Source organism: Pseudomonas acericola (SeqCode), assembly GCF_053456465.1.
Genome location: NZ_JBRFJB010000007.1, coordinates 6,796 through 64,466, shown reverse-complemented (window position 1 = coordinate 64,466; position 57,671 = coordinate 6,796). Strand labels below are relative to the sequence as shown.

At 60.7% G+C, this 57,671-nt stretch carries 46 protein-coding genes and 1 tRNA gene (1 of these 47 running past the window's edge); 25 read left to right on the top strand and 22 right to left on the bottom strand.

Annotation, left to right across the window (positions count from 1 at the left end):
- Positions 1 to 2,378 carry the 5' portion of a glycogen/starch/alpha-glucan phosphorylase gene (locus ACU688_RS22900; RefSeq protein ID WP_448186476.1) on the bottom strand. 73 nt of this gene lie to the left of the window's left edge, so 2,378 of the gene's 2,451 nt are visible here — the first part of the coding sequence; its start codon is at positions 2,376 to 2,378; its stop codon lies off the left edge, out of view.
- 239 nt (positions 2,379 to 2,617) lie between these two features.
- On the opposite strand from ACU688_RS22900, the gene ACU688_RS22895 reads away from it, so the two are divergent.
- Positions 2,618 to 3,052 carry a YkgJ family cysteine cluster protein gene (locus tag ACU688_RS22895; protein ID WP_017734855.1) on the top strand — a complete coding sequence of 145 codons (435 nt, stop codon included), beginning with the start codon at positions 2,618 to 2,620 and terminating at the stop codon, positions 3,050 to 3,052.
- A gap of 97 nt (positions 3,053 to 3,149) precedes the next feature.
- Here the strand turns inward: ACU688_RS22895 and typA are convergent, their stop codons facing one another.
- Both typA and thiI read right to left on the bottom strand, forming a co-directional pair.
- Positions 3,150 to 4,970, bottom strand: coding sequence for a translational GTPase TypA (gene typA / locus ACU688_RS22890; RefSeq protein WP_017734854.1), 1,821 nt, complete (start codon positions 4,968 to 4,970; stop codon positions 3,150 to 3,152).
- Positions 4,971 to 5,109: 139 nt separating this feature from the next.
- Positions 5,110 to 6,564: a tRNA uracil 4-sulfurtransferase ThiI gene (gene thiI / locus ACU688_RS22885; protein WP_448186475.1), complete on the bottom strand. Its 1,455-nt coding sequence runs from the start codon at positions 6,562 to 6,564 to the stop codon at positions 5,110 to 5,112.
- 334 nt (positions 6,565 to 6,898) lie between these two features.
- On the opposite strand from thiI, the gene glnA reads away from it, so the two are divergent.
- From glnA to ntrC, 3 genes are all read left to right on the top strand, one after another.
- The gene (gene glnA / locus ACU688_RS22880) at positions 6,899 to 8,305 is read left to right on the top strand and encodes a glutamate--ammonia ligase (protein ID WP_124525404.1); all 1,407 of its coding nucleotides are present in this window, start codon (positions 6,899 to 6,901) and stop codon (positions 8,303 to 8,305) included.
- Positions 8,306 to 8,701: 396 nt separating this feature from the next.
- On the top strand, positions 8,702 to 9,787 hold the full coding sequence (glnL, locus tag ACU688_RS22875; RefSeq protein WP_017734850.1) for a nitrogen regulation protein NR(II): 1,086 nt from the start codon (positions 8,702 to 8,704) through the stop codon (positions 9,785 to 9,787).
- Entirely contained in the window at positions 9,784 to 11,220 is a 1,437-nt protein-coding gene (gene ntrC, locus ACU688_RS22870) for a nitrogen regulation protein NR(I) (protein WP_017734849.1), read from the top strand. Before glnL ends, ntrC begins: the two co-directional genes overlap by 4 nt.
- 536 nt (positions 11,221 to 11,756) lie before the next feature.
- On the opposite strand, the gene ACU688_RS22865 is transcribed toward ntrC, so the two are convergent.
- Complete coding sequence (locus ACU688_RS22865) at positions 11,757 to 12,197, bottom strand: hypothetical protein (protein ID WP_448186474.1); 441 nt, start codon at positions 12,195 to 12,197, stop codon at positions 11,757 to 11,759.
- Between ACU688_RS22865 and ACU688_RS22860 the strand changes: the two genes are divergently transcribed.
- Positions 12,196 to 12,651: a tRNA (cytidine(34)-2'-O)-methyltransferase gene (locus ACU688_RS22860; RefSeq protein WP_003171120.1), complete on the top strand. Its 456-nt coding sequence runs from the start codon at positions 12,196 to 12,198 to the stop codon at positions 12,649 to 12,651. The genes ACU688_RS22865 and ACU688_RS22860 overlap by 2 nt on opposite strands.
- 149 nt (positions 12,652 to 12,800) lie before the next feature.
- On the opposite strand, the gene secB is transcribed toward ACU688_RS22860, so the two are convergent.
- The 3 genes from secB to ACU688_RS22845 are packed head-to-tail and all read right to left on the bottom strand — an operon-like array spanning position 12,801 to position 13,981.
- Positions 12,801 to 13,280 (bottom strand): protein-export chaperone SecB, encoded by a 480-nt coding sequence (gene secB / locus ACU688_RS22855; RefSeq protein WP_003171119.1) that lies wholly within the window; start codon positions 13,278 to 13,280, stop codon positions 12,801 to 12,803.
- A 34-nt stretch (positions 13,281 to 13,314) separates the two neighbouring features.
- Positions 13,315 to 13,566 carry a glutaredoxin 3 gene (gene grxC / locus ACU688_RS22850; protein WP_448186473.1) on the bottom strand — a complete coding sequence of 84 codons (252 nt, stop codon included), beginning with the start codon at positions 13,564 to 13,566 and terminating at the stop codon, positions 13,315 to 13,317.
- Position 13,567: 1 nt separating this feature from the next.
- A complete protein-coding gene (locus ACU688_RS22845) occupies positions 13,568 to 13,981 on the bottom strand; it encodes a rhodanese-like domain-containing protein (RefSeq protein WP_017734846.1) in 414 nt (137 codons plus the stop codon).
- A gap of 151 nt (positions 13,982 to 14,132) precedes the next feature.
- On the opposite strand from ACU688_RS22845, the gene gpmI reads away from it, so the two are divergent.
- From gpmI to ACU688_RS22810, 7 genes are all read left to right on the top strand, one after another.
- On the top strand, positions 14,133 to 15,659 hold the full coding sequence (gene gpmI, locus ACU688_RS22840) for a 2,3-bisphosphoglycerate-independent phosphoglycerate mutase (protein ID WP_448186472.1): 1,527 nt from the start codon (positions 14,133 to 14,135) through the stop codon (positions 15,657 to 15,659).
- A gap of 300 nt (positions 15,660 to 15,959) precedes the next feature.
- Entirely contained in the window at positions 15,960 to 17,255 is a 1,296-nt protein-coding gene (locus tag ACU688_RS22835) for a murein hydrolase activator EnvC family protein (protein WP_448186471.1), read from the top strand.
- A gap of 30 nt (positions 17,256 to 17,285) precedes the next feature.
- Entirely contained in the window at positions 17,286 to 18,593 is a 1,308-nt protein-coding gene (locus ACU688_RS22830) for a S41 family peptidase (protein ID WP_448186470.1), read from the top strand.
- A 1-nt stretch (position 18,594) separates the two neighbouring features.
- Positions 18,595 to 19,380 (top strand): divergent polysaccharide deacetylase family protein, encoded by a 786-nt coding sequence (locus tag ACU688_RS22825; protein ID WP_448186469.1) that lies wholly within the window; start codon positions 18,595 to 18,597, stop codon positions 19,378 to 19,380.
- A gap of 72 nt (positions 19,381 to 19,452) precedes the next feature.
- Entirely contained in the window at positions 19,453 to 20,703 is a 1,251-nt protein-coding gene (locus ACU688_RS22820; RefSeq protein ID WP_448186468.1) for a Vps62-related protein, read from the top strand.
- 128 nt (positions 20,704 to 20,831) lie between these two features.
- Positions 20,832 to 22,418: a serine protease gene (locus tag ACU688_RS22815; protein ID WP_448186467.1), complete on the top strand. Its 1,587-nt coding sequence runs from the start codon at positions 20,832 to 20,834 to the stop codon at positions 22,416 to 22,418.
- Between the two features lie 79 nt (positions 22,419 to 22,497).
- Positions 22,498 to 23,772 (top strand): Vps62-related protein, encoded by a 1,275-nt coding sequence (locus ACU688_RS22810; RefSeq protein ID WP_448186466.1) that lies wholly within the window; start codon positions 22,498 to 22,500, stop codon positions 23,770 to 23,772.
- Here ACU688_RS22810 and ACU688_RS22805 read toward each other — a convergent pair.
- From ACU688_RS22805 to ACU688_RS22775, 7 genes are all read right to left on the bottom strand, one after another.
- Complete coding sequence (locus ACU688_RS22805) at positions 23,725 to 24,480, bottom strand: substrate-binding periplasmic protein (RefSeq protein WP_448186465.1); 756 nt, start codon at positions 24,478 to 24,480, stop codon at positions 23,725 to 23,727. The two genes, ACU688_RS22810 and ACU688_RS22805, sit on opposite strands and share 48 nt — an antisense overlap.
- Positions 24,481 to 24,547: 67 nt before the next feature.
- Positions 24,548 to 25,318 (bottom strand): imidazole glycerol phosphate synthase subunit HisF, encoded by a 771-nt coding sequence (hisF, locus tag ACU688_RS22800; RefSeq protein ID WP_448186464.1) that lies wholly within the window; start codon positions 25,316 to 25,318, stop codon positions 24,548 to 24,550.
- A gap of 79 nt (positions 25,319 to 25,397) precedes the next feature.
- Positions 25,398 to 26,147: a 1-(5-phosphoribosyl)-5-[(5-phosphoribosylamino)methylideneamino]imidazole-4-carboxamide isomerase gene (hisA, locus tag ACU688_RS22795; protein WP_448186463.1), complete on the bottom strand. Its 750-nt coding sequence runs from the start codon at positions 26,145 to 26,147 to the stop codon at positions 25,398 to 25,400.
- A 39-nt stretch (positions 26,148 to 26,186) separates the two neighbouring features.
- The gene (locus ACU688_RS22790) at positions 26,187 to 26,444 is read right to left on the bottom strand and encodes a DUF2164 domain-containing protein (RefSeq protein ID WP_133076491.1); all 258 of its coding nucleotides are present in this window, start codon (positions 26,442 to 26,444) and stop codon (positions 26,187 to 26,189) included.
- Entirely contained in the window at positions 26,445 to 27,083 is a 639-nt protein-coding gene (hisH, locus tag ACU688_RS22785; protein ID WP_305432235.1) for an imidazole glycerol phosphate synthase subunit HisH, read from the bottom strand.
- Complete coding sequence (gene hisB / locus ACU688_RS22780) at positions 27,083 to 27,676, bottom strand: imidazoleglycerol-phosphate dehydratase HisB (RefSeq protein WP_003218037.1); 594 nt, start codon at positions 27,674 to 27,676, stop codon at positions 27,083 to 27,085. Before hisB ends, hisH begins: the two co-directional genes overlap by 1 nt.
- A 157-nt stretch (positions 27,677 to 27,833) precedes the next feature.
- A complete protein-coding gene (locus ACU688_RS22775) occupies positions 27,834 to 29,495 on the bottom strand; it encodes an OFA family MFS transporter (protein WP_257781098.1) in 1,662 nt (553 codons plus the stop codon).
- 326 nt (positions 29,496 to 29,821) lie between these two features.
- On the opposite strand from ACU688_RS22775, the gene ACU688_RS22770 reads away from it, so the two are divergent.
- From ACU688_RS22770 to ACU688_RS22755, 4 genes are all read left to right on the top strand, one after another.
- Complete coding sequence (locus ACU688_RS22770) at positions 29,822 to 32,044, top strand: AsmA family protein (RefSeq protein WP_448186462.1); 2,223 nt, start codon at positions 29,822 to 29,824, stop codon at positions 32,042 to 32,044.
- The gene (gene mutY / locus ACU688_RS22765; protein WP_448186461.1) at positions 32,041 to 33,108 is read left to right on the top strand and encodes an A/G-specific adenine glycosylase; all 1,068 of its coding nucleotides are present in this window, start codon (positions 32,041 to 32,043) and stop codon (positions 33,106 to 33,108) included. The genes ACU688_RS22770 and mutY overlap by 4 nt, the downstream gene beginning before the upstream one ends.
- Positions 33,105 to 33,377, top strand: coding sequence for an oxidative damage protection protein (locus ACU688_RS22760; RefSeq protein ID WP_017738350.1), 273 nt, complete (start codon positions 33,105 to 33,107; stop codon positions 33,375 to 33,377). Before mutY ends, ACU688_RS22760 begins: the two co-directional genes overlap by 4 nt.
- 103 nt (positions 33,378 to 33,480) lie before the next feature.
- A tRNA-Phe gene (locus ACU688_RS22755) sits at positions 33,481 to 33,556 on the top strand.
- A 131-nt stretch (positions 33,557 to 33,687) separates the two neighbouring features.
- On the opposite strand, the gene ACU688_RS22750 is transcribed toward ACU688_RS22755, so the two are convergent.
- From ACU688_RS22750 to relB, 4 genes are all read right to left on the bottom strand, one after another.
- Positions 33,688 to 35,286, bottom strand: coding sequence for a glycosyltransferase family protein (locus ACU688_RS22750; RefSeq protein WP_448186460.1), 1,599 nt, complete (start codon positions 35,284 to 35,286; stop codon positions 33,688 to 33,690).
- A 77-nt stretch (positions 35,287 to 35,363) separates the two neighbouring features.
- A complete protein-coding gene (locus ACU688_RS22745) occupies positions 35,364 to 36,329 on the bottom strand; it encodes an arsenic resistance protein (protein WP_448186459.1) in 966 nt (321 codons plus the stop codon).
- 42 nt (positions 36,330 to 36,371) lie between these two features.
- Complete coding sequence (locus tag ACU688_RS22740) at positions 36,372 to 36,701, bottom strand: type II toxin-antitoxin system RelE/ParE family toxin (protein ID WP_448186563.1); 330 nt, start codon at positions 36,699 to 36,701, stop codon at positions 36,372 to 36,374.
- Complete coding sequence (gene relB, locus ACU688_RS22735) at positions 36,628 to 36,828, bottom strand: type II toxin-antitoxin system RelB family antitoxin (protein ID WP_448186458.1); 201 nt, start codon at positions 36,826 to 36,828, stop codon at positions 36,628 to 36,630. Before relB ends, ACU688_RS22740 begins: the two co-directional genes overlap by 74 nt.
- Positions 36,829 to 37,035: 207 nt before the next feature.
- Between relB and ACU688_RS22730 the strand changes: the two genes are divergently transcribed.
- Both ACU688_RS22730 and ACU688_RS22725 read left to right on the top strand, forming a co-directional pair.
- A complete protein-coding gene (locus tag ACU688_RS22730) occupies positions 37,036 to 37,974 on the top strand; it encodes an alpha/beta hydrolase family protein (RefSeq protein WP_448186562.1) in 939 nt (312 codons plus the stop codon).
- A 19-nt stretch (positions 37,975 to 37,993) separates the two neighbouring features.
- Positions 37,994 to 38,407 carry a hypothetical protein gene (locus ACU688_RS22725; protein WP_448186457.1) on the top strand — a complete coding sequence of 138 codons (414 nt, stop codon included), beginning with the start codon at positions 37,994 to 37,996 and terminating at the stop codon, positions 38,405 to 38,407.
- Positions 38,408 to 38,556: 149 nt separating this feature from the next.
- Here ACU688_RS22725 and gabP read toward each other — a convergent pair whose 3' ends face one another.
- A complete protein-coding gene (gene gabP, locus ACU688_RS22720; RefSeq protein ID WP_448186456.1) occupies positions 38,557 to 39,948 on the bottom strand; it encodes a GABA permease in 1,392 nt (463 codons plus the stop codon).
- 553 nt (positions 39,949 to 40,501) lie between these two features.
- Here gabP and ACU688_RS22715 point away from each other — a divergent pair.
- The 5 genes from ACU688_RS22715 to ACU688_RS22695 all read left to right on the top strand — a co-directional run bounded on the left by ACU688_RS22715 (position 40,502) and on the right by ACU688_RS22695 (position 44,705).
- Complete coding sequence (locus ACU688_RS22715; protein ID WP_017738342.1) at positions 40,502 to 41,275, top strand: ABC transporter ATP-binding protein; 774 nt, start codon at positions 40,502 to 40,504, stop codon at positions 41,273 to 41,275.
- A 13-nt stretch (positions 41,276 to 41,288) separates the two neighbouring features.
- Positions 41,289 to 42,041 (top strand): transporter substrate-binding domain-containing protein, encoded by a 753-nt coding sequence (locus ACU688_RS22710; protein ID WP_448186455.1) that lies wholly within the window; start codon positions 41,289 to 41,291, stop codon positions 42,039 to 42,041.
- 72 nt (positions 42,042 to 42,113) lie between these two features.
- Entirely contained in the window at positions 42,114 to 42,809 is a 696-nt protein-coding gene (locus ACU688_RS22705) for an ABC transporter permease (RefSeq protein WP_017738340.1), read from the top strand.
- A gap of 38 nt (positions 42,810 to 42,847) precedes the next feature.
- Positions 42,848 to 43,537 (top strand): ABC transporter permease, encoded by a 690-nt coding sequence (locus ACU688_RS22700; RefSeq protein ID WP_025999969.1) that lies wholly within the window; start codon positions 42,848 to 42,850, stop codon positions 43,535 to 43,537.
- A complete protein-coding gene (locus ACU688_RS22695) occupies positions 43,518 to 44,705 on the top strand; it encodes a methyltransferase (protein ID WP_448186454.1) in 1,188 nt (395 codons plus the stop codon). Before ACU688_RS22700 ends, ACU688_RS22695 begins: the two co-directional genes overlap by 20 nt.
- Before the next feature lie 242 nt (positions 44,706 to 44,947).
- Here ACU688_RS22695 and bcsQ read toward each other — a convergent pair whose 3' ends face one another.
- The gene (gene bcsQ / locus ACU688_RS22690; protein ID WP_448186453.1) at positions 44,948 to 45,907 is read right to left on the bottom strand and encodes a cellulose biosynthesis protein BcsQ; all 960 of its coding nucleotides are present in this window, start codon (positions 45,905 to 45,907) and stop codon (positions 44,948 to 44,950) included.
- A 290-nt stretch (positions 45,908 to 46,197) separates the two neighbouring features.
- On the opposite strand from bcsQ, the gene lapG reads away from it, so the two are divergent.
- Together lapG and lapD are read left to right on the top strand one after the other, a co-directional pair.
- Positions 46,198 to 46,890 (top strand): cysteine protease LapG, encoded by a 693-nt coding sequence (gene lapG / locus ACU688_RS22685; protein WP_207041063.1) that lies wholly within the window; start codon positions 46,198 to 46,200, stop codon positions 46,888 to 46,890.
- 11 nt (positions 46,891 to 46,901) lie between these two features.
- A complete protein-coding gene (gene lapD, locus ACU688_RS22680; protein WP_448186452.1) occupies positions 46,902 to 48,848 on the top strand; it encodes a cyclic di-GMP receptor LapD in 1,947 nt (648 codons plus the stop codon).
- Between the two features lie 56 nt (positions 48,849 to 48,904).
- Here the strand turns inward: lapD and ACU688_RS22675 are convergent, their stop codons facing one another.
- Together ACU688_RS22675 and ACU688_RS22670 are read right to left on the bottom strand one after the other, a co-directional pair.
- Positions 48,905 to 49,243, bottom strand: coding sequence for a hypothetical protein (locus tag ACU688_RS22675; RefSeq protein ID WP_017738335.1), 339 nt, complete (start codon positions 49,241 to 49,243; stop codon positions 48,905 to 48,907).
- A 124-nt stretch (positions 49,244 to 49,367) separates the two neighbouring features.
- A complete protein-coding gene (locus ACU688_RS22670; RefSeq protein WP_448186451.1) occupies positions 49,368 to 57,530 on the bottom strand; it encodes a beta strand repeat-containing protein in 8,163 nt (2,720 codons plus the stop codon).
- Between the last annotated feature and the right edge of the window lie 141 nt (positions 57,531 to 57,671).

Sequence of the window (57,671 nt, the reverse complement as noted above, 5' to 3'; positions counted from 1 at the left end):
GCCGTATTGAGCACCGCCGAGCGCCACCACGCCTTGGAATCGTGCCAATGCGCTTCGACCCGCGCCTGGGCGTCCCAGTAGGAGTCGAAGTCGGCACACACCAGGAAACGGTCGTAGTCGACCAGCCCGTCGATCAAACCCACATAACGGCCCGGATCATCCGGCGAGAACACCCCGCCACGGATCGCTTGCAGCACATCGTTGAGGCGATGGGACGCGGCAATATCGGGCCCGGCGTTGAATTCACCGGCATGTTTACGCGCTTCCACCTGCTGGGCGCTGAGGCCGAAGATAAACATGTGTTCGGCACCGACGCGCTCGTGCATCTCCACGTTGGCGCCGTCCATGGTGCCGATGGTCAGCGCGCCGTTGAGGCCGAACTTCATGTTGCTGGTGCCCGAGGCTTCAAAGCCGGCGGTGGAGATCTGCTCCGACAAGTCCGCCGCCGGGATGATGCTTTCCGCCAGGCTGACGTTGTAGTTGGGCAGGAACACCACCTTGAGCAGGCCGCGCACGGTGGGGTCGTTGTTGACGGTGCGGGCGATGTCGTTGGTCAGCTTGATGATCAACTTGGCCTGGTGATAACTGGCCGCCGCCTTGCCCGAGAAGATCTTCACCCGTGGCACCCAGTCGGTGCCCGGCTCGGCACGGATCGCCTGGTACAGCGCCACGGTGTGCAGCAGGTTGAGCAGTTGGCGCTTGTATTCGTGGATGCGCTTGACCTGCACGTCGAACATCGCCGCCGGGTTGACCGAGATGCCCAGGCGTTCGTGGATGATTTCCGCCAGTGCCCTTTTACTGTGCAGGCGTTGCTCGGCGAACTCTTTGCGGAACGCCTGTTTGTCGGCAAACGGTTCCAGCTCGATCAGGCGCTGTTCGGGTTGGTCGAGGATGTCCGGGCCAAGGGCTTGCACGAGCATCTCGGTGAGTTTGGGGTTGGCCTGGTACAGCCAGCGGCGGAAGGTGATGCCGTTGGTTTTGTTGTTGATGCGTTCGGGGTAGAGCTTGTGCAGTTCGGAGAACACCGTGCTGCGCATCAACTGGGTGTGCAAACCCGACACGCCATTGACGCTGTGGGAGCCGAGGAACGCCAGGTTGCCCATGCGCACGCGGCGGCCGTTGTCTTCTTCGATCAGCGACACGGCGCGCAGCACGTCGAAGTCGTGGATGCCCTTGGCGCGCAGCGAGTCGATGTGCTGGGCGTTGATCAGGTAGATGATCTGCATGTGCCGGGGCAGCATGCGTTCCATCAAACCTACAGGCCAGGTTTCCAAGGCTTCGGGCAGCAGGGTGTGGTTGGTGTAGGAAAGGGTTTCGACGGTGACCTGCCAGGCCGCATCCCAGGCGATGTCGTGCAGGTCCACCAACTGGCGCATCAACTCGGCCACGGCGATGGACGGGTGGGTGTCGTTGAGCTGGATCGCCGCGTGCTCGCCCAGGCTGAGGACCGAGCCGTGCATGTTCTTGTGGCGGCGCAGCAGGTCTTGCAGGGAGGCGGCGACAAAGAAGTATTCCTGGCGCAGGCGCAGTTCCTGCCCCGCTTCGGTGCTGTCGGCCGGGTAAAGCACGCGGGAGATGCTTTCGGCGCGGGCTACTTCGGCGACGGCGCCAAGGTGGTCACCGGCGTTGAAGCGCTCCAGGTGCAGGTCTTCCACAGCGCGGGCACGCCACAGGCGCAGGGTGTTGACGCTGGCACCGCGCCAGCCGACCACCGGGGTGTCGTAGGCAATGGCGCGCACGGTTTCGTTGGGCGTCCAGATCTGGATCAGCTTACCCGCAGCATCTGGCCGGGTTTCGACGCTGCCGCCAAAGCCAATGGAATACACCACTTCGGGCCGTTCGAACTCCCACGGGTTGCCGAAATCCAGCCAGTGCTCGGTCTGTTCCTGTTGCCAGCCATCGACAATCGCCTGGCGGAACAGGCCATGTTCATACCGGATGCCATAGCCGTGGCCGGCAATGCCCAAGGTCGACATGCTTTCCATGAAGCACGCCGCCAAACGGCCCAGGCCACCATTGCCGAGCGCTGCGTCAGGCTCCAGCAGGCGGATGCGCTCAAGGTCCACGCCCAGCTCGGCCAGGGCTTCGCGGGCAATCTCCAGCACGCCGAGGTTACTCAGGCTGTCGTAGAGCAGACGGCCGATGAGGAATTCCAGGGAGAGGTAATAAACGCGCTTCTGGCCTTTGCGGTAGATGCGCCGCGTGTGGTCCATCCAGTGATCGACCATCTGGTCGCGCGCGGCCAGGGCAATGGCTTCGAACCAGTCGTGGTCGAAGGCGTGATCCGGGTCCTTGCCCACCGCGTAGGTGAGTTTGGTCAAGACGGCATCGCGGAATGCGGCTACCTCTGCTTCTCGTGCAAGTGGTTCCTGAGACATCAGATGCGACCTCGGGCGAGATAGAAGGAGTTGCTAGAGCCTAGACGGTCTGACAGACGGTGACCGCTCTGGTTCGGCACTTTTTTAACGCATTTACCTTTGCCGGTTTTTGATGCATTGGCCGTGCCTGCTTTGCCTGCGGTGCGCCTTCTGGCTGAAACCGAGAAAATATTGTTCAAAAAATCACCAATCCCGGTATGATCGCGCGCCCGGATACAGCCCCACCTTTTGGAACCCTGATGAAGCCTCAACTGATCGCCGCCGCGGAACTCGACCGTCTTGAAACGTGGCAGAAATACTCCGCGCACATGTGCGGTGGCTGCGTGTCCAGCTGCTGTACGCTGCCGGTGGAAGTGAAGGTCAAGGACCTGATCCGCATTGGCCTGGTCGATGAGTTCGAACTCGGCGACCCGGCGAAGAACATCGCCAAGCGCTTGCAGAAAGAAGGCATCGTTGAGCGCTTCAATTCCAAGTCCGAGATTTTTACCCTGCAGCGCATGAGCAACAACGACTGCCTGTTCCTGGATCGTAAGACGCGCTTCTGCACTATTTATGACAAGCGCCCGGATACCTGCCGCAACCACCCGAAGATCGGGCCGCGCCCGGGCTATTGCGCGTATAAGCCGAAGGAAGTGGTGCGCGAGACCAAGTTCAAGACCCTCGACAAGTTCTGATCCATATTTTGTAGTGCCCTTTAGGCCCTCATCGCAGGCACAAAAAAACGCCCCCGGCCTTTCGACCGGGGGCGTTTTTCATTCAGCCTGAGTTAACTCAGTTCTTGGCTTTCTTGGCAGCGCGGGTACGCTCGCCTTCGTCCAGGATCTTCTTACGCAGGCGGATCGACTTAGGCGTCACTTCGCACAGCTCGTCGTCCTGGATGAATTCCAGGGCCTGTTCCAGGGTGAAGCGAACAGGTGGAACCAGAGCGATGGTTTCGTCTTTGCCCGAAGCACGCATGTTGTCGAGCTTCTTGCCTTTGGTTGGGTTGACGCCCATGTCGGTGTCACGGCTGTTCAGACCAACGATCTGACCGTTGTAGATCTCTTGACCGTGTTCAACGAACAGCTTGCCACGCGCCTGGAGGGTTTCCAGGGAGTAGGTCAGCGCCTTGCCGGTTTCTACCGATACCAGAACGCCGTTCTGACGGCCGGACATTTGGCCGGACTTCATCACGTCGTAACGGTCGAAGATCGAGGTCAGGATGCCAGCACCGTTGGTCAGGGTCAGGAACTGGTTACGGAAACCGATCAGACCGCGAGCAGGGATGTTGTATTCCAGACGTACACGGCCTTTGCCATCCGGCACCATGTTGGTCAGGTCGCCTTTACGCAGGCCCATCTCTTCCATCACCTTGCCCTGGGATTCTTCCGGGGTGTCGATGGTGACGTTTTCGAACGGCTCGTTCTTCACGCCGTCTACAACGCGGATGATCACTTCTGGACGACCAACGCCCATTTCGAAGCCTTCACGACGCATGGTTTCGATCAGTACGGACAAGTGCAGCTCGCCACGGCCCGATACTTTGAACTTGTCAGCCGAGTCGCCTTCTTCAACGCGCAGTGCAACGTTGTACAGCAGCTCTTTGTCCAGACGTTCCTTGATGTTACGGGAAGTCACGAACTTGCCTTCTTTACCGCAGAATGGCGAGTCGTTTACCTGGAAGGTCATGGAAACGGTTGGCTCGTCAACGGTCAACGGCTTCATCGCTTCAACGTTCAGCGGGTCGCACAGGGTGTCGGAGATGAACAGCGAGTCCATGCCGCTGATGCAGACGATGTCGCCGGCAGCCGCTTCTTCAACGTCTACACGGTGCAGACCGTGGTGACCCATCAGCTTCAGGATACGACCGTTACGCTTCTTGCCGTCGGCGTCGATAGCCACAACCGGAGTGTTCGGCTTGACGCGACCACGAGCGATACGGCCAACACCGATAATGCCCAGGAAGCTGTTGTAGTCCAGTGCCGAGATTTGCATCTGGAACGGGCCGTCACGGTCAACTTTCGGCGCTGGTACGTTGTCGACGATCGACTGGTACAGCGGGGTCATGTCTTCAGCCATGTCGGTGTGGTCCAGACCGGCAATGCCGTTCAGGGCCGAGGCGTAGACGACTTTGAAGTCCAGCTGTTCTTCGGTAGCACCCAGGTTGTCGAACAGGTCGAAGATCTGGTCCAGAACCCAGTCCGGACGCGCGCCTGGACGGTCAACCTTGTTGATCACCACGATTGGACGCAGGCCGGCTTCGAAAGCCTTCTTGGTCACGAAACGGGTTTGCGGCATAGGGCCGTCTTGGGCATCAACCAGCAGCAGAACGGAGTCAACCATCGACATTACGCGTTCTACTTCGCCGCCGAAGTCGGCGTGGCCCGGGGTATCCACGATGTTGATGTGGTAGCCGTTCCAGTTGATAGCGGTGTTTTTAGCCAGGATGGTAATACCGCGCTCTTTTTCCTGGTCGTTGGAGTCCATCACGCGCTCGTCGTTGAGCTCGTTGCGCTCCAGGGTGCCGGATTGACGCAGGAGTTTGTCTACCAGGGTGGTTTTACCATGGTCAACGTGAGCAATGATGGCGATGTTACGTAGATTTTCGATCACTTGTGTATCTCGATCAGAGGATTCGGTGTGCTGACAGGTCGTGGCAGCGATTAACAGTAGAGTCAGGCCTTGCCGTTACAGCTTGACGGCAGAGTCGGGGGGCCGGTGACGCAGGCCACAGGCAAACAGCCCCGGGCTCTTAGCTCGGTCGATAAACGCGCACATTGGCATGCCCCTCACTGAGCAAATGGTGGGCATGCAGGCGACTCATCACGCCTTTGTCGCAATACAGCAGGTACTGACGGCTGTTATCCAGTTCCTTGAAACGCGCGTTCAATGCATAAAACGGCAGCGTTTGCACGTCGATGCCAGCGATTTCCAGCGGCTCATCTTCAGCGGCATCCGGGTGACGGATGTCGATGACGATCTGGCCGGCCAGGGCTTCGCTGACTTCTTCGATCTTGATGTCCTGGCCCAATTCGTCGATCACGCGATCGATCGGCACCAGCTTGGCGTTCTCGAGCGCACGCTCCAGAACGGCCATGTCGAACTGTTGTTCTTCGTACTCCACGCGGTTGCGCTTGGCGTGGGTCTTGGGGTTCACCGAGATGACCCCGCAATATTCAGGCATGTGCTTGGCAAAGTCGGCCGTGCCAATTTCTTCGGCCAGGTCGATGATGTCCTGCTTGTGGCTGGCGATCAGCGGGCGCAAGACCAGCTTCTCGGTGACGCAATCGATCAGCGACAGGTTCGGCAGCGTTTGGCTGGAAACCTGGGAGATGGCTTCACCGGTCACCAGGGCGTCGATCTGCAGTTGCTCGGCGATCCGCGACGCAGCGCGCAACATCATACGCTTCAATACCACGCCCATATGACTGTTATCGACTTTACCGAGAATTTCTCCCAGCACTTCCTCAAACGGCACGCTTACAAATAGCACGCGTTGGGAGCTGCCGTACTTCTTCCAGATAAAGTGCGCGACTTCCATCACGCCCAATTCGTGTGCACGCCCGCCCAGGTTAAAGAAGCAGAAGTGGCTCATCAGGCCGCGCCGCATGATCTGGTAGGCCGCCACCGTGGAATCGAAACCGCCAGACATCAACACCAGGGTCTGTTCCAGGGCGCCCAGCGGGTAGCCGCCGATGCTGTTGTGCTGGCTGTGGATGACAAACAACCGTTGGTCGCGAATTTCCATGCGCACTTCAATTTGCGGCGCTTTCAGGGAAATTCCGGCGGCGCCGCACTCGCGACGCAGCTTGCTGCCGACGTATTTCTCGACGTCCATGGAGCTGAAGGTGTGCTTGCCGGCGCGCTTGCAACGCACCGAAAAGATCTTGCCTTCGATCTCGCTGCCGAAGTGCTGTTTGCACTTCTCGGTGATGTCGTCGAAGTCGCCCAGCGGGTACTCATCCACCTGCAGGAAATGCGCGATGCCCGGCATGCAGCTCAGGCGCTCGGTCATGTCCTTCAAGGCTTTGGCGTCGGTGATGCGGGTTTCCAGTTCGAGGTTGTCCCACACGCCGTTCACCACCACAGCCGGGTCCAGGTCACGGAGCACGGCACGGATGTTCTTGGCCAACTGACGGATGAAACGCGTCCGTACCGGTCGGCTCTTGATGGTGATCTCGGGGAAGACTTTAACGATTAATTTCATGGAAACAGCGCGCGCCGGGCCTGCTGAAAAAGGGGGGCGCGGATTATAGCGGAAATCGCTCAAGGTTTAACCAGTTAATATGCATCGGACTACGCACGCACTAAAGCAGTGCATTTTCAGGCGCTTGCGCCACATTGCGGTGCGCCATTTTCGGGCTTTTGTCGCATTGCACCTTTATAGGGGCGTTTTTGGACCAAAAAACCCATGTTGGCGCACTGGCATGCAATTTGCTCTCTTGTGAGGCAGGTTGCCATGGCGGACTATCCGCGCCGGCATCACCCACATTCTAAGGGCTAACTCCACTACCCCAGCCCGAAGCCACCCGGAGGACACTATGTCGAAGTCGGTTCAACTCATCAAAGATCATGACGTTAAATGGATTGATCTGCGCTTCACGGACACCAAAGGCACGCAGCACCACGTGACCATGCCGGCTCGTGACGCGCTGGAAGACGACTTCTTCGAAGTCGGCAAGATGTTCGACGGTTCCTCCATCGCTGGCTGGAAAGGCATCGAAGCCTCCGACATGATCCTGCTGCCGGACGACGACTCCGCCGTTCTGGACCCGTTCACCGAAGAGCCGACCCTGATCCTGGTCTGCGACATCATCGAACCTTCGACCATGCAAGGCTACGACCGCGACCCGCGCGCCATCGCCCACCGTGCCGAGGAATACCTGAAGACCACCGGTATCGGTGACACCGTCTTCTGCGGTCCAGAGCCTGAGTTCTTCATCTTCGACGAAGTGAAGTTCAAGTCCGACATCTCCGGTTCGATGTTCAAGATCTTCTCCGAGCAAGGCTCGTGGATGTCCGACCAAGACATCGAAGGCGGCAACAAAGGCCACCGTCCAGGCGTCAAAGGCGGCTACTTCCCAGTGCCTCCGTTCGACCACGACCACGAAATCCGTACCTCCATGTGCAACGCACTGGAAGAAATGGGCCAAGTCGTTGAAGTTCACCACCACGAAGTGGCAACTGCCGGCCAGAACGAAATCGGCGTCAAGTTCAACACCCTGGTGAAGAAAGCTGACGAAGTTCAGACCCTGAAATACGTTGTCCACAACGTTGCTGACGCCTACGGCCGCACCGCGACCTTCATGCCGAAGCCGCTGTACGGCGATAACGGTTCGGGTATGCACGTTCACATGTCCATCGCCAAAGATGGCAAGAACACCTTCGCAGGCGAAGGCTATGCCGGCCTGTCGGAAACTGCCCTGTACTTCATCGGCGGTATCATCAAGCACGGTAAGGCCCTGAACGGCTTCACCAACCCGGCGACCAACTCCTACAAGCGTCTGGTACCAGGTTTCGAAGCACCGGTCATGCTGGCCTACTCGGCCCGTAACCGTTCCGCCTCGATCCGTATTCCTTACGTGAACAGCCCGCGTGGCCGCCGTATCGAAGCACGTTTCCCGGACCCGGCTGCCAACCCGTACCTGGCTTTCGCCGCCCTGCTGATGGCTGGCCTGGACGGCATCCAGAACAAGATCCACCCAGGCGACGCCGCCGACAAAAACTTGTACGACCTGCCGCCTGAAGAGGCCAAAGAGATCCCACAAGTGTGCGGCAGCCTGAAAGAAGCCCTGGAAGAGCTGGACAAGGGCCGTGCGTTCCTGACCAAAGGCGGCGTGTTCAGCGACGACTTTATCGATGCCTACATCGCCCTGAAAAGCGAAGAAGAAATCAAGGTCCGCACCTTCGTACACCCACTGGAATACGAGCTGTACTACAGCTGCTGATCCGGTAGCGCTGCTTAACGTGGCGTGACAAAAAAGGCCTCCTTCGGGAGGTCTTTTTTTTTGCCCAACATTTGTAGTCATACGCCAACCACAATGTGGGAGCTGGCTTGCCTGCTCCCACATTTGAACAGAGTGCATTCAGACACTCATTTGCAGGCTTCCTGAACAAGCTTCACAAAACCGCACTATATTGGTGCGACAGGCTGCACCCTTCCCACCTGCCAGCCCATTTTGGTTCGAAACTTCCCGAGCAAGCTGGCAGAACGCCACAGATTCGCGCCCTAAACCCCCATTCCAGGGCATTTACGCTTCTTTTCGGAGCCTTGGTTTGGTTTTTGCATTTTCCTTGTATCAGCGTGTGCCTCAAGCCCGCGCCTTGCTCCAAAAGAGGTCCTGATGACCATCAGCGATGCACTGCACCGTTTGCTACTCGACAACCTGACCACCGCGACCATCCTGCTCAATGACGACCTGCGTCTTGAGTACATGAACCCGGCGGCGGAGATGCTCCTGGCCATCAGCGGCCAGCGCAGCCATGGGCAGTTCATCAGCGAATTGTTCACCGAGTCGGCCGAAGCCTTGAGCTCGTTGCGCCAGGCCGTGGAGCAGGCACACCCGTTTACCAAGCGTGAAGCGATGCTCACCGCCCTCACCGGCCAGACGCTGACCGTCGACTACGCCGTGACCCCGATCCTCAGCAACGGCACGACCCTGCTGTTGCTCGAAGTGCACCCGCGCGACCGCCTGCTGCGCATCACCAAGGAAGAAGCACAGCTGTCCAAGCAGGAGACCAGCAAGATGCTGGTGCGCGGCCTGGCCCATGAGATCAAGAACCCGCTCGGCGGCATCCGTGGCGCCGCGCAACTGCTGGCCCGCGAGCTGCCCGACGAGAACCTCAAGGACTACACCAACGTCATCATCGAGGAAGCCGACCGCCTGCGTAACCTGGTGGACCGCATGCTCGGCTCCAACAAGCTGCCGTCCCTGGCGATGACCAACGTGCACGAAGTGCTGGAGCGTGTGTGCCAGTTGGTCGAGGCCGAAAGCCAGGGCTGCATCACCTTGGTGCGCGACTATGACCCAAGCATTCCCGACGTGTTGATCGACCGCGAGCAGATGATCCAGGCGGTGCTCAATATCGTGCGCAACGCCATGCAGGCCATCAGCAGCCAGAACGAGCTGCGCCTGGGCCGCATCAGCCTGCGCACCCGCGCCCTGCGCCAGTTCACCATTGGCCATGTGCGCCATCGCCTGGTGACCAAGGTCGAGATCATCGACAACGGCCCGGGCATTCCTGCGGAACTTCAGGAAACCATCTTCTTTCCCATGGTCAGCGGCCGCCCGGACGGTACCGGGCTGGGCCTGGCCATTACCCAGAACATCATCAGCCAGCACCAGGGTCTGATCGAATGTGAGAGCCATCCTGGCCACACCACGTTCTCGATCTTTCTGCCACTGGAACAAGGAGCCCCATCGACATGAGCCGTAGTGAAACTGTCTGGATCGTCGATGACGACCGTTCTATCCGCTGGGTCCTCGAGAAAGCCTTGCAACAGGAAGGCATGACCACCCAGAGCTTCGACAGCGCCGACGGCGTGATGAGCCGCCTCGCGCGCCAGCAGCCCGACGTGATCATCTCCGACATCCGCATGCCCGGCGCCAGTGGCCTGGACCTGCTGGCACGCATCCGCGAGCAGCATCCGCGCCTGCCGGTGATCATCATGACCGCGCACTCGGACCTGGACAGCGCTGTCGCGTCCTACCAGGGCGGCGCCTTTGAATACCTGCCCAAGCCGTTCGACGTGGACGAGGCGGTGGCGCTGGTCAAGCGCGCCAACCAGCACGCCCAGGAACAACAAAGCCAGGAAGCCCCACCGGCCCTGACCCGCACCCCGGAAATCATCGGTGAAGCGCCGGCGATGCAGGAAGTGTTTCGCGCCATCGGGCGCTTGAGCCACTCCAACATCACCGTGCTGATCAACGGCGAGTCGGGTACCGGTAAAGAACTGGTCGCCCACGCCCTGCACCGCCACAGCCCCCGGGCAGCGTCGCCGTTCATTGCGTTGAACATGGCGGCGATTCCCAAGGACTTGATGGAGTCCGAACTGTTCGGCCACGAGAAAGGCGCGTTCACCGGCGCGGCCAACCTGCGACGCGGGCGCTTTGAACAGGCCGACGGCGGCACGTTGTTCCTCGATGAAATCGGCGACATGCCGGCCGACACCCAGACTCGCCTGTTGCGCGTGCTGGCGGACGGTGAGTTCTATCGCGTCGGCGGACACACGCCGGTCAAGGTCGACGTGCGCATCATCGCGGCGACCCACCAGAACCTGGAAACCCTGGTACACGCAGGCAAGTTCCGTGAGGACTTGTTCCACCGCCTCAACGTGATCCGCATCCACATCCCGCGCATGTCGGACCGTCGCGAAGACATCCCGACCCTGGCCCGCCACTTCCTCAGCCGCGCCGCCCAGGAGCTGGCCGTCGAGCCGAAGCTGCTGAAAAGCGAGACCGAGGAATACCTGAAGAACCTGCCATGGCCGGGCAACGTGCGCCAACTGGAGAACACCTGCCGCTGGATCACGGTGATGGCGTCCGGCCGCGAAGTGCACATCAGCGACCTGCCGCCCGAGCTGCTGAGCCTGCCGCAGGACTCGGCGCCGGTGACCAACTGGGAGCAGGCGCTGCGCCAATGGGCCGACCAGGCCCTGGCACGCGGCCAGTCGAACCTGCTGGACAGCGCCGTGCCGGCGTTTGAGCGGATCATGATCGAGACTGCATTGAAACACACCGCCGGTCGCCGTCGCGATGCTGCCGTGCTGCTGGGTTGGGGCCGCAATACCTTGACCCGCAAGATCAAGGAGTTGGGGATGAAGGTTGATGGCGGGGATGATGACGAGGGCGATGACGCCTGACATCTCTCTAACCTCCACCGAAAATCCAATGTGGGAGCGGGCTTGCCCGCGATAGCGCCGTGTCAGTCACAGGATATATGACTGATACACCGCTATCGCAGGCAAGCCAGCTCCCACAGTTGTTTTGTGCCGGACCCAATACCGTGCACCGCTTCAAGGCACCATGAACCGGCATTGGGCATAGAACCAACACACGAAACTTCAGCGTCATTGATAAAAACCTGAAAACCAAAAACACCAAAGCCCCGTATCCCGGGGCTTTGCGCTTTCTAAAGAATTTTTTTAGCCCAACCCGACAAGTCTGGCACGCACCCTGCAATAACCCTTATACAACCCAGTTTCGGGGACCTTGGTACAGGCAGGCCGAGAATCCCCTCTTTACACCCGGGGTGCTTGATGCGAACCGCGTCGCGCTCCACACCGCTTTGGGGAACCCTGGTACAGGCAGGCCGGGGATTCCCTCTTTAACACCGAAGCCCGTGCGGCTTCACCCCGTTTTGGGAGCCCTGGTACAGGCAGGCCGGGAACTCCCTCTTTTATTGCTCCTGGAGATGGATCTCCAACCGCCAGCGGCCTTCGGCCTTCTCGCCCTCCCACTCCCCGCGCAACGGCCGAGCCGCCACCAGGTTCAGCAGCAGGCCGCCATCGGTCTTGCGGATGCGCCAGTTCACATCCTTGTCATTGACCTTGAGTTGCCCACTGGCGGCTTTGCCCTGGGCGTCGAACAGCAGCGCCACGGTGCCGTCGATATGCTCGCCGTGCAGCTTGGGTTCGCTGTTGAACCACACCACCACGCCATCCGCCGCCGTATCAAGCTGTTGCAGCTCCACCGGGTCCGCCGTGGTCAGACGACCGATCATCAGGCCCACCATCATGCCGACAATCGCCAAAGAGCCCATGACCCTCGGCATTAGCTTCGGTCTTGGGTCCTCTTCGGGGGTAGAATGCAGCGCATCTTTACCTTCGGAGCCGTGCATGTTTCACGTCATCCTTTTTCAACCAGAAATTCCGCCGAATACCGGCAACGTTATCAGGCTGTGCGCCAACAGTGGCTGCCACCTGCATTTGATCGAGCCTTTGGGTTTCGACATGGACGACAAGCGCCTGCGTCGTGCCGGGCTGGACTATCACGAGTACGCCACGCTCAAGCGCCACGCCGACCTGGCCAGCTGCCTGGAAAGCCTGGGGCACCCACGGTTGTTCGCGTTCACCACCAAGGGCTCGCGGCCGTTTCATGATGCCAGCTTTGCCGAAGGCGACGCCTTCCTGTTTGGCCCCGAGAGTCGCGGTCTGCCGGCCGAGGTGCTGGATGCCCTGCCTGATGGCCATCGCTTGCGATTGCCGATGCGTGAAGGGTGCCGCAGCTTGAACCTATCGAACACCGTCGCCGTTGCCGTCTACGAAGGCTGGCGTCAACTCGGTTTCAAATAACACAAACAAAATGTGGGAGCTGGCTTGTGTGGGAGCCGGGCTTGCCCGCGATGCAGACACCTCGGTGTATCAGTGATACCGAGGTGATGCTATCGCAGGCAAGCCAGCTCCCACACAAGCCAGCTCCCACATTTTTTTACCGCGTCGACTTATTGAACAGTCGACGAACCTTCCTGTTGCATGCGCTGCAGCTCTTGCGCGTACAGGGCATCGAAGTTCACCGGTGCCAGCATCAGCGCTGGGAACGAGCCACGGGTGACCAGGCTGTCCAGGGTCTCACGGGCATACGGGAACAGGATGTTCGGGCAGAACGCGCCAAGGGTGTGGCTCATGGACGCTTCGTCCAGGCCCTGGATCAGGAAGATACCGGCCTGTTGCACTTCAGCGATGAAGGCCACTTCTTCGCCGTTCTTCACGGTCACCGACAGGGTCAGCACGACTTCGTGGAAGTCGCCTTCCAGTGCCTTTTGACGGGTGTTCAGGTCCAGCGCAACGCTTGGGGTCCATTCCTGGCGGAAGATCGCCGGGCTTTTCGGCGCTTCGAACGACAGGTCACGCACGTAGATGCGCTGCAGCGAGAACTGTGGGCCTTGGTCTTGCGCAGCTTCGGTGTTCTGTTGGTCAGTCATCGCAGATCCTTGTGATCTTGGGGTCTTTTAGGGGTTAGGCGAGCAATGCGTCGAGTTTACCGGCGTCTTCCAAGCGATACAGGTCGTCGCAACCACCGATATGTTGGGAACCAATCCAGATCTGCGGCACCGAAGAGCGCCCTGCCTTCTGGGCCATTTCGGTACGCACCTGGGGTTTGCCATCGACCTTGATTTCTTCGAAGGCAACGCCCTTTTTCTCCAGCAAGGCCTTGGCACGCATGCAGTAAGGGCACCAATCGCTGGAATACACGACAACCTGGCTCATATCACTTCACCAGCGGGAGGTTATCGGCTTTCCAGCTGCCGATACCGCCGGACAGTTTGGCGGCGGTGAAACCGGCCTTGAGCATTTCGCGGGCGTGGGTGCCGGCGTGCTGGCCCTGGGCATCGACCAGAATGATGGTCTTGGCCTTGTGTTTTTCCAGCTCGGCCAGGCGCGCGATCAGCTTGTCCTGTGGAATGTTCAGGGCACCGACGATATGCCCGGCGGCAAAATCCTTGGCCGGGCGGATGTCCACGACAACGGCCTCATCCTTGTTGACCAGCGCGGTCAGCTCCGCTGTGCTCAGGCTGCGGCCACCACGGCTCATCTCGTGAGCGATCAGCAGCGCCAGCAGGATGACGAAGGCACCCACGAGCAGATAGTGGGCAGTGGCAAATGCAATCAGGTGATCAACCATCAAGGAGGTTCCAGGGCGTTAAAATGGCGGTAAGTATACACAGCCGTCAGGGGCGGCCAACCCCCGTAAAGCGGTGACGCGGTCGGAACTTCGCTTTAAACTGCCACTCCCTTTTCAATCGCCTTCCTTTATTACCGCCACGAGAGGATCTATGACTACTACGCCTAAACCTTTGGTCCTGATAATTCTCGATGGCTTCGGACACAGTGAAAGCCACCACGACAACGCGGTATACGCGGCCAAGAAGCCCGTACTCGACCGCCTGACCGCGACGATGCCCAACGGTTTGATCTCCGGCTCCGGCATGGACGTGGGCCTGCCGGACGGCCAGATGGGCAACTCGGAAGTCGGCCACATGAATCTCGGCGCCGGACGAGTGGTCTATCAAGACTTCACCCGCGTGACCAAAGCGATCCGCGATGGCGAGTTCTTTGAGAACCCGACCATCTGCGCCGCCGTCGATAAAGCCGTGGCTGCCGGCAAGGCCGTGCACTTCATGGGCCTGTTGTCCGATGGCGGCGTACACAGCCACCAGGACCATCTGGTCGCCATGGCCGAACTGGCCTTCAAGCGCGGTGCCGACAAGATCTACCTGCACGCCTTCCTCGACGGCCGCGACACCCCGCCGAAAAGCGCGCAATCGTCCATCGAACTGCTGGACGCCACCTTCGCCGCGCTGGGCAAAGGCCGCATCGCCAGCCTGGTGGGCCGTTATTTCGCCATGGACCGCGACAACCGCTGGGACCGCGTGTCCCAGGCCTACAACCTGATCGTCGACGGCCAGGCCGAATTCAACGCCGCCACCGCCCAGGAAGGCCTGGAAGCCGCCTATGCCCGTGGCGAGAGCGATGAATTCGTCAAGGCCACCACCATCGGCGAGCCGGTGAAAGTGGAAGACGGCGACGCCGTGATCTTCATGAACTTCCGCGCCGACCGCGCCCGCGAGTTGAGCCGGGTGTTTGTCGAAGACGGTTTCAGCGAGTTCGAACGCGCGCGCCAGCCGAAAGTCCATTACGTCGGCCTGACTCAATACGCCGCCAGCATTCCGGCCCCTGCCGCATTCGCGCCGGGCAGCCTGGAAAACGTGCTCGGCGACTACCTGGCGAAAAACGGCAAGACCCAGCTGCGCATCGCCGAAACCGAAAAATACGCCCACGTGACCTTCTTCTTCTCCGGAGGTCGGGAAGAACCGTTCCCGGGCGAAGAGCGCATCCTGATCCCGTCGCCAAAAGTCGCCACCTACGACCTGCAACCGGAAATGAGCGCGCCGGAAGTCACCGACAAGATCGTCGATGCCATCGAACACCAGCGTTATGACGTGATCGTGGTCAACTACGCCAACGGCGACATGGTCGGCCACAGCGGCAACCTCGCCGCCGCGACCAAGGCCGTGGAGTGCCTGGACGAGTGCGTCGGCCGCATCGCCGAGGCGCTGGAAAAGGTCGGCGGCGAAGCGCTGATCACCGCTGACCACGGCAACTGCGAGCAGATGTCGGATGAATCCACCGGCCAGGCCCACACCGCCCACACCACCGAGCCAGTGCCGTTCATCTACGTCGGCAAGCGTGATCTGAAAGTACGTGAAGGTGGCGTGCTGGCCGATGTGGCACCGACCATGCTGAAGCTGATGGGGCTGGAGAAGCCGGTGGAGATGACCGGTACTTCGATCCTGGTCTAAATCTCGGATACACCACAAAACAGTGTGGGAGCGGGCTTGCTGTGGCGAGCAAGCTTGCTTGCGCTGGGGTGCGAAGCGCCCCCTAAAAAGCCGGCTCCAGCTTCGCTGTCGAACGGGAGCAAGCTCCCTCGCCACAGCAAGCCCGCTCCCACATTTGTTTTGCACAGCTTTCGGAGATGTCTTTTAGCCATACCCCCGCCACTCAGCACCTATCTTGCCCCCCAGCCCGAATTGGGCGTTTTTTTTGCAGCAGTTGGCGGGCATACTAGGCCGTCCCTTTCCCTGGTGTCGCCCGCCTCTATGCTTCGCGCCTTGATTTCCCTTGCCCTTGTCTGCCTGCTCCAACCGGCGTTTGCCGATGAGCGCGCACAAACCCAACAACAGTTGGACGCTACGCGTCAGGACATTACCGAGCTGAAAAAGCTGCTCGGCAAGCTCCAGGAAGAAAAATCCGGGGTGCAGAAAGACCTGCGCGGTACGGAAACCGAGATGGGTAAGCTGGAGAAGCAGGTCCAGGAGCTGCAAAAAGAATTAAAGAAGAGCGAGTCGGAACTGGAGCGACTCGACGCTGAGAAAAAAAAACTCCAGAGCGCACGCGTTGAACAGCAACGCCTGATCGCGATCCAGGCCCGCGCCGCTTATCAGAGTGGTCGCCAGGAATACCTCAAGCTGCTGTTGAACCAGCAGAACCCGGAAAAATTCGCGCGCACCCTCACTTATTACGATTACCTGAGCCAGGCGCGTCTTGCGCAACTGAAGGGTTTCAACGAAACCCTGCGCCAGCTGGCCAATGTCGAGCAGGAAATTGCCGACCAGCAATCACAGCTGCTCGACCAGAAAACCGCCCTCGACACCCAGCGCGATCAGCTGGAACAGGTGCGCAAGGAACGCCAGCAGGCCCTGGCCAAGCTCAATGACGACGTGAAGGCCCGCGACGCCAAGCTCCAGGCCCGCGAGCAGGACCAGGCCGACCTGGGCAAAGTCCTCAAGACCATCGAAGAAACCCTGGCCCGCCAGGCACGTGAGGCCGAAGAAGCGCGCCAGAAAGCGCTGATCGCCCAGCAGGAGGCCGAAAAAAAGCGCCAGCGTGAGGCCGAGCTGGCCGCCACCACGGACGCCCCGGCGCCCCGTAAACCGGCGCATGCAGCCCCTGGCCCGCTGGTTTCCAGCGCCGGCGAGAACTTCGGCGGCCCTTTTGCTTCGGCCCGCGGCAAACTTCCATGGCCAGTTGATGGTCGATTACTGGCACGCTTTGGTGAAACCCGTGGCGATGACACCCGCGCCAAGTGGGACGGGGTGATGATCAGCGCCTCTTCCGGCAGCCAGGTCCACGCCGTCCACGGTGGCCGTGTGGTGTTTGCCGATTGGCTGCGGGGCGCCGGTTTGTTGGTGATTTTGGACCACGGTAATGGCTATTTGAGCCTTTATGGCCACAATCAGACTTTACTCAAGTCGGCAGGTGATGTTGTAAAAGCCGGTGAATCCATCTCCACTGTCGGTAACAGTGGTGGCCAGGACACCCCGGCGCTGTACTTCGCTATTCGTCAGCAGGGTCGCCCGAGCGATCCTGCACAATGGTGCCGTTCCCAAGGATAGGGCCGCATCTACATTAGGAGTTCGTTCGACATGCTGCATTTGTCCCGCCTCACTTCGCTGGCCCTGACCATCGCCCTGGTGATCGGCGCGCCGCTGGCTTTCGCCGCACCGGCTGCACCGGCTGCACCCGTAGCGACCACCAAGGCGCCGTTGCCGCTGGATGAGCTGCGCACCTTTGCCGAGGTCATGGACCGGATCAAAGCGGCTTATGTCGACCCCGTAGATGACAAGACCCTGCTGGAGAATGCCATCAAAGGCATGCTCAGCAACCTTGACCCGCATTCCGCCTACCTCGGCCCGGAAGATTTCGCCGAGCTGCAGGAAAGCACCAGCGGTGAGTTCGGCGGCCTGGGCATTGAAGTCGGCTCCGAAGACGGCAACGTCAAGGTGGTCTCGCCCATCGACGACACCCCGGCGTCCAAGGCCGGCATCCAGGCCGGCGACTTTATCGTCAAGATCAACGGCCAGCCGACCCGTGGCCAGACCATGACCGAAGCCGTGGACAAGATGCGCGGCAAGATCGGCCAGAAAATCACCCTGACCCTGGTGCGCGATGGCGGTACGCCGTTCGACGTGACGCTGACCCGCGCGACCATCACGGTCAAGAGCGTGAAGAGCCAGCTGCTGGAATCGGGCTACGGCTACATCCGCATCACCCAGTTCCAGGTCAAGACCGGCGACGAAGTGGCCAAGGCCCTGGCCAAGCTGCGCAAGGACAACGGCAAGAAGCTCAACGGCATCGTGCTCGACCTGCGCAACAACCCGGGCGGCGTGTTGCAGGCGGCGGTGGAAGTGGTCGATCACTTCATCACCAAGGGCCTGATCGTGTACACCAAGGGCCGTATCGCCAACTCCGAGCTGCGCTTCTCGGCCACCGGCAACGACCTCAGCGAAAACGTGCCATTGGCCGTGCTGATCAACGGCGGCAGCGCCTCGGCTTCGGAAATCGTCGCCGGTGCCCTGCAAGACCAGAAGCGCGGCGTGCTGATGGGCACCACCAGCTTCGGCAAAGGCTCGGTGCAAACCGTGTTGCCGCTGAACAACGACCGCGCCTTGAAGATCACCACCGCGCTGTACTACACGCCGAACGGCCGCTCGATCCAGGCCCAGGGCATCGTGCCGGACATTGAAGTGCGCAAGGCCAAGATCACCAACGAGGCCGACAGCGAGTACTACAAAGAGGCGGACCTGCAAGGTCACCTGGGCAATGGCAACGGCGGTGCCGACCAGCCAACCGGCAGCGCCGCCAAAGCCAAGCCGATGCCGCAGGACGATGACTACCAACTGGCCCAGGCGCTCAGCCTGCTCAAGGGCTTGAGCATCACCCGCAGCCGTTGATATGCGTTTTGCCCTGATCATCGCTGTGCTGTGCAGCCTGGCCGGAGTCGCTCACGCGGCCCCGGCCAGCGAATCGCACAAAGCCTACCTGACCCTCATCATCGACGACCTCGGGCAAAACCTGCCTCGGGATCGTCGTGTGCTGGCCCTGCCTGGGCCGGTGACCACGGCGATCATGCCCGACACGCCCCACGCCGCCGAATTCGCCCGCGAGGCGCACAAGGCCGGCAAGATCGTGATCCTGCACATGCCCATGGACCCGGCTACCGGCCCGTTCGCCTGGCACCCCGAGCTGCCCATCGAAGAACTCGGCAAGCGCCTGGACGCCGCGTTCAAGGCCGTGCCCTACACCGCCGGGATCAACAACCACATGGGCAGCCGCATGACTGCACAGCCGCAAGCGATGGCGTGGTTGATGGCCGAACTGCAACGGCGCAACAAGTTCTTTGTCGACAGCCGCACCAGCGCGCAAACCGTCGCTGCCGCCGAAGCACAGAAGATCGGCCTGGCCAGCGTCTCGCGGGACGTGTTCCTGGACGACGAACGTACCGAAGCCGCGATCACCACACAGCTGCAAACGGCGATCAAACTAGCCCACAAGCAGGGCTCGGCGGTGATGATCGGCCACCCGTATCCACAGACCCTCGCCGTTCTGGAGCGCGAGCTACCCAAGCTCAAGGCCCAGGGCGTCGATTGGATCGATATCAAGCTGATGATCAGCGTGCGCAGCAACCAGGCGATGGCCGGGCACGGCAAGGACGGCACCTACCGGCCCGCTGCTAGATAAGTACCGCCCCCCTCCTCTTTACGTCCTGAATAGTGGGTCCTTCGGCTATTGATGCAAAAGGAACTCAACCCTATGGACTCTCTGACCTTCAAGGATTTGCTGATCAACTTCACCAGCGACTTCACTCCGCTGTGGAATGATCGAGGCTCCGGCGCCCAATTGTCTGTCAGCTACTGGCGACCGATCCCTACCGAACACTTTCATGGTTTTCACATTCTGGGGGACTTCGCCAGCAGCGATTACAACAGCATCGTGAGAAACCGGATTGTGGCGATAGTGAGTGACGCCAATGGGCCTGACGGCACCGCCCTGCGAACTCCCGTGGACTATCAGCGCCTCTGGAACGATTCGGGCACCGGCGCCGATACACACGGCGCCATCTGGAAACCAATCGCACCAGAGGGCTACGTGGCGCTCGGCATGTTATGCACCCTCGGTTATGACAAACCGTTATTGAGCACCATGCGATGCATCAGGGCAGACTTGGTGATCGCTTCCTACATCGGCGACATGATCTGGAACGATCGGGGCAGCGGAGGCGACAACGACTTTAGTGCCTGGTCCGTTCAACCGCCCAAAGCGGCCTCCGGGGAGTTGTACTTCTCCTCCGGCACCTTCATCGGTGTGCCCAGCTACGAAAAACCAGACATCCACCTCAACGCACACGCGCTGCGCATTCAGATGCCACTGGAAGCCTTCACGCCTTCCCCGGTGCCGGCACTTGCCAACTTCAACAAACCACCCAGTGTCGAACCCAGCAGCGTGACCTATATCACGCGCCTGCCATGGTTCATTGTGAAAGACCCGAACCTGCAAAACCACGAGCAGCTAAGGCTTTCACCCGAATACCGCCTGGAGCGGTCTGACCGCTTTATCCTCGTCGGGTTTGGCCACAACACCAGTTCGGTGACACAGGCCTTCGACTGGACGGCCACTCACGGCGAAAGTGGCGGACACTCCCATACGCTCTCTGCCACTACCGCCGTCGAAGTGGGTTTCGAGTGGCAATTCAGCGTATTCAAGAACTCAATAAAGTTCTCCGCCAAGTTCAGCAACAGCGTCACCCATACCAAGACATCATCCATTGGCTGGAGCACGACCACGTCCCTGAAAGTGACCGCCGTAGTGCCCAGCCAAAAAGCCGTGGCGGTGTATTTGATCCAGAGCGATTACCGCCTGCTGCGCCGAGATAACGGGCAAATATCCACGAGTATCAGCTATACCGACGGCAATAGCGTGTATTGGAGCGAGTACCCGCCAACGCCAGAACCGGAAGTGACCGTCAGTTGCACACCCGTTGCACAATCGCCGAGTACTGTTTGACTCCCTGGAATGACGACCTTCTCTAACGGCGAGCCATACCTGACCGCCCCGCCGTTAGATAAGTACCGCTCTCCCCCTCCCCCCGTCCTGAATAGTGGGCCTTTCGTTTCACTCTTACAGGACGTCCCATGAACATCACCCACTTCGCACTTTCCGGGGTGCTCCTCGGCAGCCTGTCGGGCGCGCTCATTGCCGCCCCCCGGGACTTCGGTGAAGGCCAGCTCAACACCAGCCCTTCACGCATGCTCTCCAACGCTCGCCATGAGCACGAGCACTGGAACGGCGTCGGCCGCATCCGCAACGAAGCCCAGACCCTGTGCACCGCCACCCTGCTCGATACCCGCGACGAAAACGGAAAATCCGCCGCGGCCTATGTGCTCACCAGCAGCCATTGCCTGCATCGCCTCAATGGCCCCGTACAGAAGGATCTGCCGATCAAGGGCAGCGTCAGTTTCAACTACTTCGACGACACCCTTGAATCGATCAAGACCTACTCGCTGAAAACCTTGAAATGGGGCAGCAGCCAAGGCATGGACTTGGCCATCGTCGAGTTGCAGACCTCATTGGCGAGTTTGATTAAAGATGGCATTACCCCACTCAAGCTCGCCGAGGAAGTGCCCGCCGACGGGAATGACATCCTCGCCCTGATCGTCCCGGAATGGGACACCTTGCACCTCTCCGCCTGCGCCCAACAAAGCTCCCGGGAGCTGGTGGAGCAACCTTTTGTCTGGCGAGTCACCATGAAAAACCAATGCCAGGGCATCACACGGGGCAGTTTTGGCGGGCCCTTGCTTGACCGCGCCAGCAACGCCGTTTTCGGCATTCTGAGCACCAGCACCCACGGCCAGCCTGAGGAACGAAAATGCCAGCGCGACGCGCCGTGCGAAATCAGCGACGGGCAACCTTCCTGGCACGCCGAGACCAACTACGGCAGCCCGGTCACCTTCCTGAGCCGATGCTTTGCCGCCGGCGTATTACGGCCCGACAGTGAACACTGCGATCTCTTCCCGACCACCACTATCACGTTTGACAGCCCCGAGCCGATCCAGCAGTACTTCATCAAAAAGTCCGGCAGCAAAGGCAAAGACATCGTGCCGCGCTGGAATCTGAAGTTCGCCATCAACACGCCGTTCTATCGCTACAAGGCGACCCGGCGTGCCATCGAATGTGAAAACCCAACGCACTACAGCGCGCCCATCAAAGCTGAAAACGCTCATATCAACGATACCATCGGCCCCCAGACCGGCATGCAGATGCTGTGTATCGTCGGTGTGAATTCCGCCGAGCAACAAGTGACCAACGGCATGATGCGCAATGCCCAAACCCTTGCCGTTGAACTCGCCGAGCCCGGCCCGGCGCGCACTCCGAACCTGACGATCAACCTCGACAAGCATGGGTTGCGGGCCTACACCGTGATCTGGAACCTGGCCCCGCCGTTCATGCAGCGCTACACGTACAAGTATGGTCCTGCTGCCACGACCGACTGCCTGCGGCCTGCCGACTACCTGCCAATTCCCGCCCCGCCCGTGGCGCACGAAGACGACGACGAACCGGTAGCGCTGGTGTATCCACTCAATGATTTTCCCGGCATGCCGGTCCAGGCCTTTGCTCAACTGATCACCGTCAGGGCCACGCCGATCAAGATTTGCACCTACGCGTTCGACCAGGCCGACCAGCCATCGACCTTACGGGTCGATCTACTGAAACCCCGTTGAACGCCGCCTAAATAGCTACCGCTCGGCCGAACTTGAATTGATCGATAGTGAGTTTTCCAACCCACTGGAGAGTTCACCGATGAAACCATTGCAATACAAAGACCTGCTCATCAGCTTTACCTGCGAGTTCCTGCCGCTGTGGAACGACAAGGGCTCGGGCGCCCACCGAACCATTGGCCTGTGGCGGCCCAGCGCCGCGTCCGATGCACTGGGCCAGTTCTTCCCGCTGGGCGACATCGCTACCGGCAGCTATCGCAACATCAACCAACGCAAGGTCGTCGCGGTGGTCAGCGACGCCAATAAGGTTGGCGGCACTGCACTGCGCTCCCCGGATGACTATGAGTTGGTCTGGAAAGATGCCGGCTCGGGCGCACGCGCCGACTTTTCCATCTGGCGGCCGCTGGCACCTGAAGGCTATGTAGCGATGGGCATGGTGTGCGGCGTGGGCTATGAAAAACCTTCACGCAATGCCATCCGTTGCGTGCGCCTCGACCTGACGGCAAGCGCCCAGCCCGGCGACCTGATCTGGAGCGACAAAGGCAGCGGCGCACCGGGAGACTTCAGCGCCTGGTCGATCACCCCACCAGATGCCGCACCGGGAGAAATCCACCTGGCGCCCGGCACCTTCATCGGCAACGGCCGTTACACCAAACCGACCCAACCCAGCTACACACTGCGTCTGGCGCTGACCGCACAGCTGCACGACCTCCTGGCACCGCCCACTCTCACTGGCTACGAACACCCAATCGAAGAAACAACCACCCCCACACCGCAAGTGTGCGAACTGCCGTGGTTCAGCGTGAAAGACCCGGAACTGAGTACCATCGAGCAACTGCAAACCTCACCGGCCTACCGCCTCGAACGCAGCGACCGCCATCTGTTCGTCGGCTTCGGCCACAACACCGGCACCACCAGCCAACCGTTCATGTGGACAGCAACCAAGGGTGAAACGGGGGAACATTCCAGGGCCTTGGCCTCCACCGCCTGCGTCGACCTGTGCAACGAATGGCCGCCCAGGTATCGCCAGTTTGAATTGAGTTTCTCGGCAAACCTGGAAAAGGAGTTCACCCACACCCAACGCTCGGCCAAGGGCTGGAGCAATGCCTCGCCGCTGGAGATCATCACCTACATTCCGGCGCAGAAGGCCGTCACGGCGTACCTGATCCAAAGTGAATATCGCTTGCTGCGCCAAGACGGCAGCCAGGTCTCGGCCACCGTCAGCTATACGAACGGTGATCACGTCTATATGAGTGAATATCCCAACGCCGAGGCCGCAAGCCGCGAGGAACCGCCGACGGAAACCGTGTCAGAGGTAACCGGCCATGATCCGGTCGACGACACCCTCACCCCGTAACTGATCAAGCGCCGCCTGCAGCTTGGCGACCGTTTCATCCGGCACCTGCTTGTTGAGCGCCAGGTAAAGCTGGGCACTGTTGAAGCGCAGTACGGTCTTCAACCCCGTCACCCCCACCTGGCGCGCCAGGTATCGTCCGGCCGGGTCACCCGTGGCCCACAGGTCGATCTGGCCATCGAGCAGCTTCTGCGCGTTGTCCTGGTCACGCAGCACCACCACCGGGTTGAGGCCCTGCTTTTCCAGGGTCTCGGCAATGGCATCGCCCTTGTAGGCGCCGATCTTGTAGCGTCGTGCGTGCTCAAGGTCGGTCAACTGGATCTTGCTGTCAGCCTTGGCCAGTAGCACCCAATCGTCCGGGCCGATGGGGCCGACCCATTTGAACAGGGCTTCGCGGTCCGGCAGGCGCGCCATCACGAATACGCCATAGCCGGGTTTTTCCAGGGCGAGTTTGTAGATTCGCTCCCAAGGAAACCGCAGGGTGAGGTTGTAGGAAATGCCGGCACGCTTGAAGGTCTCGCGCACGATGTCCACGGCGATGCCTTCGATGTTGTCTTCCTTGGCGAAATTCTTGCCGTTTTTCGCCATGTTGTAGGGCGGGAAGTTTTCCGTCAGCAGCACCAGGGCGGTGCCGGACGGTTCCTCGGCGTGGGCCGAGCCCGTCAACAGGATGGACGTACTGGCGAGAGCGAGCAGCAGCTGTTTGAACATGAAGGGATACCGGATTCCATGGCAAGCGCAGAGAGTGCCGCGCACTTGCCATGGTGTCCAGCAGCGTTTAACGAACGACGATACCGCGCGCCGCCATGTAGGCTTTTGCCTCGGGGACGGTGTATTCGCCAAAGTGGAAAATACTCGCCGCCAGCACCGCGCTGGCGTGACCTTCGATCACGCCGTCGGCCAAATGCTGCAGGTTGCCGACGCCGCCAGAAGCGATCACCGGAATCCCCAGCGCGTCGCTGATGGCACGGGTGACGCCGAGGTCGAAGCCGTTTTTCATGCCGTCCTGGTCCATGCTGGTCAGCAGGATTTCACCGGCGCCCAGGCCTTCCATCTTCATCGCCCACTCCACCGCGTCGAGGCCGGTAGGCTTGCGACCGCCATGGGTGAAGATTTCCCAGCGCGGGGTTTCACCCGGGCCGGAGACTTTCTTGGCGTCGATGGCCACCACGATGCATTGCGAGCCGAAGTGCTGCGCGGCTTCGCCGACAAACTCCGGGTTGAACACGGCGGCGGTGTTGATCGACACCTTGTCCGCGCCGGAGTTGAGCAGGTTGCGGATGTCTTGCACGGTACGCACGCCACCGCCCACGGTCAGCGGGATAAACACCTGGCTGGCCATGCGCTCGACGGTGTGCAACGTGGTGTCGCGGCCGTCGACGCTGGCGGTGATGTCGAGAAAGGTAATCTCGTCGGCACCTTGCTCATCGTAGCGACGGGCGATTTCCACCGGGTCGCCGGCGTCGCGGATGTTCTCGAACTTGACGCCCTTGACCACGCGACCGTTGTCGACGTCCAGGCAAGGGATGATGCGTTTGGCTAAAGCCATAGACTTAATCTCCGATTAAGAAGCTTTAAGCTACAAGCTGCAAGTTAGAGCAGATCGGCTGTAACTTGCCGCTTGAAGCTTACGGCTTGGAGCTGCTCGCGTAGGCGTCGCAGTAAGCCTGGGCTTCGGCGACGTCCAGGGTGCCTTCGTAGATCGCGCGGCCGGTGATGGCGCCGATGATGCCGGGAGCCTTGGCGTCCAGCAGCGACTTGATGTCACCCAGGTTGTGGATACCGCCGGAAGCGATCACCGGGATCTTGGTTGCAGCGGCCAGCGCGGCGGTGAACGGCACGTTGCAGCCCTGCATCATGCCGTCTTTGGCGATGTCGGTATAAACGATGGCGGACACGCCGTCGGCTTCGAACTGCTTGGCCAGGTCGATCACCTGCACGGTGCTGATTTCAGCCCAACCGTCGGTGGCGACGAAGCCGTCCTTGGCGTCCAGGCCGACGATCACTTTGCCCGGGAACGCGCGGCAGGCTTCAGCAACGAAGGCCGGATCTTTCACAGCCTTGGTGCCGATGATCACGTAGCTCACGCCAGCCTTGACGTAGTGCTCGATGGTTTCCAGGGAACGGATACCGCCACCGATCTGGATCGGCAGGTGCGGGTAGCGCTTGGCGATAGCGGTGACCACTTCGCCGTTGACCGGCTGGCCTTCGAAGGCGCCGTTCAAGTCCACCAGATGCAGGCGACGGCAGCCCCCTTCCACCCATTTGGCGGCCATGCTCACCGGGTCATCGGAGAACACGGTGGAGTCTTCCATGCGGCCTTGGCGCAGACGTACGCAGGCGCCGTCCTTGAGATCGATAGCGGGGATAATCAGCATCTGGCAAACCTTATTCGATATTCAGCAATGCTTGGGAAATCAGGGTTTCTCAAGCGACCACAGGTCGCTTTCGATGCTTTCGAACCTTTCTTTAAGGAGCGTCTGCGCATCGAAAATCGCCCGGTTGTAATAGTGCGGCGCCACTTCGGTGGTGAACAGTTCGAGGATCTCGGCGACCTCGAACGAGCCAAGCTTGAGCTCGAAGCGATCTTCCATGAACCGCTTGATCTTGAGGGTAGCCTCACTCTCCTGTTCGGGCGTGAGGTTCAAGAGCGGCAACTTCGGCTTCTTGGCCATTTACCAGCGCCCGTTCCAGGCGGCGAAGTTCTGCAGCAATTGCAGGCCATGGGTATGGCTCTTCTCCGGGTGGAACTGCACGGCAAAGCGCGAACCTTCGGCCAGCGCGGCGGCGAAATCGACACCGTAGTGCCCGCCGCCCACCACCTGGGCCGGGTTGCCGGCGGCGATGTAGTAGCTGTGCACGAAGTAGAAGCGCGCCAGGTCCGGGATGTCATGCCACAGTGGGTGATCCACCGTCTGGCTGACTTCGTTCCAGCCCATGTGCGGGACTTTCAGGTGGGCGCCGTCTTCGTGCAAGTCCTTGCCGAAGAACTTCACCTGGCCAGGAAACAGGCCGATGCAGTCCACGCCGTCGTTCTCTTCACTGCGGTCGAGCAAGGCTTGCATGCCCACGCAGATGCCGAGGAACGGACGGTCCTGGCTGACTTCACGCACCAGGCTGTCAAAGCCCAGGCGGCGGATCTCGGCCATGCAATCGCGAATCGCGCCAACGCCGGGGAATACCACCCGGTCGGCTTCGCGAATCACGTCTGCATCGCTGGTAATCAGCACCTTGCCGGCACCTACGTGTTCGAGGGCCTTGGCCACCGAGTGCAGGTTACCCATGCCGTAATCGATAACCGCGACCGTCTGCATTACAGGACGCCCTTGGTCGAGGGCATTTGCCCGGCCATACGGTCATCCAGCTCCACGGCCATGCGCAGGGCGCGGCCGAAAGCCTTGAACACGGTTTCGATCTGGTGGTGGGTGTTGGTGCCACGCAGGTTGTCGATGTGCAGGCTGACCAGGGCGTGGTTGACGAAACCCTGGAAAAATTCCTGGAACAGGTCGACGTCAAAGCCGCCCACGGTGGCGCGGGTGTACGGCACGTGCATCTGCAGGCCTGGGCGGCCGGAGAAGTCGATGACCACACGCGACAGCGCTTCGTCCAGCGGGACATAGGCGTGGCCGTAGCGACGGATGCCTTTTTTGTCGCCGATGGCCTTGGCAAACGCCTGGCCGAGGGTGATACCGACATCCTCCACAGTGTGGTGGTCGTCGATATGCAGGTCACCCTTGCTGACGATATCCAGGTCGATCAGCCCGTGACGGGCGATCTGGTCCAGCATGTGCTCAAGAAAAGGTACACCGATATCAAATCGGGCCTTTCCGGTGCCATCCAGGTTGATCGAGGCTTTGATCTGGGTTTCCAGAGTGTCGCGCTCGACGGACGCCTTACGTTCGGCCATCACCAGCTCCGCAAAATCATTGGGCGAAAAAGGCAGCCATTATAGGGGCGCGGGCGCTAAACAGAAACATCGGAGGGGATAAGACTGATGGAGTGTCGGGGATAGACATGTGCATACAAGCAGGTGCTCCAGGATGGGGCACCTGCCTGCATTCAACTTAGTGGAACAGTACCGCCGTCTTCTGCAGGGTCACCCACACACCCCACGCCAACGGAATACCCACCACCAGCCAGGCGGCAATCGCCAATGGCACAGTACCTGGCGCGGCTTTCCACTCCAGGGAAGTGCTGGCGTCGGCGCCTTTGTCATGACCCAGCGCTTGCTCAGCGGCCAGTTCGGCGTCGGTCATGAAGTACTTGTCGGCCACCGGACGCACCAGCAGGTTGCAGATGAAACCCAGCACCAGCAGACCGGCGAGGATGTACAGGGTGATGTCATACGCCGCAGCGCGTTCAACGCCGATGCTCAGCTGATACTCACGCAGGTAGTTCACCAACACCGGGCCCAATACGCCCGCCGCTGCCCAAGCGGTCAGCAGGCGACCGTGGATCGCACCGACCATCTGCGTACCGAACAGGTCGGCCAGGTACGCCGGAACCGTCGCAAAACCACCGCCGTACATCGACAGGATGATGCAGAACGCCGCCACAAACAGCGACACGTTGCCCAGGTGACCGAGGTTCGGGATCAGCGCGTACAGGGCAAAACCCAGGGCGAAGAACACGAAGTAGGTGTTTTTACGGCCAAGGTAGTCGGAGAACGACGCCCAGAAGAACCGGCCACCGATGTTGAAAAGGCTCAACAGACCGGTGAAGCCCGCCGCGATCGCCGCGATAGAGGCCAGTTGACCGGCATCCAGTTGGCCAAACGGCACGTCCACGCCCAGCAGCTTGCCGCCGAACACTTCCTGCAGCAGTGGCGAAGCCATGCCGAGGATGCCGATACCGGCGGACACGTTCAGGCACAGCACCAGCCAGACCAGGCGGAATTGCGGGGTTTTCCAGGCCACGTTCACGTGCACGTGACGGTGGGTAATCATCGCGTTGCTGGCTTTTTTCGCCGGTGCGGTCCAGCCCTCAGGCTTCCAGCCGGTCGGCGGAACGCGGTAGGACAAGGCGCCGCCGATCATGAACACGAAGTAGATCGCGGCCATCACCAGGAAGCTCTGCCATACGCCCACGCTGTCTGGCGTGGCGAAGTGGCCCATGAGTGCCGCTGCCAGCGGGGCGCCAACCATCGCGCCGCCGCCGAAGCCCATGATTGCCATGCCGGTGGCCATGCCGCGCTTGTCCGGGAACCACTTGATCAGGGTCGAGACGGGCGAGATGTAACCCAGGCCCAGGCCGATACCGCCAATGACCCCGGAGCCGATCCACATCAGCCAGATCTGGTGGGTGTAGATCCCCAACGCCGAGATCAACAGGCCGCCACACCAGCACAGCGCCGATACAACACCAGCCTTGCGTGGCCCGGCATGTTCCAGCCAGCCGCCCCAGATCGCTGCAGAGCAGCCCAGGAAGATGAAGAACAGGGTGTAGATCCAGCCCAGCATGGAGATGGGCCAGTCGCATTGGGACGAGAAGACTTGCGCGATAAAGCTCATGTCTGGCGCGCAGGCCAGCGGCTTGGTGACGCCCAGCGCTTTCGACAACGGCAGCCAGAACACCGAAAAACCGTAGGCCATGCCGATGCACAGGTGAATGGCCAAGGCGGCCGGCGGAACCAGCCAGCGGTTGAAGCCGGGCTTGGCGATGATGCGCTCCTTGGACAGGAACGCAGGCTGTGCGGCAGTTGAAGCTGCCGCAGTGCTAGTGCTCATTGGTGTTTCCCCCAGTTATTAGTATGTGTTCGTCAGGCGCTCTCTCCCTCGGCCTTGCACGCAGAGCGTTGGCCGTTGTTGTTGAGTAAAGCTCCATTTGAGCGCGACGCTATGTCGCAGAAGGCAGACGAACCGGCGAAGATTAGCACCTGTGGATGACAGAAAAACCAAACTGACATCACCTTTTTCCGGATATCTGTTTTGTTTGACGCCAAAATCCCGTTTTGCTGGGCCTGGATACAATGTAACGATGAGGGAACTGACGTACGGTTACGGGCGTTATACTCTTCGGCTAATTTTTGAAATCGACATACAAGGACTCGCCCATGAAAGCGTTCGGCAAAATCCTGGGTCTGGTACTTCTCGGGCTGTTGCTGATCATTGTGGCGCTGGGCTTTGCCCTGACCCACCTCTTCGATCCCAACGACTATAAAGACGAGATTCGCCAGATTGCCCGCGACAAGGCCCACATCGAGCTGACGCTCAATGGCGACATCGGCTGGAGCCTGTTCCCCTGGCTCGGCCTTGAATTGCACGAAGCCAGCGTGGCCACCCTGACCACCCCGACGCAACCGTTCGCCGACCTGCAAATGCTCGGCCTGTCGGTACGCGTGCTGCCGCTGCTGCGCCGCGAAGTGCAGATGAGCGACGTGCGCGTCGAAGGCCTGAACCTGCGCCTCAACCGCGACAAGCAGGGCCACGGTAACTGGGAAGATATCGGCAAGAACGCACCGGTCGCGTCCACCGCAACCACCGCGCCAGCCGCCACGCCGGCCGAGCCCGCTGCCGAGCCCAAGCCGGAGAAGCCGCCACAGCCGATCCGCCTGGACATCGACAGCCTGACCATCAACAACGCCCGCGTCGAATACAACGACGAGCAGACCGGCAAGCAATTCAGCGCCGAGAGCATCCAGCTAAGCTCCGGCGCGATCCACGACGGTGCAAGCATCCCCGTGAAGCTCACCGCCTTCTTCGGCAGCAACCAGCCGGTGATGCGCGTCAAGACCGAGCTCAACGGCAACCTGCGCATCCAGCGCGCGCTCAAGCGCTACCAGTTCGAAGACATGCGCCTGAGCGGCGAAGCTACCGGCGAGCCGCTGCAAGGCAAGACCGTGACCTTCTCTACACAAGGGCAGTTGCTGGTGGATTTGGCGGCGAACGTCGCCGAATGGACCAACTTGAAGCTGTCAGCCAACCAATTGCGCGCTCTGGGCGAACTGAAGGTCAACGACCTCGACAAGACCCCGCAACTGAACGGCGCCCTTTCCATCGCCCAGTTTGACCTGGCCAAGTTCCTCGACAGCGTGGGCCAGCCGTTGCCGCCGATGGCCGAGGGCAGCCTGAGCAAGGTCGAGCTGGTCAGCCGCCTCAGCGGCACGCCGACCCGCGTGGCCTTGGACGACCTGAACCTGAAGGTCGACGGCAGCACCTTCACCGGCCGCATCGCCGTGGATGACTTCGCCAAGCAATCCCTGCGCGTGCAACTCAAGGGCGACACCTTCAACGCCGACAATTACTTGCCGGCCAAGTCCGAAGCCGCCAAAGGCGCCTCCGCCGCACGCCAGGCCGAAGTGCAGAACAGCGAAGCCGGGGCCATGGCCGCCGGCGGCACCACGCCGCTGCCGGACGCGCCCACCAAGGGCGCCTGGAGCACCGACAAGCTGCTGCCACTGACGCGCCTGCGCACATTGGACGTGGATGCCGACCTGGCCTTCGGGCAACTGACACTGAGCAAGCTGCCGATCCAGAATGCCGTGCTCAAGGCCATCGGCATTGACGGCCAACTCAAGCTCAACACCTTGAGCGGCGGCCTCTACAACGGCACCTTCCAGGCCAACGGCAGCCTCGACGTGCGCCAGGATATCCCGCTGCTGGCGCTGCAAAGCCAGATCAAGCAAGTGCCGGTCGAACGCATCCTGCAAGCCCAGGGGCAAACGCCACCGGTGAAGGGCCAGATCACCCTCGACAGCAACCTCAGCGGCCGCGGCAACAGCCAGAAAGCCCTGATCGACAGCCTCAACGGCACCGCCAGCTTTGTGATCAACAACGGCATGCTGCTCAACGCCAACCTTGAGCAACAGCTCTGCACCGGCATCGCCCTGCTCAACCGCAAGACCTTGAGCAGCACGCCACAAGGCAAGGACACGCCGTTCCAGGAACTGCGCGGCAACCTGACCTTCCGTAACGGCGTGGCCAGCAACCCGGACCTGAAAGTGCGTATCCCGGGCCTGACGGTCAACGGCAACGGTGACATCGACCTGCGCGTGCTGGGCATGGACTACCGCGTGGGCATCCTCGTCGAAGGCGACCAACGCGCCGTGCCAGACCCGGCCTGCCAGGTGGGCAGCAACTTCCAGGGCATCGAAGTGCCGCTGCGCTGCCGTGGCCCGCTGGAACTGGGCGCCAAGGCCTGCCGCCTGGACAAGGACGGCCTCGGCCAGGTCGCTATCAAGGCGGCTGGCAACAAGCTCAGCGACAAACTTGAAGAGAAGCTCGACAAGGTCAACCCGCAGCTCAAAGACGCGCTTAAAGGCCTGTTCAAACGATGAGAAACGAGCAGTTTTCAACGGCGGTGCTGGACTGGTACGACCGCCACGGTCGCCATGACCTGCCCTGGCAACAGGGCATCACGCCTTACCGGGTGTGGGTCTCGGAGATCATGTTGCAACAGACCCAGGTGAGCACTGTGCTCAATTACTTCGACCGTTTCATGGCCTCGCTGCCGACAGTCGAAGCCCTGGCCGCCGCACCGGAAGACGAAGTGCTGCACTTGTGGACCGGCCTGGGTTACTACACCCGCGCACGCAACCTGCAAAAGACCGCGAAGATTGTCGTGGCCGACTACGGCGGCGAGTTCCCCCGGGACGTGGAAAAACTCACCGAGCTGCCAGGCATCGGCCTGTCCACCGCTGGTGCAATCGCGAGCCTGAGCATGGGCCTGCGCGCGCCGATCCTCGACGGTAACGTCAAACGCGTGCTGGCGCGCTTTACCGCGCAAGAGGGCTACCCTGGCGAGCCCAAGGTGGCCAAACAGCTGTGGGCCACCGCAGAGCGCTTCACGCCCCATGATCGGGTCAACGCCTACACCCAGGCGATGATGGACATGGGCGCCACCCTCTGCACCCGCAGCAAACCCAGCTGCCTGCTGTGCCCGCTGGAAAAAGGCTGCGAAGCCCACATGCTCGGCCTGGAGACGCGCTACCCGATCCCCAAGCCGCGCAAGACCATCCCGCAGAAACGCACGCTGATGCCGATGCTGGCGAATGCCGACGGCGCGATCCTGCTTTACCGCCGCCCATCGACAGGGCTATGGGGTGGACTGTGGAGCTTGCCGGAGCTGGACGACCTGCAAGACCTCGAACACCTCGCCCACCAGCACGCGCTGGAACTGGGCAAGCCACAGGCCCTGCCGGGGCTGATCCACACCTTCAGCCACTTCCAGCTGGCCATCGAGCCCTGGCTGGTGCAGGTCGAGGAATCCGCCCATCACGTGGCCGAGGCCGACTGGCTCTGGTATAACCTCGCCACCCCGCCGCGCCTGGGCCTTGCCGCCCCGGTGAAAAAACTGCTGAAGCGCGCGGCCGACGTTTTGAATGCAGGAGTGTCGTCATGACCCGCACCGTAATGTGCCGCAAGTACAAAGAAGAACTGCCAGGCCTGGAACGTCCTCCGTATCCGGGCGCCAAGGGCCAGGACATTTTCGAGCACGTGTCTGCCAACGCCTGGGGCGACTGGCTGAAACACCAGACCCTGCTGATCAACGAAAAGCGTCTGAACATGATGAACGCCGAAGACCGTAAATACCTGGCGGGCGAAATGGACAAGTTCTTTTCCGGCGAGGATTACGCCAAGGCCGACGGCTACGTGCCGCCTGCTCAATAATTGATCAAAAACCGGGGTCGGCACGTAAGCGACGGTAATAATTAAATATTTTTTGAAAACTTGCTTGACGACCCCCTGAAAAACCCGTTTAATGCGCCCCGTTGCCCAGATAGCTCAGTCGGTAGAGCAGGGGATTGAAAATCCCCGTGTCGGCGGTTCGATTCCGTCTCTGGGCACCACTAATTCGTTTTAGGTGGTGCGAACATCATCTGAAACACACAAGAAACCCGCCTAGTGCGGGTTTTTTGTTGTCTGCGATTTAATGAGTCGCTTCAGGGTGACCTCCATCACCCTGAAACAGACTGCATCGTCACCTAAGCAAAAACACCATCAACGGATTGTCATTCAACCGCCCACTGAACACCGGCGCCTGATGCTCCAGCGGCGTCCCCGCCAGCAACGCCGTTTCCTTGCGCGCCACGATCACCCATGAAGGCCGTGGCAACGCGCCCAACCGCTCTATCTCGGCGGCACTGACAAACAGCGGCTGCTCATCGTGGTCCAGGTTCATCATGTAGCGCACCGCCCAGGTATCACGACCCAGATTGAGAAACACCAGTGGCCCCGGCTGCGTGACGCGCAGCGCCTCCACCTGGCCAACGAAGGTGCGGGTGTCGAATTGCAGGTCCTTGGCGCGATCGACCACGGTCACCAGCACCAACCATTGCGCGACCAAGGCGATTGCACTGAGCCACACCAGCCGACGCCAGGCGATCACTGCCGCCACTTGCAAGATCAACAACGCGCCAATCAACAGCGACAGCGAAACGTCCGGCCAGTAACCATGCTTCTGCCACCCATGGCGACAGACAAAGACTACAACCACGCACAACGCCGGTAGCACCGCGACAAGCCCTTCGTAGCACCTGCGCACGCCAACGAGCCAGCCTTGCGCCTGAAGCAGCCCGTAGGCGGCGACAGCAGCAAACAGCGGCACCATCGGCAAGATGTAATAAGCGCGCTTGAAGTGCGGCACCGACAGTCCGAGCAAAATCATCAGGCCGCAAGCACCGAGCCGCACCACCAACTGCACATCGTCATTCACAAAGCGCTCGGCCCAGCGATGGCGCAGCGCAATCAACGTCGCCAGCGCCAGCGGCACTACCGGGAAGTAGCGGTACACACTCAACTGGAAGTAGAAGTAGAACGGCTCGCCACTTTCATCGAGGCGCCCGCCGACCTGCATCTTGAACACTTCGTCGGCAAAGGCATCGCCACCGCTGATCCGCGCCAGCTTCACCAGCAGCCACCAGCACGCCGCCAACAGCAGCAGACCAACCGCGCCGTGGATCAACACCTGCCAGACCCGCTGCCCGGGGCGACTCAACGCCCAGTACACGCACACCACACCACAGACCTCGATCAACCCCAGCGGCCCGCGAATGGCAAAGCCGAGGATGAACAAGGGGAACACTGCCAGTTGGCGCCACCGTGATCCCAGGCGCTCGCCCGTGTGCAGCAGGTAGAAACTGCCTACACAGAGCAGCGACACCATCTGATCCAGGCACACCGAGCGCGACTTATCGAGCAACTGCGCAGTGAGCAGCGTCAGCAGCACCGTCAGCAGCGCCCACTGGCGACTCGACGGAGCCAGCAGACGGTAGATCAAGGCAACCACCCCGGCGGACGCCAGGGCAGTAGGCAGGATATTCGCCAGGTGATTGGGCGCACCGAACAGCCGGGCAACTACAAAACTGAAGAAAGTCGCGGTGCCGGGATAGTCCGCGTAGGGCTGGCCATAGGTCGTTGGGAAAAAACTCGCACCGTGGCGAAACATTTCCTGCAGGAACAGCGCCCAGCGTCCGTCAAAGCCCTGAGGCTGCTGATCCCAGATGCCCAAGGTAAACAGCAATAAGGCCAGCAGAAAAATGCCCAGGGACTCCAGGCGAAAACGGTTGCGGTGATCCATTGGTTGACCTGTCAGGTGAAGGGCGCCGATCTATGTTGCCGACCACCCTGCTGAATAGCGCCTGAACAGACCCACACTTACCGCCGCGCGGGCCACACCAACGCCGGGATCAGGCGGATGTAGATCAACTCACCCACCAACTCGATCAAGGTTTGCAGGATCACCACCGTCGCCGCCAACCCGCGCACATCCTCAGGCAGGGCCAACGCCAGGGGCAGCACCACCAACGAGTTGCGCGTCGATGCGCTGAACGTCACCGCACGCGCCGTCGCCGCAGGCAGCGCGAACAGCCGCGCGGCCAACATGCCCATCAGCGGCGCCAACACCAGGAAGCCCACATACACCGGGATCACCGGCACCAACAGGCCGATATCACGCACCACCGAGGTGATCTGCGACGCGATCACCACGAATAGCACCAACGCCATTGCCGGCACCGGCAGCCAGGCCCAGGCGTTGCTCCACGCACTGACGACCGAGGATCGCCGCGCCAGGGATGTGGTCAGCACAGCCAGAATCATCGGCAGCACAATCAACAGCACGAACGCCTCGACAAACGGCCCCGCCGCCACCACCGCGCCCGATTGCGCCTCCAGCATCAACCCCAGGAACACCGGCAACAACGCTAATTGCAGCAGCAACAACACCGGCGTCGCCGCCAACATCAACCGCGAATCGCCCTTGCCGATATGGGTAAACACCACCACGTAGTCGATGCACGGCGTGAGCAACACCAGCAACACCCCCACCAGCAACGCGGGGCGCTCTACCAGGCCGCGGGTCAGCGCCCACACCAGCAGGGGCACCAGGATGAAGTTGGCCAGCAGCAAGGCCGACAGGAAACGCTTGTTACCCAAGCCTTGGCGCAGGTCCAGAAACGGAATTTGCAGAAACATCGCATACATCAGCACTGCGATGGCGGGCGTAACCAGCATGCCCAGGCCGTTGGCCGATGAGGGCGCGAGCAGGCCGAAGCCGGCTGCCAGGAGAACAGCGACGAAGTAGAGGGGGATCTGATGGTGTTCGAGGGTGTCGCGGGTCATGACATCGCCCTAGCTGATCGCAAAGGCAACAAGCCTATGGATCTATTGGCGAGAGGTCGAGTGGTTAGGCATGAGCTTGTCAGAGGGATATTCCTGACGAGTGTGTAGCACCGCCAGTACCTCGATTTGCTCCAGCACTCGATAAACCACCAGATAATTGGGATGAACAACCATTTCCCGCGTACCGATCAAGCGACCACACTTGAATCCGTAGGGCATTGAAGACAGTCCCTCAGTGGCCGCCACAATGTTTCGGTGAAGGGTCGCAGCGGCAACGGGGTTGTACTGCTCAATATAATCAATGATATCGGTCAGGGCGGCGAGCCTTGCGCCTCTCTTCCAGCATCCTCTCGACTTCGGCCATGGCCTCATCATGCGGAATGCTCGGGCGAGGATCATCAATCGACGCCTGCACCTTGGCCCGAAACCAACGGTCGTAGCTGGCAGCCTGCTCTTCTGTTTCAAACTCTGAAACGATGGGAGAAAGTGGGATGCTCATAGAGACCTCCGAGTTGGGTGCCTGCCAGTCTAATCGGTCCATGGTCGGGTGTCGTTCCTCTCGGATGTATGGCTCTATCAGTGAGCGCCGAGATTAGTGAACCCACCAAAGGCAGGACAAGTACTGGCAAACTGGCCAACTGTTACTAAAAAAATAAAAACGATTAAAGGCAGAGCCCCAATGAATTTGAATGACGCCTCTTCACGAATGCCCGACGCGACACGCACGCCAAGTCAAAGCACCCCATTCAAAGAACCCACCGCCGACAACCACCTCCTCGGCGGCTTCACCTGGCGCCACCCGCGTACCGACTTCGAACGCCCCGTCGTCATCATCAACGCCGCCACTTCCCTGCGCTGCCGCTTTTACTCGCGTTTCGCCGACTACCTCTACACCAACGGTCTTGACGTCATCACCTACGACTACCGGGGCATCGGCGAATCCCGCAGCGGCTCGCTGCGCGGCTTCAAGGCGTCCTGGTCGGATTGGGGCACGCTGGATTTTGAAGCGATCCTGCAGCGCACCCAACGGGAATTCCCAGGGCAGCCAATCGACGTGGTGGGCCACAGCTTCGGCGGCTGCGCGGCAGGCCTTGGCGCCTCGGGCTCGGTGATCCGGCGCATCGTTACCGTGGGCGCACAGTTTGCCTATTGGCGCGACTACGCAGCGCGTGGACGCTGGCAGATGGTTGCCAAATGGCACGTGCTGATGCCGCTGCTAACAGCCCTCTGCGGATACTTTCCCGGCAAGCGGCTGGGCTGGCTGGAAGACACGCCCGCAGGCGTGGTGCGTGACTGGAGCACGCCGACGCCCCGCTATGAAACACGGCCCAGCGGACAAGCCCTGGATGAGCTGCCGTTCAGCCGGGTGACAGCGCAGCTCCTGGCCATCAGCCTCACCGATGACCCGTTCGGCACCGTGGCAGCCATCGAGCGGCTGCTCGGCTACTTCGTCAACAGCGAGCGTAGCCATCTGCGGATTGCACCCGAGGACATCGGCGAAAAACAGATCGGACATTTCGCATTTTTCCGCAGCGAGTATCAGGAAAGCTTGTGGCCAATAGCACTGGCGTGGCTGCAAAACGGCCAATTACCGACAGATACCCTTGGGATTTGCACCAAGCTGCGCTTCAATACCCCACTCTGAACCCTAGGACGTCACACCCATGGCCTCGCCAAACAAGCAGCAAAAACGCGCCCAACGGGCCAAGACCAAGGCCAAGCAAAACCGCACCCAGCGTGCCGTCGCAAGCAAGCCGGACGCCTTTGCCGGCGATGACAGCCGCATCGACCTTGAGTCAGTGGATTTGACCGAGCTGTTCGTCGAGATGCGCGCCGCGGGCGAGATCAGCCAGCAGGCATTGTGCGCAGCGTTCCTGTCGCACCCATTGCTGGCGCTGGTGCTGGAGCAGGAAGGCGAAGAGGAAGCCACCGACTTTATCCTGGCGGCGCTGATCGAGTATCGGCAGTGGGCCACGGACAGTGATGATGAAGCGGTTGCGCTGGCGTGGATTGAATCGCCAGAGTTCCAGGCGGATTACGTTGCGGCATCCCAGGCACTGGCTAACGCCGAAGACTGACGCAAAACCAAATGTGGGAGCGGGCTTGTGTGGGAGCCGGGCTTGCCCGCGATGCAGGCACCTCGAAGTATCAGTGATACCGAGGTGATGCTATCGCAGGCAAGCCAGCTCCCACACAAGCCCGCTCCCACATTTTTGAACGCATTCCGTCAGCTAGTGACTGCTGCGCCTACTCTTTGCGCCTTGCGACGACTGGACACCATCAGCCCCGCCGCCACCACCAGCAAGCTCAACACACCCGTCGCAATAATCTCGACCCGATGCGCTTCCTGGAACAGCATGATGGTCAACGTACCGACGATGAACACCATCACCGCGTAGGTCAGGCCCGGGAACAGCCACATCTTGAAGACAATCTTCTCTCCCGCCGCCGTACGCTTCTGGCGCATACGCAGTTGCGACACCGCGATCACCAGGTACACCAGCAGCGCGATGGCGCCGGAGCTGGCCAGCAGGAATTCAAACACGGCAGCCGGAGCCACGTAGTTGGCGAACACCGCGAGGAACGCCGCGCCGGTAGACAGCATCACTGCCCAATAAGGCGTGCCGCTCTTGTTGGTGCGCTTGGCCACAGCCGGTGCATCACCGCGACGGCCCAGGGAGAACAGCATGCGCGACGCGGTGTACAGCGCCGAGTTCAAGCAGCTGGTCACGGCAACCAGCACCACGATATCAACGATCATCTTGGCGTTCGGGATGCCCATGCGTTCCAGTACGGTCTGGTAGGAACCTACGGCCGCGAGGGTCGGATCGTTCCATGGCACCAGGGACACCACGATGAAGATCGACAGCAGGTAGAACAAGCCAATCCGCCAGATCACCGAGTTGGTGGCCTTGGTGATTTGCTGGCCAGGGTTCTTCGATTCAGCGGCGGCGATGGTGACGATCTCGGTGCCCATGAAGGAGAACATGGTGGTGAGGATCGCGGCCAATACCGCGCCCATGCCGTTCGGCATGAAGCCTTGGGTGTCGAACAGGTGCGAAACGCCGCTGACCTGGCTGGTCGGCAGGAAGCCGAAGATCGCGGCCAGGCCGAGGATCACAAAGCCCACGATGGCCACGACTTTGATCAGCGCAAACCAGAACTCGAACTCGCCGTAGTTCTTCACGCTGAACAGGTTGGTCGCGGTCAGCAGCAAGGTGATGACCAGCGTAAACGCCCAAATGGCAATATCCGGGAACCAGGCGTGCAGGATGGTCGCGGCGGCGTTGGCTTCCAGCGGGATCACCAGGACCCAGAACCACCAGTACAACCAACCGATGGTGAAACCGGCCCAGTGACCGATGGCGCGGTCGGCGTACGTCGAGAACGAACCGGTGTCCGGTGACGCCACGGCCATTTCGGCCAGCATGCGCATCACCAATACCACCAGCGTACCGGCGGCGGCGTAGGCCAGCAGCACAGCGGGGCCGGCGGCAGCAATCGCGTGGCCGGAGCCAACAAACAAACCGGCACCAATAACGCCGGCAATCGACAGCATGGTGACGTGACGCGGTTTGAGCCCCTGTTCGAGGTCATTGGAGCTTTGCGTACTACTCATTGACACACCTTTGCGAGGAATTGCGAAAACGGTCCGCCCGGCCTGCGCTCTTTCTCGTGAAAAGAAACCAACAGGGCGTTCTTTATTTTTTACGCAAGATTTGCGCCAAAATGTTACAAGCCCGCAATTGACGCGGGCTGTAGGACAATTCAACAGCCATCGCAACTCATTGAGAACAATGAGATTCCGCTATAGCGTTACCGTGCGACTCACTTCTAAACGAAAGAACGCACCAAAAACACACACAAAAAGTACGTGGCGCGCCATAACGGGGCTGATATGCACCGTTTGCCCGATTGACCCTTCCAACCCCCGGCCAAAGCTGGCACCATCGCGCCCTTTTTTACGCGAAGCCTGCCGGTTTACGGGTTCAAACGTCTGTTCGGTTGTTGATGGCGCGACACGCTACTGTGCCGATGCGACACCCTGCCGCAGACCACCTGTTAACCGTCCGCAGCGCTGTTGGCTGTCATCCAAACGCTATGCTAGCTTGGCGCCTCGCCAGGAAGGCGGCCCAACAGCAAGCACGCAACGAACACAATGAGGACCGCACATGGCCGAGGCCACGCCCGCGCTTGAAATCCGCAACTTGCATAAACGCTATGGTGAGCTGGAGGTACTCAAAGGTATCTCGCTGACCGCTCGCGACGGCGATGTGATCTCGATCCTGGGTTCCTCCGGTTCCGGCAAGTCCACGTTCCTGCGCTGCATCAACCTGCTGGAAAACCCGCACCAGGGCCAGATCCTGGTGGCTGGCGAAGAGCTCAAGCTCAAGGCTGCGAAAAACGGCGAGCTGATGGCCGCCGACGGCAAGCAGATCAACCGCCTGCGCAGCGAAATCGGTTTTGTGTTTCAAAACTTTAACCTGTGGCCGCACATGAGCATCCTCGACAACATCATCGAGGCCCCGCGCCGCGTGCTCGGCCAGAGTAAGGCCGAAGCCATCGAGGTGGCCGAAGCCCTGCTGGCCAAGGTCGGCATCAGCGACAAGCGCCATGCCTACCCCGCGCAATTGTCCGGTGGCCAACAACAACGGGCCGCCATCGCGCGCACCCTGGCGATGCAGCCTAAAGTGATCCTGTTCGACGAGCCCACATCGGCCCTTGACCCGGAAATGGTTCAGGAAGTACTTAATGTGATCCGCGCGCTGGCCGAAGAAGGCCGCACCATGCTGCTGGTCACCCATGAAATGGGCTTCGCCCGCCAGGTGTCCAGTGAGGTGGTGTTCCTGCACCAGGGCCTGGTCGAAGAGCAAGGATCGCCACAGCAGGTGTTTGAAAACCCGCTTTCGGCGCGCTGCAAACAATTCATGTCCAGCAACCGCTAACGGAGCAACATGCATGCAGAACTATAAAAAATTCCTTCTGGCTGCGGCCGTCTCGATGGCGTTCAGCGCCACGGCCATGGCAGAGACCTTGAAAATGGGGATCGAAGCGGCCTACCCGCCCTTCAACAATAAAGACGCCAGCGGCAATGTCGTGGGCTTCGACAAGGACATCGGCGACGCCCTCTGCGCCAAGATGAAAGTCGAGAAGTGTGAAGTGTATGTGTCCGACTGGGACGGCATCATCCCGGCCCTGAACGCCAAGAAGTTCGACTTCCTGGTGTCCTCGCTGTCCATCACCGATGAACGCAAGCAGGCCGTCGACTTCACCGACCCGTACTACTCCAACAAGCTGCAGTTCATCGCGCCCAAAGCCACCAAAGACTTCAAGACCGACGCCGGTTACCTGAAGGGCAAGATCATCGGCGCACAACGCGCGACGTTGGCCGGTACGTTCCTGGAAGACGAGCGTCCTGACACCACCTCCAAGCTCTACGACACCCAGGAAAACGCCTACCTCGACCTGATCTCAGGCCGCCTCGACGGCATCCTCGCCGACAAGTACGTGCAGTACGAATGGCTCAAGAGCAAAGACGGTTCCGCCTACGAGTTCAAGGGCGACCCGGTGGTAGAAAGCGACAAGATCGGTATCGCCGTACGCAAGGGCGACCCGCTGCGCGAGCGCCTGAACAAAGCCCTGGCAGAGATCAAGGCAGACGGCACCTACAAGAAGATCAACGACAAGTACTTCCCTTTCAGCATCGAATGATCTGAACGGTATGCCCGGCGCGCTCACCTGAGCGCGTCGGCTTTTAGCAATGCCTTGCGATATGAAAACACCATGAATTTCGATCTCTACGGATTCGGCCCCGCGCTTGCCGCTGGCGCGCTGATGACCGTCAAACTGGCGCTCACGGCCCTGTGCCTGGGGCTGGTGCTTGGCCTGGCCGGCGCCTTGGCCAAGACGTCCCCGTACAAGCCGCTGCAATGGCTTGGCGGCGCTTACTCGACCCTCGTGCGCGGCATTCCCGAACTGCTGTGGGTACTGTTGATTTATTTCGGCACGGTCAACCTGATGCGTGCCCTGGGCGAGTTCTTCGGCAACCCCGACCTGTCCCTCAGCGCCTTTGCCGCCGGGGTCATTGCCCTGGGCCTGTGCTTTGGCGCCTACGCCACCGAAGTGTTCCGCGGCGCGATCCTCGCCATTCCCAAGGGCCACCGCGAAGCCGGTGTGGCACTGGGCCTGTCGAAGTTTCGCATCTTCACCCGCCTGATCATGCCGCAGATGTGGCGCATCGCCCTGCCGGGCCTGGGCAACCTGTTCATGATCCTGATGAAGGACACCGCGCTGGTCTCGGTTATCGGCCTGGAAGAAATCATGCGCCACGCGCAGATCGGCGTGACCGTGACCAAGCAGCCCTTCACCTTCTTCATGGTCGCGGCCTTCATGTACCTGGGCCTCACCGTCCTGGCGATGACCGCCATGCACTTCCTGGAAAAACGCGCCGCCCGCGGCTTTGCAAGGAGCACCCAATGAGCGGCGACTACAGCTGGCTGGCGCATTTCGACCTGGGCCTGAACTGGGCCGTGATCATCAAGTGGCTGCCCAAACTGGCCCAGGGCGCGATCCTCACCCTGGAGCTGGTGGCCATCGCCGTGATCGCTGGCCTGCTGCTGGCGATTCCGCTGGGTATCGCCCGCTCCTCGCGGCGCTGGTACGTCAGCGCCCTGCCCTACGCCTACATCTTCTTTTTCCGGGGGACGCCGCTGCTGGTGCAGTTGTTCCTGGTCTACTACGGCCTGGCGCAGTTCGATGCGGTGCGCGAGAGCTTCATGTGGCCGTACCTGCGCGATCCGTTCTGGTGTGCCACCGCCACCATGACCCTGCACACCGCCGCCTATATCGCCGAGATCCTGCGCGGCGCGATCCAAGCGATCCCCCCGGGTGAGATCGAAGCGGCGCGTGCCTTGGGCATGTCCAAGCCGAAGACGCTGTTCTACATCATCCTGCCGCGTGCCTCGCGCATCGGCCTGCCGGCGTACAGCAACGAAGTGATCCTGATGCTCAAGGCCAGCGCCCTGGCCAGTACCGTGACCTTGCTGGAACTGACCGGCATGGCCCGCACGATCATTGCCCGCACCTACTTGCCGGTGGAGATCTTCTTTGCCGCGGGGCTGTTCTACCTGTTGATGGCCTACATCCTGGTGCGCGGCTTCAAGCTGCTGGAACGCTGGCTGCGCGTCGATGCGTGCCAAGGACGTTGAAGCGCGCTTTGAAGCGCTGGATACATTCCTGATCGAACACCAAGGGCTGTGGCGACCACGGCCCTTCACTCACCGGCAACTCCCCTGGGAAGCCGAACACCCCACGCTCTCCCACTGGCTGCGCCAACGCTCGTTGGCCGACGCCGAAACCGCCCACAACCATCCCCATGACCTGCCTGCCCCTGCGCCTTTTCCACAGCTGGCAGCCCAGGCGTTGGCGCTCGGTGCTGTGGATAAGTTACCGACAATGCCCCTTGAGCCCGCTCGCCATCGCCTGAATGTCGATGTGCCCGGGCGCAAATGGCAACAGATCGAAGCCTTCGGCGCGGCGCTGGGATTTGGCGCAACGCCGACACACTGGCTGGACTGGTGCGCCGGCAAGGGCCACCTCGGCCGCCGCTTGCTGCAAACCGGGCAACACCTGACCTGCCTGGAATATGACCCCACACTGATCGCCGCCGGCCAGGCCTTGAGCGAACACCACGGTTTGCCTGTGACCCACCGCCTGCAAGATGTGATGGCCGACGTCGCAATCAGCGCCGAACACACCCCCATCGCCCTGCACGCCTGCGGAGACCTGCACGTGCGCCTACTGCAACTGGCCAGCAGCGCCGGCTGCAAACAACTGGCCCTGGCGCCCTGCTGCTACAACCGCATCGGCACACAGCGTTATCAAGCACTGTCCAGCGCAGGCCAGGCCTCGGCATTGCAGCTGTCAATCGACGACCTTGGCCTGCCCCTCAGCGAAACCGTCACCGCCGGCGCCCGCGTGCGTCGCCAGCGAGATATTTCCATGGCGCGGCGCCTGGGCTTCGATCACCTGCAACGGCAACTGCGCGGCTGCGACACCTACTCGCCCACCCCTTCACTGCCCAGCGCCTGGCTGGACAAACCCTTCGCCGACTACTGCCGGGAACTGGCGGCACTCAAAGGGTTATCCACAGGTGAACAGGATTGGCTGGCGTTGGAAGCGCACGGCTGGCGGCGTTTGGCCGAGGTCAGGAACCTGGAATTGGTGCGTGGTCTGTTTCGGCGCCCGCTGGAGGTTTGGCTGGTGCTGGATCGGGCACTGTTCCTGCGCGAAAACGGCTACAGGGTTGAGGTGGGCAGCTTTTGCGAAGCGGCATTGACGCCGCGCAACTTGATGGTGCTCGCCGAGCGCGATTAAAGGGCAAAATTGTCGCAGCCAAGCCTGTGGATAACTCTGTTGATGAATTTTTTACAGCGCCTGTAGCCGTCTGCGTTACAGGCCAAAAGCCAGGCTGATCATTTTTTGTTCACAAAATAAAACGCACGCAAAACAGGCAGTTGCGACGTGTTGAGAACAGATCCACAAAATCGCTGTTTAATCCCCGCAGCAACCAACCAATTGTGCATAAGCATCTGGCATCCCGCCTATAACGCGACCGCTCAGGGCGTGTTTTTTGGCCTGATCAGTACGCGGCACAGCTCGTTGATATCGTCGCTGGCAAGGCTCTGGCCCACGTTATCCAGCGGGTCCGAGCCAAAGGCCAGGGCTTCGCTGAAGGCCAGGTCGCGGTGTACGACATCCAGCAGTTGTTCACCCAGGCGCAGCTTGAACGCTTCGACCATGTCCAGGCTGAACGCCGAATGCTCATCCAACTGGTTGATCACGAAGTGACAACGCGGCTGGTGGTGGCGCTCACGGTATGGCGCCAACAAGGCCTCCATCTGGTCCAGCGTGCCGAGGCAGGCGGCGTCCGGCTGCACCACCACCAACACGATGTCGGCGACGTTCAACGCTTGGTGCAGGTACGCATTATTGCCAGCAGGCGTATCGATGATCACCGTCTGGCGCTCGCTCAAGCCCAGCACCGACAGGCGCTGCGCCAGCCACGTCGGCTCACGGGTGAGCCAGCGTTGGAGGTTTTCCTGCTGCTGCACATCAGTGTCGCCAAAGGGCATCACCTGACAACCGGCAAACCCGGTTTGCAAGACACTTTCCCATTGCGCATTGATCAAGCTGGTGCGGCCGATACCCGGTAGCTCATGGCCCACACCAAAGTGCTGGCGCAAGGCGTTCTGCGGGTCGAGATCCAGCGCCACCACGGACTCGCCCAGGCGCTGCAAGCCGCTGCTCAGGGCCGTGACCAGGGTACTGCGGCCAACGCCACCATTGACGGAGACCACGGCCATCACCGTCGGGTGCGGTGCGTTCGCATCAAATGGCAGGGAGTGTTCGTAGGCATAAGGCGTATTGGCGCTGAAGCGCGAACCGTCCTTCGCATTCACGCGAGTGCCATCATCGAAGGGGATGGTGCCGAAAAAGTGCAGTCGAGCGTTGCGCCCTTCAGGGTCGCGGGACACGCCCTTACCGAACAGGGCAAACAGATCATCAGTGCGGCTCATGGCCGGAGCTCCTTCACGGCGCGTTAAAGACGTGGGAGGTCGGCAAGAAACAAGGGGCTTACCGCAGTCTTTTTGTAGGCGCTTTTGTTGGACCATTTTGTGACAGAGATCAGGGGGTGTCATTATTTTGATGATATTCTCCGCGCTCTTTCGGACGAGCGGAAAATAGCCAATTTACTGACGTTCAAATCCCGTTATTTATGGCCCCGTGATTTCACCGTGCCATTGTTTTTTGCCCGCTATCACCGCACCATTGCCGCACCTTCCAGGCTGCAAGCTCGGGTATAGCTGTGGCAATACGCTTTAAAATCCCCCGAATTCTGTTCGGTTTTGCCATCACGCTGATGCTGGGTGGCGGGCTGCTGGGCGATTTGCATGCCGATTGGGATTTCAGCCAGATCAGCCGCCGCGCCGAAGCGCTCTATGGCCCACTGGGCGCCGGGCGCCAACGCATCGATGCCTGGCAAAACCTGCTGTCTACGCAGAAGCAAATCGGCGAGCTTGAGCAACTCAAAGTGGTCAACCTGTTCTTCAACCGGCAGATGAAGTACGAAGAAGATATCGACCTGTGGCACGAGATTGATTACTGGGCGACCCCCATTCAATCCCTGTGGAAAGGCGCCGGTGACTGCGAAGACTACGCCATCGCCAAATACTTCAGCCTGCGTAACCTCGGCATCCCGGCCGACAAGCTGCGCATTACCTACGTAAAGGCCTTGCGCCAGAACCGTGCGCACATGGTGCTGACCTACTACGCCAGCCCCGAAGCCATGCCGTTGGTGCTGGACAGCCTGATGGACCCGATCCTGCCCGCCAGCCAGCGCACCGACCTGCTGCCGGTCTACGCGTTCAACGGTGAAGGGCTGTGGCTGACCGGGGCGGCGGGCAACAAGAAAGTCGGTGACACCAAGCGCCTGTCGCGCTGGCAGGATGTCTTGAAGAAAATGACCGCCGAAGGGTTTCCGGCCAGTTCGGATAATTAACAGGAGCTACGATGTCACTGTTCAAACAATTGCTGATCGCTATCTGTGTGTTTCTCGTGGTCGCCTTCAGCGGTAGCTTCGTGGTCAGCCTGGAAAGCTCGCGTACCCAGTACGTCAACCAGTTGCGCTCCCACGCCCAGGACGCGGCCACCGCGCTGGCGCTGTCGCTGACGCCGAACATCGATGACCCGGCGATGACCGAACTGATGGTCAGCTCGATCTTTGACAGTGGCTACTACGCCAGCATCCGCGTGATCGACCTGAGCAATGACCAGGTGCTGGTGGAACGCTCCGCCGAGCCCGACGCCAACGGCGTGCCGGCCTGGTTCGTGAAGATGATCGGCCTCGCGCCGGCCGGTGGCGATGCCATCGTCAGCCGTGGCTGGCAGCAGGCGGCGCGCGTGGAGGTGGTGAGCCACCCGATGTTCGCCCTGGCCAAACTCTGGCAGAGCGCCCTGGGCAGCCTCGGCTGGCTGCTGCTGTGCGGGGCGGCGAGCGCCATCCTTGGCGCCTTGCTGCTGCGCCGCCAGCTCAGGCCGCTGGACTATATGGTCGAGCAATCCCACGCCATTGCCCGGCGTGAATTCCTCAGCCTGCCCGACCTGCCGCGCACCCCGGAATTGCGCCGCGTAGTGCAGGCCATGAACCAGATGGTGGAGAAGCTCAAGGCGCTGTTCCACGAGCAGACCGAGCGCAGCGAGAAGCTGCGCGTGGAGTCCTATCAGGACAGCCTGACCGGCCTGGCCAACCGGCGCTATTTCGAGATGCAGCTCAGCTCCCGCGTCAGCAACCTCGAAGAACCCAGTTCCGGCTACCTGCTGATGCTGCGCGTCAACGACCTCGGCGGCCTCAACCAGCGCCTTGGCGGGCAGCGCACCGACCAGTTGCTGCAAGCCGTCAGCCAGCAACTGGTGCGCACCTGCGCCAAATACCCGGAAACCCACAACCTGATCACCCGCAGCCGTGGCGGTGAATTCGCGGTACTCGCGCCGGGCCTGGTGCGTGACGAAGCCCGGCAATTGGCCCAGGAGCTGGAAGCCACCTTGCAGAGCCTGTACGAAACCGGCGCCACCGACATGCCTACCGTGGCCTACATCGGCTTGGCCCCCTACAACCCCGGCGACGCCTCGGCCGACCTGTTGATGCTGGCCGACCAGGCCCTGACCCAGGCGGAAGCCAGCAGCGGCCAGAGCTGGGTGTGCCTGGAACACCAGACCGCCGGCACCGTCAGCGATGACCCGCACAGCTGGCATACCCTGCTCGACCATGCCCTGAAGCAAGGGCGTTTTCGCCTGTTCTTCCAGCCGGTGGTGAGCAGCAGCGATACCCAGCGGGTGCTGCACTACAAAGTCCTGTCGCGCCTGCTCGACAACGAAGACCAAACCATTGCGGCGGGCCACTTCCTGCCATGGCTGGAGCGCTTCGGCTGGACCGCACGCCTCGACCAAGTGATGCTTGATCTGGTCATCAAGCAATTAGCCCAACACAACCAGTCAGTGGCCCTGAACCTCTCCGCCGCCACGTTGAACGACCCGCAGGCCATGGAGCAGATCTTCGAACGCCTGGCCCAGCACCCAACCCTGGGGCCGCGTCTGACCCTGGAAATCGGCGAAGAGCAAGTGCCCGAGCAAACCCAGTTGGAGCAGCTCATCCGGCGCATGCGCAGCCTGGGCTACAGCCTAGGCCTGCAACGTTTCGGTGGGCGCTTCAGCATGATCGGCAACCTGGCGCACTTGGGCCTGGCCTACCTCAAGATTGACGGCAGCTACATCCGTACCATTGACCAGGAAAGCCACAAGCGCATCTTTATCGAAGCGATCCAGCGGGCCGCCCACAGCATTGACCTGCCGTTGATTGCCGAGCGCGTGGAAACCGAGGGTGAATTGCGGGTAATCCGTGAGATGGGCGTAGAAGGGGTGCAAGGCCAACTGGTCGGTGAACCGGCGCCCTGGAAGTAAAACGTCGACTCCTCATGCCTCCTTGACGCTGATGCCGTGAAGGAGGTGTGGCGTGTTCAGATCAGGCCGGTTTCATCGTCATTGATCAGTTCACTCAAGCCACCCAGCGCCGCCCGGGCCTGGGTCCGCTCCAGAAACTTGGCCTGTGCTGCCGGCGGCAAGTCGGTGATGCGGATCACGCCTTTGGACGTCAGCACCTGAATCAAGTCGTCCAGCACTCGAATCATCTCAAGGTCACTGTTCTTCAGCTGCTTGAGGCTGTCTTCGATCTCATCGCCGGCAAACCACGCCTGGATCTCATGATGGTCAGCCGGTAGCGTCTCGGTGGCTTCCGCGTAGGCCTGCGCCTCGACGCGTACCAAAGCGTTGTTTTGATCGCGTTGCACGTAGAACATCAGCGTTCTCCCAATAAAAAATCCCTGCAGGCGCCGCGCACGACGCCCACAGAGATTACACACATTTTCCCGCAGCCGATGCCACTGGGGCGCCAATCCCGAAAGATTGCCGCCCCGGTGGTGATCAGTCGTGGTGCTTGACGGTCAGGTCGCCACCGGCGATCAGGTTGTTGATCGCGGTGCTGCCACTGCCCCAGTTCGCGCCGTCGACCTTGATCGTCACATCGGCCGTACCGCCACTGGCGGTGAACGAACCGGTGCTGCTCACGCTCAGCGTCGAGTTGCCCGACGAGTCGGTGGTCAACTTCAGGTAGTTCGCCAAGTTGGTGTCGTTATTGCCTTGCAGCAAGTCGGACAGGTCCAGCTTGTCGCCTTCGCTGTGCTTGAAGTCAGTGATGCGATCAAAGCCACCGCTGGTGTTGGTATCGCCTTTGAGCCAGACGAACGTATCGGCACCTGCGCCGCCGGTCAGGATGTCATTGCCCTTGCCGCCCACCAGGATGTCGTTGCCGGCACCGCCATTGAGGGTGTCGTTGCCGCCCTGGCCGAACAGGATGTCGTTGCCTACGCCACCCAGCAGGGTGTCGGCGCCATCGTTGGTGCCGTAGATGTTCGACGCGTTGGCCAAGGCCCCGACGTCCTGCACGTGCTCAGTGATGTACTGGTGCAAGGTGCGATCATCCAACTGATCAACCGCAATGGACAGCTTCTCGGCAGCGAAGGCCTTAAGCGCCGCGTTGCCTTCCTGACCTTTGTAGCTGATCAGGTCGCCGAACAGGATGTCGTTGCCCGAACCACCGGATACGTTGTCCGCGCCAGCATCGGCGGTGTGGCCGGTGATGGCGTCTGCCAGCTTCGCGGTATCGATGGTCGAAACCTGCTGGTCGGTATCGAACTGCTTGAGCACGGCGCTATCGATGCTCGAACCCAAGCCAATCGCCTCGACCACGACTTTGTCGGGCACCGAGTTGACCAGGTCGCTGTAGGCCGTCTTGGCGTTTGCCAGTGCGGTATTGGAGCTCTGGTAGACCGCAGCAACGTCAAAGCCGCCATTGCTGTTGGCCACAACCGTACCTTCATAGGTCGAGTTGCCGCGGCTGTCGTAGGAGTAAACCTTACCGCTGCCATCGACAACCACCCGCCAGCTGCCATTGATCACGGCGTAGACCGAATTGCTCTGGCCCAGGACGTAATTGGAGTTGTTCACCACGTTGTCGAAGTAAACGGATGAGCCCCGGCCGCTGTTCAGGTTTGGGTTGCCCTGCACGTCGGTGTACACGTTCGGCGAACCGTCGGTGATGAAGTACGTGAGGTTTTTCGCACCGGCGTTGCTGGTGGCGTCGCTGCTCTTGAACCAATCCGAGGCCGCTTTGAACGCGTCCTGGTAGTTGGTCATGTCGCTGGAATTGGACACCATCTGGTTCAACACGGCCTGCAAGGCCGCCTTGGCGGCGGTCTTGTCGGCCAGGTTGACCGAGACTTCAGACTGAACGCGGGTGTCGAAGTCCACCAGCAGTACTTTCACAACGCCCGAGTCTTTAGTCGCGGCATTGGCAATCAAGGTATCGAAGATGCTCGAGAGCTGATCTTTGATCGACTTCATGGCGGTCGAACCGATACTGCCCGAGGTGTCGACGAGGAACGCGATGTTGTAGTTGGTACCCGGCGTGGTGATACCGCCTTTGTCGCCGACCACAATGTTGTTCGCCGAGCTGGAACCCAGGTCGATGGTATCGGCACCCGCGCCGCCTTCCAGGTTCAAGGTGTAAACCTGCGACTTGACTGTGATGGTGCTGGTGGCGACCGACGAACTCAGGCTGTCGGAACCGGCGCTGTCCTTCACGGAGATGTCGATGAGGCGATCACCGGTAGTCGGGTACTTGCTGGTGCTGGAGTACTGGAACGACTCCAGCAGCGCCTTGTAAGTGGCCGAATCCGCTGCGCCCGAGAGCGTCAGCACGATCTTGCCGCTGACGTCGGTGCCGACGCTGGTCAAGGTCACGCCTTTGTAAGTACCACCCACCGCAATCAGGCTGGAGCTGAGCTGATCGCCCGAGCTGGCGTTTTTCAGGGTGATGGTCGCACTTTGCATCTGCGTGCTATCGACGTCAGCGATACCCACGCTGGCGGTGATCGCCACGCCGGCGTCGGAACGCTCGGTGTACGAGGTGCTGTAGCCGGTGGCGAGAGCGCCGTCCGCGGTGCTGAGGTCCAGCACTGGGGCGTCGTTGACCGGGGTGATCACGATGCTCACCTTGCCGCTCGATGTCACGGTTTCACCGGTGCTCTGCTCGGTGGAGGTTGCCTTCACAGTCAGGTCGAAGGTACCGGTGGAATCCTTGACCGGCGTGACCGTCAGGGTTTTCAGGTTCCAGGTGCTGACATCGTAGAGCGTGCCCGTACCAGTCGAGGTGTAGGTGTGGCCGGTGGTGCCGTCGGTGATCACGGTGCCTTTCGGCAGGCCGCTGATCTCCACCTTGTGCAATTCCGAACCGTCGTTATCGGTAAACGTGGCGGTAATCGGGCTGACCTTGATGACGGTGTCTTCCAGGCCGCTGTTGTAGACGTACCCGGTGTAGTAACCCTCGCCATTGACCACATGGCTGTCGCCCAACACCGCACCGGCGGCTTTCAACGCCTCGATGCTGGTGTAGGTCTGGATGCCGCTGCTGCCCAACGACACCGACGGGGCGTTGTTGATCGACACATTGACGTTGTAGTTACCCGCGCCAGCCTGGTTGTAGTGGTAGATGTCGAGGGTGTAGTAGCCCGACTCGGTCGGCGTGTAGGCCGAGCCGGTAATCGCGCTGCCGCTGCTCCAGGTTTCGGTCGCAACCAGCTTGCCGCCCACGGTGATTGCCAGGCTGTCGTCGGCCGTACCGGTGAAGGTATAGCTCTTGCCGGCTTCCAGGTAGATCAGGCCCGAGACCTTGGTCGCGGTGGTGGCCGTCACATTGTCGTTGGCCACGGTGTGGATCACACCGGTGGACACAGCGCTGGCCGCGGTTTTGGCGTCAATGACCTTGATCAGGTCGTCGGATTTGACCACGCCGTTACCGTTGGTGCCCAACGCGGTCGGCAAGTTGCCGCCCGTCCAGGTCTGGATAACCAGGCCCTGCGCCGCAGCGCCGGCCTGAGTCACCGTCACAACGCCCGCATCCGCCAGCGGATGGATATCCACGGTGATGGTTTTGGTCTCGCTGTTGGTATTGCCGTCGGTGGCCTGGAACTTCAGCTCGGTGTAGTGACCTTGCTTGTTGCCCACGCCGGTGCCGCCGAAGCTGCTGTCGCCGGACTCGTTCTCCGCCGGGCTGTAACGCACGTTGTGGTTATCGAAGTCCGCCTGGCTGAAGGCCTTGCCGGCCGAAGTGGCGGTTGCCAGATCTGCCGTGGTGAGTTTGACCCACACGCCGTTGACGTTGTACTCGATGGAACCGGCAGGCAGCGCGGTGAACACCACTTTCGGGTTCGCCGAGTCTTCATCCTTGACGCCGAAGGTGGCCCAGGTCAGTTCGACCGGGGTGTCTTCGTTGCTCTGGATGGAGCCGTTGGTGGCGGTTGGGGTGTCGTCGACCAAGGTCACAGTCGGTTGCGCCACGTTATGCGAGTTCAGGCCTTCTGGGTCGGTGACGGTCAGGTCGATCTTCGGCAGCTGGTTGCCGGCGTTGACGAAATCAGCACCTTTCTGGGTCAGCACCACGTTGTTGCCGGAGATGCTGTAGTAGCCGCTCGCGTTGGTGGTGCCGGTGAAGGTGATGGTCAGGCCCGAACGTGGGGTTTCTTCGTCGGTCGCAACGAAGGTACCGGCCACGGTGCCGACCTTGGCGGTGTCTTCAACGATGGTGGCCGGCGTGATGGTGATCACTGGCACGTCGTTGTGCACGTTAACCACTGGCTGCGCGTTGTTGCTGGAGTTCAGGCCTTCTGGGTCAGCGACAGTCAGGTCGATCTTCGGCAGCTGGTTGCCGGCGTTGACGAAGTCAGCACCTTTCTGGGTCAGCACCACGTTGTTGCCGGAGATGGCGTAGTAGCCAGCCGAGTTGCTGTTGCCGGTGAAGGTGATCGTCAGGCCAGCACGTGGAGTTTCTTCGTCGGTCGCAACGAAGGTACCGGCGACGGTGCCTGTAGTGACCGAGTTTTCTTCCAGGGTGTTGGCGGTAACGGTGATGACCGGCACGTCGTTGTGCACGTTAACCACTGGCTGCGCGTTGTTGCTGGAGTTCAGACCTTCAGGATCGGTAACAGTCAGGTCGATCTTCGGCAGTTGGTTGCCCGCGTTGACGAAGTCCGCGCCTGCTTTGGTCAGCACAACGTTGTTGCCGGAGATGGCGTAGTAGCCCGCGCCGTTGGTGCCTGGAGTGAAGGTGATCGTCAGGCCAGCACGCGGAGTCTCTTCGTCGGTCGCGACGAAGGTACCGGCGACGGTGCCCGTGGTGACCGAGTTTTCTTCCAGGGTGTTGGCGGTAACGGTGATGACCGGTACATCGTTGTGCAGGTTGACCACTGGCTGGTCGGAACCTTTGGAGTTCAGACCTTCTGGGTCGGTGACGGTCAGGTCGATCTTCGGCAACTGGTTACCCGCGTTGACGAAATCAGCACCTGCTTTGGTCAGCACAACGTTGTTGCCGGAGATGGCGTAGTAGCCCGCGCCGTTGGTGCCTGGAGTGAAGGTGATGGTCAGGCCAGCGCGCGGAGTTTCTTCGTCAGTCGCAACGAAGGTACCGGCGACGGTGCCCACTGCGGCCGAGTTCTCTTCCAGGGTGTTGGCGGTAACGGTGATGACCGGCACGTCGTTGTGCACGTTAACCACTGGCTGCGCGTTGTTGCTGGAGTGCAGGCCTTCTGGGTCGGTGACGGTCAGGTCGATCTTCGGCAGCTGGTTGCCCGCGTTGACGAAGTCGGCGCCTGCTTTGGTCAGCACAACGTTGTTGCCGGAGATGGCGTAGTAGCCCGCGCCGTTGGTGCCTGGAGTGAAGGTGATCGTCAGGCCAGCACGCGGAGTCTCTTCGTCGGTCGCGACGAAGGTACCGGCGACGGTGCCCACTGCGGCCGAGTTCTCTTCCAGGGTATTCGCTGTAACGGTGATGACCGGCACGTCGTTGTGCACGTTAACCACTGGCTGCGCGTTGTTGCTGGAGTTCAGACCTTCAGGGTCGGTGACGGTCAGGTCGATCTTCGGCAGTTGGTTGCCCGCGTTGACGAAGTCCGCGCCTGCTTTGGTCAGCACAACGTTGTTGCCGGAGATGCTGTAGTAGCCCGCAGCGTTGCTGTTGCCCGTGAAGGTGATCGTCAGGCCAGCACGTGGAGTTTCTTCGTCAGTCGCAACGAAGGTACCGGCGACGGTGCCCACTGCGGCCGAGTTCTCTTCCAGGGTGTTGGCGGTAACGGTGATGACCGGCACGTCGTTGTGCACGTTAACCACTGGCTGCGCGTTGTTGCTGGAGTGCAGGCCTTCTGGGTCGGTGACGGTCAGGTCGATCTTCGGCAGCTGGTTGCCCGCGTTGACGAAGTCGGCGCCTGCTTTGGTCAGCACAACGTTGTTGCCGGAGATGCTGTAGTAGCCCGCCGCGTTGCTGTTGGCCGTGAAGGTGATCGTCAGGCCAGCACGTGGAGTTTCTTCGTCGGTCGCGACGAAGGTACCGGCGACGGTGCCCGTAGTGACCGAGTTCTCTTCCAGGGTATTCGCTGTAACGGTGATGACCGGCACGTCGTTGTGCACGTTAACCACTGGCTGCGCGTTGTTGCTGGAGTTCAGACCTTCAGGATCGGTAACAGTCAGGTCGATCTTCGGCAGTTGGTTGCCCGCGTTGACGAAGTCCGCGCCTGCTTTGGTCAGCACAACGTTGTTGCCGGAGATGCTGTAGTAGCCAGCCGCGTTGCTGTTGCCCGTGAAGGTGATCGTCAGGCCAGCACGTGGAGTTTCTTCGTCAGTCGCGGTAAAAGTACCAGCGACAGTACCGACAGCGGCCGAGTTCTCTTCGATGGTAGCCGGAGCAACAGTGATAACCGGCACGTCGTTAACCAGGTTCACGGTCGGCTGGCCTTCGCCATTCGAGTGAGCGCCCGCTGGATCAGTAACAGTCAGGTCGATCTTCGGCAGCTGGTTACCAGCGTTAACGAAGTCAGCACCGGCTTTGGTCAGCACAACGTTGTTGCCGGAGATGGCGTAGTAGCCAGCCGAGTTGCTGTTGCCGGTGAAGGTGATGGTAAGACCCGAACGTGGAGTCTCTTCGTCAGTCGCAGTGAAAGTACCGGCGACGGTACCTACAGCGGCCGAGTTCTCTTCGATGGTAGCCGGAGCAACAGTGATAACCGGCACGTCGTTAACCAAGTTCACAGTCGGCTGGCCTTCGCCATTCGAGTGAGCGCCCGCTGGATCAGTAACAGTCAGGTCGATCTTCGGCAGCTGGTTACCAGCGTTAACGAAGTCAGCACCGGCTTTGGTCAGCACAACGTTGTTGCCGTCGATGGCGTAGTAGCCAGCCGAGTTGCTGTTGCCAGTGAAGGTGATGGTCAGACCCGAACGTGGAGTCTCTTCGTCGGTCGCAGTGAAGGTACCAGCGACGGTACCTACAGCAGCCGAGTTCTCTTCAATCGTGGCCGGAGCAACGGTGATAACCGGCACGTCGTTAACCAGGTTAACAGTCGGTTGGCCTTCGCCATTCGAATGAGCGCCTGCTGGATCGGTAACGGTCAGGTCGATTTTCGGCAGCTGGTTGCCAGCGTTGACGAAATCAGCACCTGCTTTGGTCAGCACAACGTCGTTGCCGGAGATGGCGTAGTAGCCAGCGTCGTTGGTGCCCGGAGTGAAGGTGATGGTCAGACCCGAACGCGGGGTCTCTTCGTCAGTCGCAGTGAAGGTACCGGCGACAGTACCCACGGCAGCCGAGTTCTCTTCAATCGTGGCCGGAGCAACGGTAATAACCGGCACGTCGTTAACCAGGTTAACAGTCGGTTGGCCTTCGCCATTCGAATGCGCGCCTGCTGGATCGGTAACAGTCAGGTCGATCTTCGGCAGTTGGTTGCCCGCGTTGACGAAATCAGCACCTGCCTTGGTCAGCACAACATTGTTGCCATCGATGGCGTAGTAGCCAGCCGAGTTGGTGCCTGGAGTGAAGGTAATGGTCAGACCCGAACGTGGAGTCTCTTCGTCGGTCGCAGTGAAGGTACCAGCGACGGTACCTACAGCAGCCGAGTTCTCTTCAATCGTAGCAGGAGCAACAGTGATCACCGGTACGTCGTTCACCAGGTTCACAGTCGGCTGGCCTTCGCCATTCGAGTGAGCGCCTGCTGGATCGGTAACGGTCAGGTCGATTTTCGGCAGCTGGTTGCCAGCGTTAACGAAGTCAGCACCGGCTTTGGTCAGCACAACGTTGTTGCCGGAGATGGCGTAGTAGCCAGCCGAGTTGCTGTTGCCAGTGAAGGTGATGGTCAGACCCGAACGTGGAGTTTCCTCGTCGGTCGCGGTGAAGGTACCGGCGACAGTACCGACTGCGGCGGAGTTCTCTTCGATGGTAGCCGGAGCAACGGTGATCACCGGCACGTCGTTAACCAGGTTAACAGTCGGTTGGCCTTCGCCATTCGAATGCGCGCCTGCTGGATCGGTAACAGTCAGATCAATCTTCGGCAGCTGATTACCCGCGTTGACGAAATCAGCACCTGCTTTGGTCAGCACAACGTTGTTGCCGTCGATGGCGTAGTAGCCAGCCGAGTTGCTGTTGCCAGTGAAGGTGATGGTCAGACCCGAGCGTGGAGTCTCTTCGTCAGTCGCAGTGAAGGTACCGGCGACAGTACCGACTGCGGCCGAGTTCTCTTCGATGGTGGCCGGAGCAACGGTGATAACCGGCACATCGTTAACCAGGTTCACAGTCGGCTGGCCTTCGCCATTCGAATGCGCGCCCGCTGGATCGGTAACAGTCAGGTCGATCTTCGGCAGTTGGTTGCCCGCGTTAACGAAGTCAGCACCGGCCTTGGTCAGCACAACATTGTTGCCGTCGATGGCGTAGTAGCCAGCCGAGTTGGTGCCTGGCGTGAAGGTAATGGTCAGACCCGAACGTGGAGTCTCTTCATCCGTCGCAGTGAAGGTACCGGCGACGGTACCTACAGCGGCCGAGTTCTCTTCAATCGTGGCCGGAGCAACAGTGATGACCGGCACATCGTTAACCAGGTTAACAGTCGGCTGGCCTTCGCCATTCGAGTGAGCGCCTGCTGGATCAGTAACAGTCAGATCAATCTTCGGCAGCTGATTGCCCGCGTTAACGAAGTCAGCACCTGCCTTGGTCAGCACAACATTGTTGCCATCGATGGCGTAGTAGCCAGCCGAGTTGGTGCCTGGCGTGAAGGTAATGGTCAGACCCGAACGTGGAGTCTCTTCATCCGTCGCAGTGAAGGTACCGGCGACGGTACCTACAGCGGCCGAGTTCTCTTC

Coding starts and splice junctions, on each gene's coding strand:
- ACU688_RS22895 (WP_017734855.1), top strand. CDS start 2,618: ATGAAGCCTCAACTGATCGCCGCCGCGGAACTCGACCGTCTTGAAACG.
- thiI (WP_448186475.1), bottom strand. CDS start 6,564: ATGAAATTAATCGTTAAAGTCTTCCCCGAGATCACCATCAAGAGCCGA.
- glnA (WP_124525404.1), top strand. CDS start 6,899: ATGTCGAAGTCGGTTCAACTCATCAAAGATCATGACGTTAAATGGATT.
- glnL (WP_017734850.1), top strand. CDS start 8,702: ATGACCATCAGCGATGCACTGCACCGTTTGCTACTCGACAACCTGACC.
- ntrC (WP_017734849.1), top strand. CDS start 9,784: ATGAGCCGTAGTGAAACTGTCTGGATCGTCGATGACGACCGTTCTATC.
- ACU688_RS22860 (WP_003171120.1), top strand. CDS start 12,196: ATGTTTCACGTCATCCTTTTTCAACCAGAAATTCCGCCGAATACCGGC.
- ACU688_RS22865 (WP_448186474.1), bottom strand. CDS start 12,197: ATGCACGGCTCCGAAGGTAAAGATGCGCTGCATTCTACCCCCGAAGAG.
- secB (WP_003171119.1), bottom strand. CDS start 13,280: ATGACTGACCAACAGAACACCGAAGCTGCGCAAGACCAAGGCCCACAG.
- grxC (WP_448186473.1), bottom strand. CDS start 13,566: ATGAGCCAGGTTGTCGTGTATTCCAGCGATTGGTGCCCTTACTGCATG.
- ACU688_RS22845 (WP_017734846.1), bottom strand. CDS start 13,981: ATGGTTGATCACCTGATTGCATTTGCCACTGCCCACTATCTGCTCGTG.
- gpmI (WP_448186472.1), top strand. CDS start 14,133: ATGACTACTACGCCTAAACCTTTGGTCCTGATAATTCTCGATGGCTTC.
- ACU688_RS22835 (WP_448186471.1), top strand. CDS start 15,960: ATGCTTCGCGCCTTGATTTCCCTTGCCCTTGTCTGCCTGCTCCAACCG.
- ACU688_RS22830 (WP_448186470.1), top strand. CDS start 17,286: ATGCTGCATTTGTCCCGCCTCACTTCGCTGGCCCTGACCATCGCCCTG.
- ACU688_RS22825 (WP_448186469.1), top strand. CDS start 18,595: ATGCGTTTTGCCCTGATCATCGCTGTGCTGTGCAGCCTGGCCGGAGTC.
- ACU688_RS22820 (WP_448186468.1), top strand. CDS start 19,453: ATGGACTCTCTGACCTTCAAGGATTTGCTGATCAACTTCACCAGCGAC.
- ACU688_RS22815 (WP_448186467.1), top strand. CDS start 20,832: ATGAACATCACCCACTTCGCACTTTCCGGGGTGCTCCTCGGCAGCCTG.
- ACU688_RS22810 (WP_448186466.1), top strand. CDS start 22,498: ATGAAACCATTGCAATACAAAGACCTGCTCATCAGCTTTACCTGCGAG.
- ACU688_RS22805 (WP_448186465.1), bottom strand. CDS start 24,480: ATGTTCAAACAGCTGCTGCTCGCTCTCGCCAGTACGTCCATCCTGTTG.
- hisF (WP_448186464.1), bottom strand. CDS start 25,318: ATGGCTTTAGCCAAACGCATCATCCCTTGCCTGGACGTCGACAACGGT.
- hisA (WP_448186463.1), bottom strand. CDS start 26,147: ATGCTGATTATCCCCGCTATCGATCTCAAGGACGGCGCCTGCGTACGT.
- ACU688_RS22790 (WP_133076491.1), bottom strand. CDS start 26,444: ATGGCCAAGAAGCCGAAGTTGCCGCTCTTGAACCTCACGCCCGAACAG.
- hisH (WP_305432235.1), bottom strand. CDS start 27,083: ATGCAGACGGTCGCGGTTATCGATTACGGCATGGGTAACCTGCACTCG.
- hisB (WP_003218037.1), bottom strand. CDS start 27,676: ATGGCCGAACGTAAGGCGTCCGTCGAGCGCGACACTCTGGAAACCCAG.
- ACU688_RS22775 (WP_257781098.1), bottom strand. CDS start 29,495: ATGAGCACTAGCACTGCGGCAGCTTCAACTGCCGCACAGCCTGCGTTC.
- ACU688_RS22770 (WP_448186462.1), top strand. CDS start 29,822: ATGAAAGCGTTCGGCAAAATCCTGGGTCTGGTACTTCTCGGGCTGTTG.
- mutY (WP_448186461.1), top strand. CDS start 32,041: ATGAGAAACGAGCAGTTTTCAACGGCGGTGCTGGACTGGTACGACCGC.
- ACU688_RS22760 (WP_017738350.1), top strand. CDS start 33,105: ATGACCCGCACCGTAATGTGCCGCAAGTACAAAGAAGAACTGCCAGGC.
- ACU688_RS22750 (WP_448186460.1), bottom strand. CDS start 35,286: ATGGATCACCGCAACCGTTTTCGCCTGGAGTCCCTGGGCATTTTTCTG.
- ACU688_RS22745 (WP_448186459.1), bottom strand. CDS start 36,329: ATGACCCGCGACACCCTCGAACACCATCAGATCCCCCTCTACTTCGTC.
- ACU688_RS22740 (WP_448186563.1), bottom strand. CDS start 36,701: ATGAGGCCATGGCCGAAGTCGAGAGGATGCTGGAAGAGAGGCGCAAGG.
- relB (WP_448186458.1), bottom strand. CDS start 36,828: ATGAGCATCCCACTTTCTCCCATCGTTTCAGAGTTTGAAACAGAAGAG.
- ACU688_RS22730 (WP_448186562.1), top strand. CDS start 37,036: ATGCCCGACGCGACACGCACGCCAAGTCAAAGCACCCCATTCAAAGAA.
- ACU688_RS22725 (WP_448186457.1), top strand. CDS start 37,994: ATGGCCTCGCCAAACAAGCAGCAAAAACGCGCCCAACGGGCCAAGACC.
- gabP (WP_448186456.1), bottom strand. CDS start 39,948: ATGAGTAGTACGCAAAGCTCCAATGACCTCGAACAGGGGCTCAAACCG.
- ACU688_RS22715 (WP_017738342.1), top strand. CDS start 40,502: ATGGCCGAGGCCACGCCCGCGCTTGAAATCCGCAACTTGCATAAACGC.
- ACU688_RS22710 (WP_448186455.1), top strand. CDS start 41,289: ATGCAGAACTATAAAAAATTCCTTCTGGCTGCGGCCGTCTCGATGGCG.
- ACU688_RS22705 (WP_017738340.1), top strand. CDS start 42,114: ATGAATTTCGATCTCTACGGATTCGGCCCCGCGCTTGCCGCTGGCGCG.
- ACU688_RS22695 (WP_448186454.1), top strand. CDS start 43,518: ATGCGTGCCAAGGACGTTGAAGCGCGCTTTGAAGCGCTGGATACATTC.
- bcsQ (WP_448186453.1), bottom strand. CDS start 45,907: ATGAGCCGCACTGATGATCTGTTTGCCCTGTTCGGTAAGGGCGTGTCC.
- lapD (WP_448186452.1), top strand. CDS start 46,902: ATGTCACTGTTCAAACAATTGCTGATCGCTATCTGTGTGTTTCTCGTG.
- ACU688_RS22675 (WP_017738335.1), bottom strand. CDS start 49,243: ATGTTCTACGTGCAACGCGATCAAAACAACGCTTTGGTACGCGTCGAG.